A 57671-nucleotide genomic window follows, 5' to 3' on the forward strand; every position below is an offset into this window, starting at 1 on the left:
ATCGAGCAGGCCCGCCGTTCCGACAGGCTCATGACGGCCTGCAGATGCGCGACAGCAGCGCGCTTGGCGGCGGGCCCTACCATTTTTTTGAAAGGAGCTCGCGAAGGGCGGCTGCATCGAGCATCTGCTCGGCAAGAAGCTTCTTCAGCTTCGCGTTCTCCTCCTCCAGGGTTCTCAGCCGCTTGGCCTCGGAGACATCCATGCCGCCGAATTTGGCCTTCCAGTTGTAGATCGTCGCTTCGGAGATCCCGTGCCTGCGAGCCAGATCGGCCGTCTTCGCCCCGGCCTCATGCTCCTTCAACACCGCGATAATCTGCTCTTCCGTAAACCTTGCTCGGTTCATCTGTCCGTCCTTCTTCAGGCCGGACTCTAACTACTTCTGGAGGAAATACTCAGTGGCAGGTCAACTGCGTCTCATGGATGCCGACCCCGACACTGCTCCGGATGAGATTGCCGCCCTGAAGGCGGCGCTGGCAGTCGAGCGCGCGAAGGGTTTGGAGATCGCCGCCGAGCTCGCGGTCGCCCGTGCGAAAGCGTCGGAAGACGAGGCGCTGATCGCACAGCAGAAGCTGCAGATCGCCAAGCTAAAGCATCAGATCTATGAGCAACGGTCGGAGCGTTCTTCGCCTGATCGAGCAGCTGGCGCTGACGTTCGAAGAGCTGGAAGCAAACGCCACCGAGGACGAGCTTGCGGCCGAACGGGCGGTGGCCAGAACGACGACGGTGCGCGGATTTACACGTAAGCGCCCCGAGCGTCAGACCTTCCCCGACCATCTGCCACGGGAACGGGTGGTGATTGAACCGCCGGCAGCTTGTGAATGCTGCGGCAGCAACCGTCTGCGCAAGCTCGGCGAAGACGTCACGCGGACGCTTGAAGTGATACCGCGCCAGTGCAAGGTGATCGAGACAGTGCGGGAGAAGTCCTCCTGCCGTGATTGCGAGAAGATCAGCCAGGCGCCGGCGCCGTTCCATGCTGTCGCCCGCGGATGGGCTGGCCCGAGCCTCCTGGCCATGATCATGTTCGAGAAGTTCGGCCAGCACCAGCCGCTGAACCGCCAGGCCGAGCGCTATGCCCTGGAAGGCGTGCCGATCGCGCTGTCGATCATGGCGGATGCTGTTAGGCGGTCTGTACGGCGCTTCAGCCTTTGCTGCGCCTGGTGGAAGCCCATATCATGGCGGCCGAGCGCGTTCATGCCGACGATACGACCGCGCCGGTGCTGGCCAAGGCCAAAACCGATACGGGACGATGCTGGGTCTACGTCCGGGACGACCGGCCGTTTGGGGCCGGGACGGTCTTACTGGAGAGAGTGCAAGTGATCAGGGCCATGTGGCCTTCCCTTGTGTGGTTCCGTTCTGAAAAACCGATAGCGCCAAGCTGCCTCAATCTGAGGCCGATATTCGGTCTCCAACTCCCGCTGGATCAGGTCGCCTTTATCTTGTTTACCTTGTCGAACAAGAATGTGATCGCATAGACCGTTAGAGTCCCATAATGAAAAACGAAAAAGAACGAGGCGAACAGCACGGCATTGTAAACCAGCGTGAACTGACCAGCTGCCGTTAGAGCTGGTGAGAGATCGATGCCGGCTGCGAACATGTAGATCACTACGTAAACGATACCGAGTGAGCACAAGTAGCCAAACAACAGACTTGCATATTGCCGCAAGGTCACTTCGTGGAAGAAATAGCCGTTGTCGGCGTTACTCCAAAGTCGGATTTGAGCCTCAGAACCAGGTAGCTTCTCATTCAGTCCAACGGACTGATAAGTCGACAGCGCCGCCAAAGCAGCCAGATGAAAAGGCACAACGAACACCATCACCTGGAAAACACTCGCTGAAAACGTCTTCAGAAAAGAAGGAGCAAAGATAGTGGGCAATAGAAGATATATGGCGGCTGCAGCAAACGCCGCGACCCCCGGCACCACAAACTCATAGACCCTCTTCGACTGAAAGAAACCGCGATTGCCCGTTATCGCGATAAATTTCAGACAGGAGAGCAGCTCTGAAAGCCACCAGAACATCAGCTATTCCAGTATTCAGCATTCTGCAAACATTTGGACGCGAACTTTTTAGTCGGAGGATGGAAAGAACTATAGCACTCTGCTGCTTCGTCACCAGCTTCTGGAATCGTGACTGTTTTGCAGTACCGCATATCGGCATTGTCGAGATCTTCGATTCCGATCGTCGCAGTCGAGATGCTGTCCATGTGACGACCGCTGTCGTCGACCAGCTCCACGTTCAACGACTCAAAGGAAATCACTTTCAATGTCTGCCGCACGTGGTTGACAAGCCTCTTGACTTTCGAGAAGTCGTTGGTTGGAGCGATTCTTGCCTGCAACTGCACGTCCAACCGCTGCACTGCGGGCTCATCCGCTTCACCGCGGAATCTTGTCGATCCCCTCGTGAGCTTGAAGCCGCCGATACGCCCCTCCTCCAAGTCCCTCTTTAAACTGCCATTCATCTGCGGATGAAAACGTACGGTTGGGCGGTACTCCACCGTTTCGGATTTTTCGCGCTTACGCTTTCTCTTCTTCTCCGCGACGAAACGGTCCGGCTGGTCCTCCGCCAAACGCTTCAGGAGTAACGTCAAGAAGTCCTTTACAAGCACGCGGCTAATGCCTCGAGTTTGCTCCAACACTGTGCGAAAGCGACCTTGGTCGTTCCCAGCCGCAATCTCCTGCTTAGAGATCACGACGTGGCAGGACGCGCCCGGAACATAAGCGGGATCGTCAGGTCGTGATTGAACGACACTCCGCGACCGAGGATTTACAAACGCCGGTATCGCACGTTTGGGGTCACCTCGCACCAAGAGCAATGACAAAGCTTGAGGGGTTTCTTCGAGATCGGCAATGTAAATTGCATTCGAGGGATCAACCATGGAATCCGCGCTGACCGCGGAGCCAACCACGTAGGCGATTGCGCTTCCATCGTTGAAATAGCGGCTGCAAGCCTCGAAAAGAACAGTTCCAGGTACCGCGACATCGACCGCTGGGTAGCGGCCCATCGCCATTTTCATTAGAACAACCTGCCCCGTCATGCTCCCCCACTGATGTGACAATAGCACGGCACAACCAATCTGGGGGCCCCGGCAAAAGTCTAACGAAAGGGAGAGACTTTTCCCATCAAAATGGGTTCCCATGCGTGGGCTCGCAGGGTCAAGGGAAAAACAAGAGCCCCCAAGTACGCTCGATCGCGCTGTATCGGCCGATGATCGCCATCTATAAACGAGTCTTGATCTCAATTGATGCAATGAGCAGCGCTAGTAAGATTAAATCCTGCACTCTAGCGCCTCTTGCTGGTGATTTACCCTCGGCAACCCCTCCCGGGCAGCAGTATCCCACCTGTGCTCGCGAGCGCCGTCTTCCTGGCAGTTTCCACTCGTCAGTCTAAGTATTACCAGACATTGCCCAACGTTCCGTAAGGCAGAGTAAACGAAGCCGAGCTAGCAGGAGCTTTTGGCAACGGAGGCACCTATGGCGAACTCGTTTAGAAGCGACTTCAGGAAATGGGTAGTGCCGACTGATTTCCCGCGGCAGTCTCCCGCATTGGCCAGGCCGGATGGAAGATCTCCTGGTTTGCAGCGCCTTGTTCTTGCACCGCAGACGCGACGGCCGAACACATTTCCGAGCTACTGACTTCCTTGATGCTTGCTACTGAGCAGTGGATGATCGAATTTCAACAATCTGACACTTATCCCCTTGGTGGCCTTGGCGGTCTGCTCCGCCAATATTTTTATTTTTACCTCCGAAGCAACGACCGCGAACCCTCGCCCAAGCCCCTCAATCGCGGGCAGCTTCGATTGTCGCGTTCAAGGCAAGAAGATCGTGATTTAAGATGCAATTGTGTTGATGAATTCGATTACATCACCAATCTTGCCCGCGGCCTGAGGGAGCGACAGAACGCGCTCATCAGAGCTCTGGACTTTACGCACGCCTCCACTGGAATTGAGCTGACTTCTGGACTTGCCGGCTAATCTCGTTCAGCGTAGCTGACAATTCTTCAGTCGCCGATGCAACAGAACGAACCTTGGTGGAATCCTGTTCAGACGCCGGCGCAGTCTTTGCGAGTGAGCCAGCCGACGCCTCCGGTTCGGTCGACGTGGACGAAACGGTTTCGAACAATTTTCCCACTGGCCGCTTCGAAGGCATCTGCAAGCTTGCGTGTGTCGGAGCTTCGTTGCTCGCAGCGATGCGATCCTGGGCTGCTTTGGCTTCGGTCTCCGCCCTCGGGAACGGGGCAAGTGATAGCGATTGCCGCAGGCGAGTCCCTTTCCCGAGTGCCCCCGGCGAGGAGCTCCGAAGTTCTAGCGGGTCCTAGTCGAGTAGCTCAGCCATAGGGTTTCGCCCTCACAGATTCGGGCGGCGGATTTCCTGCACCCGCGGAGCTCGCCGTCTCTGCGCACCAAATTGCCGAATTCCTTGCGCTTGCTACGTGAGTCAGCGGATGCATATGATCCCGCTTGGTGAGAGCCGCTGGCCAGTCTCTGAATTGATCTCGTTTTTCGGCAAATGCCGTCTCGCGCACTTACCTGTTCCGGATCAACTTCCAGGCGGCGCGCTCCCTGAATAGTTCCAGTTCGCCGGCGCTTTGCTGATGGATTCGGATCGGCGTGTTTTAATCCTGTTTGGTTGAGCCAGCAGGTTCGCCGGCGCCGCTACTTTCGGATGAAGATCGACGCAAATTTTCCTGAGGCCACATCGAGGGAGCACTGCTCAACGCGGTCTGCCCAACTTGCCTGAGAACTTCGACGCACGTCTCGCCTCGAGAAGCGGCTTCTAGAATTTTTGAAGCCACGTGCGCTCGGATGCCGGTCTCGTGCCGCGACAGATCCTTGCACACTTCCTCCAGAATTCGACGGAGACAGGCGGTGGTTTCGGAGTTGAGCATAGAAGGTCTCCTCCAATGGACCCATGCAATGACTGCACTGAACGGCGAGTTTCACGATATAACAATCATCACTTGCCAATTTGAACGGCGTGGGAGCGACCCTTAGATGTTGACTTACGGTTGCATGATCACAGAATGAAGAACGTAGCGCGTCATCAACTCTCGTGTCTTTGCGAAGATCACCGCATACTCGGGCAAAACCGTTCGACAGCTTGAACATCTTGACCGCGCCACGCTGCCCTCAGGATATAGGCCAGGATCCGCGGATCGGTCTCCTCAAGGCGGTCCCATTCCTGCAGCAAGGCCTTGACCTGCTCGGCCTGGAAATATGCCACATAGCTCTTTCGATATGGTGGCACGGGCGCAGGAGCCGGCGAATGGTCCTTGATCGACTGCGCCAGCTGGTGCTCGTACGCAGACCTTATCCTGGTATTTCTGATAGCCGCGCTCGTCGTTGAGCGTTACCCACCCAATGTCGTCAGCGGCTATCCGGTAGAGCTCCTGAATTTGATCTGGCAGGTACAGCAGAATTGAAATGACCACCGAAAAGACGGCAATCCACCGGAGGTTGCGCAAAAATGTAAAGAGCTGCTCGCGCACAGTCATCGCGTCATTCCCCGAAATGCCGATCGGACAAGGTCCTCAGCACAAAAAATAAGCTTTTATTCTAGAAATTCGCACCAGCCCTCGTCGAAGGCATCGGTGATACATGATGGGCAACTCGCAACAAACTGACGGGAGATCTCCTATGGGGCCACCGGCCTAAAGTTGAAAACATAACCTACAGTAGTGGCGCGATTTATCGAATATTCTCTTGAACCGTCAAGAGATTTTCGATGTCGAGAATCAAAGCCGCGACGTCGTTGTTTTGCGCTGTGGATGCACCTACTCGTGCACTTTTTCTTCGTTCATTTGCCTAGAACGCAATAAATCCGCATGGCAAGCTCCTCATGTTCCGCCCCAATCGACTTCGAATCATCATCGATCGATGTCGGCTTCAAACTTGGCGATCGCCGCGCGTCAGGCAATCCGCTCCTTGTGCGATCGCGCGACTTCACGCCGCTTGAGCTCACCGTTCCGCAACTTGCTTAGAGTCGGGCAGTGGGCGAGACAGTTCTCCGCCGACAACATATCTTGAACAAGGGAGTCGGCGGTCCTAAAAGCTACACCATCGTTATCAGTCTAGGCACCGAACGACACTCCACCGACGTGGCGTAGGGGCCAGCCGGGGCCTAAGCATCTTCGAGCTCGTCGCTCCGACCGTACGGATCCTATTTTGACCTTTCAGATCCTCTCACTGTCTGGCGGAGGCTTCATGGGCCTTTATACCGCCTGCATCCTTGCCGAAATCGAGAAGGAGATCGATCGTCCGATCGCATCCTGCTTCGACCTCATCGCCGGTACGTCCGTGGGCGGCATTATCGCGCTCGGCCTTGCTGCCGAAGTCGAAGCAGCAGTGATCAGGAACGCAATCGCGACTGATGGGCCAAAGATATTCTCTCGGAAACCGCCGCCGCAGAGCGCGCTCGCCAAAAAGGTCGCTCTCGCCTCGAATGCCCTACACGCCAAATACCGCGCCAGCACGCTTCGATCGACGATCGTCGACTTGGTGGGTGAGACGACCACGCTCGGGGATCTTCAACACCGCGTGATGGTGCCGGCAGTCAATCTCACCAAAGGCTCGCCGCAGGTTTTTAAGACCGACCACCACCCGAATTTTCAGAGGGATTGGAAGGTGTCGGTGGTCGATGTTGCGCTTGCCACGTCGGCGGCGCCAACATTCTTTCCACTCCACAAGATCGGCGGAGAGCTTTTCGCAGATGGCGGGCTCTACGCCAATTCCCCGGATCATCTGGCCCTTCACGAAGCCGAGCATTTCCTAGATCACGATCCTGAGGATGTTTGGATCCTGAGCATCGGCACGACGACCTCCCGATTCTCATTCTCCAATTCCGGTGAGACCGACCTAGGCTGGATGGGTTGGATGGATAACCAGCGCCTTCCGCGAGTGATGATCTCAGCCCAACAGTTGAACACCGAATATATGATGGGGCACCGCCTCGAAGCTCGATATCTGCGGATTGACCATCAACAATCTCCTGAACAAGAGCGACAGCTTGCGCTGGACGCAGCAAGTGAGGGAGCCATTCGGGATCTTTGGGCACTTTCGGAATCCTCGATCCGCGACAACCTCGGCAAAGGCCCCCTCCGTTCGTTCCTGAAGCACACGGCGCCGCCAGCACAGTTCTACAATCGGAAGGCATCGTGACATGGGGATCGCTGCAAGCCTGTTCTTCAACACTGACGAGCCAGAGATTTGCCTCGACTGGCGAGTGCGCCCTTCCGGCGAGCAGTACAACACGCAACAGGAGCGTTGGAATGACCTTGCGATCTACCTGAGAGATGATCTCGCCAAGCGATCTGGCTGCGCGATCGCATGGTGGCTGCAGGGATCCTACAAATTCGGCACTCAGATTCGTCCAGCGAGTCCCGATGAAGAATTCGATATCGATGTTGGCATATATTTTCGCTGGGCCGGCGAGCCGAACGACGGCGAGCATAGCCCGCTCGATCTAAAGACTTTCGTTCAGGAGAGCTTGGTCAGGTATTGCGATGACGATGGCAACGACGCATCCGAGGTCGAAGATCCTCCTAAGGCTCGATGCAGTCGGGTGCATTTCGACGATAGTTTTCACATCGATGTCCCTTCCTACCATCTCGATAGCGATCGCGATGCGCGCGCTTTGGCTACCGCCGAAAACGAATGGGAGAATAGCGATCCCAAGGCTATCTATGAATGGTGGAAGGACGCCATACCACAAAGTGATCGACCACGGTGCCGCCGGCTCGTGCGCTACTTCAAAATGTGGGCTGCGCTGCGGTTCGGAGAAGGTTCGCGCCCGTCGTCGATCCTATTGACCGTGCTCGTGGGCGAAGCATTCGAGGAGCTCGACAAGGACAAGCTGAGTGGGGACGATGAGTTTCTGGCTGCAACGCTGCGGGTCGTGGTCGATCGCCTGCAACAATCGGCTATCGTGAAGAATCCAGCAAACAAGGAAGAGAACCTCAATCGCCTCTCCCAGGAGGATTCTTCTTCGCTGCTAGACAAGCTTGAGGGATTCCTCTCGATAGCCGAACGAGGCCTCGTGACCACCACAAAGACCGCCGCTGCCGACGTGTGGTCCGAGGCTTTTGATCAATTCTTTCCCATTCCGGAAGAAGACGATGAAGAGGAGGCCGTTCTCAAAGCAGCCCAAAACCGAGCGCTTGCCACTCTGATTTTCAATCCCCTTGTCAATGTGACAGCAACGGTCGGTTCTAGAACGTTCACTGGAGTGGACGGGATCGGGCCCATACCCAAAGGATGCGAGATCACGTTCACGCTGGCGAACGCGCATGCTTTACCTCCAGGGGCCGAAGTGAGATGGATGGTGCGCAACTCCGGGCGCGGGGCCGAAGAAGTCAACGATCTGGGCCACCGCGCCGGTGAAGGGATTTCGACTTCTCGCGACTCGGCCTACCACGGCGATCATTACATGGATGTTTCAGTCAGACTGAACGGCCGCCTAATCGGCAGCAAGCGAGTGAAAGTCCTCGTGTCAGGGTTGGGCCTGCCTAAGAGAAATCCGCCCCGACCAGCTTGGACGACGCTCCGAAAAAGACGCTGACAGCGTCTCGGCGGGCACCATGGCTTTGATCTATGCGGATATGTCCACTATACCCCAGTGCGCAGTTATATTTACTGCGGCTCGACCGGCTGACTACGGGCGAGCATGTTGTGCCCGTGGAGCGGGTTGGATCATGGGTTTTGCCAAGGGCCAGCTGCTCATCGTGCTCCACGCGCGACTTTGAACAGATCGTATCGCGAACCATGTACGGCAACATTCGCCTTCAATTTTGGTTTCGCACTCCGCACAAACAGCGAAGGCCGAAGAGTGTCAAGGTCGATGTACATCAGACCTTCGGCGTCAGATCGCAAGATGTGAGCCTAAAGCAAAGTCCCACATTTCCAGTGCTATTGCCGACCCCGACCCCTCCTTGCTACGTACCCTCCTCCGCGAGCAGCCGAGAATTGGTTTCGGGCAGCATTTTAATTCCCAGGTCCGGCAGGTTCAGCAAGAGGAGCCGCAGCAAGAACGCCAACTCCTCACAAGGGGGAAGCGAAAGCAGTCTCTTCGGGCGACAGTCAATCTCGACGCATTCTGCTGGCAGCTCGCAAAGATCGCTCACGCCGGTTTGCATCGCGCAGTTTGGACTGGAAAATGTTCGATCAATGCTGGCTCCGCTCATACTCGGCACGAGCAAGACGTATACGTATCTTGGTGGCGGAGCCGACTTCCCCCTTGAAGGAACCGTCGTCATACCAAGGTACATGGCTCATCAAGACGGGCATCTACGACTGCCAAGAGAGAAGATTTTTAACGGCCAAGATCCAGCTTTTCGGCATCTGTCGAAAATCAGCTACTGGGTCGTCGTCACCGAGGCCTTCGATGATCTTCTTCCAGATGCTGCGATATGACCCCCGTCGCGACTTGCCCAATCAAAAATAATTGCTGCAACTCAGGTTCGAAGCATTTTGCGAAACCGCCGCGCGAGTTTACATGGTAGCACGCATTCTTGTCGTCGATGATGTACCCGCCAATCTGAAGCTTCTGGAGGCGCGCCTGTCGGCGGAGTATTTCGACGTGATGACCGCGTCGAACGGCACTGAGGCGCTGGCCCTGGCCCGCCGCACAGACTGTGACCTCATATTGCTTGACGTCATGATGCCCGATATCGACGGTTTCGAGGTCTGCCGCCGCCTCAAGGCCGATCCGCTCACCTTCCACATTCCCGTCGTCATGGTCACAGCGCTCGATAGCCCAGACGACCGCAACCGAGCGCTGGAAGCAGGCGCCGACGATTTCCTGACGAAGCCTGTCCCCGACGTCGTGCTCATCGCACGAGTGCGCTCTCTGACGCGCCTGAAGATGATGGTCGACGAGTTGCGCATGCGCGCTGCCGCCTCAATCGAGATCGGCATGCTGGCGCCAGATCCCAGCGTCATGGCCGACGCCGGCAAGGGCGGTCGCATCCTGTTAGTCGACGACAGCAAATCCTCCTACGAGCGGTTGGCGACGATCCTCGCCGCCGAGCATACCATCGAGGTCGAGCCGAACCCGAGCGAAGCGCTATTCCACGCCGCCGAAGGTAATTACGATTTGCTGATCGTCTCGCTCGACCTCAAAAATTTCGACAGCCTGCGGCTTTGCAGCCAAATGCGCTCGCTGGAGCGGACCCGCAATGTGCCGATCCTGGCGATTGCCGATCCCGAGAACTCGACGCGGCTGCTCCGAGGCCTAGAGATCGGCATCAACGATTATCTACTTCGCCCCAGCGACAAGAATGAGTTGATGGTTCGGGTCCGCACCCAGATCAAGAAGCACCGCTATGTCGATTACCTTCGAGAGAATTTGCAGAATTCCATCGAAATGGCGATGACAGACACGCACACAATGCTGCTCAATTGGAGATATGCGGAAGTCCAGTTGAAGGTTGCCGCCACGAATGCAATAGCGAAGAGCGAACGGCTCGCATTCCTTTTTCTCGATGTCGATAACTTGAAAATTATTAATGATACTTATGGGCATAGTGCAGGAACTGATGTGTTGAAAGAAGTCTCGGTCCGCATCCGCAAGTCGATCCGTGGCATAGACATCGGATGTCGGTACGGCGGTGATGAGTTTGTTATCGTCATGCCACAGACTGATCTACATGTTGGAAGCCTAGTGGCCCAACGGTTTGTGAGAAGCATCGCGGGAGAGTTGTTCTCGATTAACGGCGGTGAACGGCAGATCGCGGTGACGATCTCCGCCGGCCTTGCCGCTCTCACGGGTACCAATGATTCAGCGAAAGGGCTGTTTGATCGCGCCGATGCTGCGCTTCTTCGCGCAAAAGCAGACGGTCGTAACCGCGTAGTGGTTGACAATGGCTGACCGGTGCGACAGTGCGTTTTCTGGTCGGATCAACACGTGTTCGTTCTGCGAGGACTCTCCGTCGTGGCAGTAGCTGAGCCGATTATAAAAAATCTAAACGCCTCTCCCCGAAGGATTCGGCCTTGGCGTCACGAATGGCCAGCGGCAGAACCGACGTTGTTGGCGAGCTCTCCACCTCGTTTTGACGCTTGTCATCGTCTGCACGTCGGGCTGCTTGAGCGCGAATGAATTCAAATTGTTGCGTTTACTGAGCAACGACTTCTAAGGTGCGATGATCGGCGGGCGATTTGTGACGCTGAGCGATAGAGCGCAAAACCTGTCGAGATAAGTGGTTCTGGCAGGAAAACTACCGAGCTCCGGTCGTAGCCAAGGCGTGATTCTGGCGGGAACGATCCGCCTTATGAGACCGCCTGCCGGTCCTTTTGGCTCGATCGGGGCGGGGCGAGATCATTTGCCGTCTGCGGCTTCGCTGATCAGTTGTATGACTCTTTCCAGGCCTTTGTGGCCTCTAACTCGTGCCGTGGTGTTGGCCATCCTCTTGCCGCGCAGGCTGATAGCAGTCCCTAGGCAGCCGTCACACGATTAGACTAGGGGCAGAAGGGAACCCCGAACTGGGAGATCGCCGCCCGAGAGTGCCGTCGTACCAGGCCTGCAGCTTGCCAATCGGGGCTCAACCTTCGAAGCGAAACGGACCCGAAAGACGAAACGAAAGAGCAGCGCACTCTGAACAATGGTGTAGGACTTTTGCGCGGGCCCCCTGTTAATGCCATTGTCATTTAGCAGTTGTATGTTCCTACCGTAGATTGCATATTTTTCCCATTGTCGACCGCCTATTGCTTACAAAATTCATGGTTTGGGCAGTAATGAGTGATCGAGGTCGAGTTCACAATTATTCGGCTCTTCTGGGCGAACGGCTCGAGCGAGTGGTTGCACTATTTCGAGAACTGCAGATTCTCCGCCGTCGCTTACGAGCCGCTCAGGCGAGAAGGATAGCCACGACTTGCCGTCTCCCTAAGGCGAGCCGTGGAAGGAGAGTTCTTCGGCGGAGCTAGATATCGCAAGCTCGTTGAGCCGTTCATACGACCGATCGAGCTTGCCACCTCGCCATTGTTGGGAAGCTGCATCGGGGTTGGGGGCTCGTAACGGGATCGCCTTTAGCGACGCCTAAATATTCAAGCCTTTGCCCGCGCAGCACCGCGGCATAAGAGCAATAGTCTCACAGCACTTCGGACCAGCACACGAACGTTAATTTGCGCGATTCAGGCCTGCTCCCGTACAAAGCAGACAGAGTAAAGGGGGACAGCAAGATGATCGTGCGGGCGGAGGAAATTGTTGCCTTGTTGCTGATCCCGCTGGGGTCCGAACCCTGGCCTCGCGTCACCACGGCGCGCGCATCCCTTGCAGCGAGGTCAGCTATTACGTCGCGAAGTATTCCGCACCAGTCGCTGAGATGTACGCCGTAATCATGGCGCTACCGACGCACAGATCGAGCGAACGCGCTTGGCCCATACGAGACTGCTGAAAATGAGCGATCACGCGCTGATTGAGCTGGTGGACTGCTCCCCTGAATTGGTGGCGGTGGGCGGGGCTGGGCTATCTCGACATGTTTTGAATGATTATGCCGCTCCGCAGCTTGGGCCGGGTGGAACCGGAGGAGTTTGGAGCCGCAGCTCGGTACTTTGAAAATCAAGGCCAAGCCGTTGGGAGTAACCTGCACAGATCAGCGTCAGCCCCTCGCATTCGCGCTTAATGGACGTCTCGGTCTAACTCTCGCAACAGTCGATGAAGGAAGTCGCTAGCGTGGTTATATTGTGCGCGACCATCCAGTATTTCATGAGCGAGTGGTGACACTATGTTGCCGACGGTCTCAGAGCCAATCAGCTCGGTCCGAGATGACCATAACTCCAATAGGCCCTCGGGGATGTGCTCGCTCGATCCAAATAGTTTGAGAAGCCGGCCTTCGGCGACACCATTATGATCATGGTGGGCCTTGGCCGCATAAAAGGCGAACAAGCCTCGAAATGCGTCACGGGAAACGGAAGGCTTAGCCATCGCGATGTCCCCCACGAATTCTTCAAATGAATTTGCGAAATTTGAAACTAAAGGGAGGCTATTCGAATTCCTGACAAAGACGATCCTACAGCAGATCGGGAAAAAGCGGCAAGCCCTTAATCCGTGATAGATGTGGCTCGCGCCGGATGCCGCCTCGATGCTCGCCTATGTTTGGCGGAGGACGGGCGGCCCAGAAACGAGTGCCGCAGGCCGGAGTGGGACGGCCGCTTGGGCCCATGGCCAAGGAGATCTGGAACGTTGCCATCTGCCGCGCTCTCATCTCCTGGCCTCACAGGATGAATTCCCCGGCCGCGGCATACAACAGCCGAACCCATCCCGCGGCGCGCCTCCGAAATCTTCATGCTCTCTGCGCGGATAGTTCTTCGCGTAGAAGCCTCCTCGGTCGGGGGCCCTAGAATTTCACCGTCGTGCGCAAGCCGAGGACTGCCGCGTTCTTCAGCGCTCGGCCCGGCATCGGGCCCGTCGGGTCCGTCGCTCCGCCGCCCGGCCGGATGATGTATTGGAAATTGGGCTGGAGCGTCCAGCCGTCCCTTAGCTGGTACTGATACACGGCCGTTAACAGTCCTTCGAAGCTGCGTATGGGCCAAGCTGGACCGACAAGTGCGCGGTAGTCGGCGTCCAGCGCCTGGGCGCGTTTGGAGACGTGCGCATAGCCGGCCGCGACACCGAACTTGTCGTCCGGCCGTTTGTCGCTGAGGCCGATGAATTCGAACCCGGCGTCGGCGTAGAGATCGATCAGGTTGCGGTCCGCGGGAGCGCCCGAAATGCGAGCGAATACGCCGATTCCCCGGTCATCGCTCTTGGGCACGCGATAAAGCTGCTGCTCGAAGACCGCCCAGCCGCCTATGTCGCCCGCCAGCATGAGTGGGGTGCCGCTGCTGCTCGGCGCCGCAACCGAAACGCGGTTGCTGGCGAGTTGAAGATCTGAGAAAGGCCCGAAGTGACGCCATCCGCCGAACTTGACCTGGCCGGTTAGATTGGGATCGCCCTTCTTGTTGTTCCAGGCGTACTGGATCTGTCCGAGCAGCAGAGGCGGATCGTTGATGCGGAAGTTGACGCCATATCGGTTGCGTTCTTGCGGGTCGCCCGGGCCGGGACCTGCCTGATTGCCGTCGAAGATGCCTCCAAGGACGGACAGCTGATCGGTGATGTTGACCAGCAGCCGGGTACCCATTGCCGCGAGCGGCGGTGACGGACCGCCGCTGGGCAGGTCGAGCGATGTGATCGCCGGCCAGCCCATGGAGGCGTTCGTGAAGACGTCAGTGTATTTCGTGTTGAAGAACTCGCTGTCGGCGGCGAGCTGCCCGAACTTCAGAGAGAATTTTTTGTTGCCCCACTGCTTTTCGAAGTAGGCCTCGTAAAGGCGCGTCGACGGCAACGCTTCGATACCGCTGACCACGAAGAAATTGTCGAGATAGTTGCGCGACAGTCCCTCGCCGTGAATCTGGAACATGTTGGCATGGAAGGTCAGCTTGTCGATGCCGGCGAGCTTCTGCAGGTCGACATCAATCGCGAGATTCAGCCGGCCTTCGTAGATCGCTCCCTGCTTCAGTCCGCCGGAGAGGTTTCCGAGCGTCTCGCCGATGTAGGTCGCGGCGAACTTGATCCCGGATTTCTGGAAGGGATTTGGCAGAAGACCGAGCGTCTTCTCCTCAACCGTGCTTTCGCCGGTGTCCGGATCGGCGGGCTTGTCTTCGTCCGTCTTCTTGTCCTCCTGCGCGAAAACATGCGTCCCCGCAAGTAGCCCCGCGACTAGGATTGCCGACGGCAGGCGTCTACCGGACATGTTCAATTGAACCGCATACGGAGAGCTCCACGATAAGGCGCATTGGGGCACGGTCGGACGCCAAACTCAAGAGCGCACCATAGTCCGTTCCGGAACCCGACATCGAAAGTCGCGGGCAAGCATGCGGTGTCAGACTCCGAGCCGACTGGGCGCAAATGACCCTTGTCTAATTCCTCCGTTGCTGAGAAGCGAACCGTAGTAGCGATTAGCTCCGCGCGAATGATGCGCTTATTCGTTGGCCGAAAGTCGATCTCCCAGAGATCGCGCTTGCCGTCGCACACGATCTGATGCGTTTGGCCGACCAGATCGCGAACGCCAATGGTGTCCCCGATGGGCTGGATGTCCCCTTCCGATCTCGATCGAACCGCCCTTCTCGTCCTTCGTCGCCTCATCCCATTTCCCTATGGATTCATGGGAAATACTCTCGAAATCGGCGAGTAGGATAGCTTATAGTCGCGCGATACGCGTACAAGGGGGGCTTATCGGTGCACGACAGTTCGGTGGAAAGAGCCAGATGGCTCCGCGATTTGCTGCGCTTTTTGCCTCTGCGCAGCCAATTCGTGCTCTCGGGCAATACGCGGGACCTTCAGATCCACGAGGTCGGTCAGGGCGAGGTGACCGCAGCGCCCTTATCGAGAGTTCTGCCGGACGTTCTAAAGGCAGCTGGTTATGGGCGGATCGCCTGGTTCGACCTTCTGAATGGATTTCGGGAGGTCGAGCCGGCCGACGGAAGCTACCTCACTCAACTGGGTCTAGTACCGAGTGCCGGCACAGCTGCGGGCGGGATTGATCTGTTGTCGATGACGCTCGAACGGCACGTCATGGCTGAAGGCCAGCCGTCCGCCCTTATCATCGATTTTGCCTCAAGACTGATCGCGCGAAACGACGCCTTAGCCCCAGCCGAGCACCAGCTTTTCTCGCGGGCGCTGATCCTCTCTCATGCGGCGCGGACGCGCCCGGCGGGAGATAAGCGGCTGCCTTTTTTCAATACGGTGGTCTGGATCGTCGACAAGGAGGGTGATCTGCCTGATTGGTTCCTGATCGGAAACCCGAAGATCAGACACGTGCCTATCGGGCGACCGGATCATCTTGCCAGAAGGAGCATGATCCGCTCCCTTGTCCGAAGTCTACCCGGCGCGCAGAACGCGGACCAATCTGAGCTAGAAAAGTGTACTCAAGGATTCGTGGACGAGACTGAAGGCCTTCTGTTGCTCGACGTCAGCGCGGTCGCGCAGCTCGCCCGCAGCGAAGGCGTGCAGTACGACCGGATCGGGGATGCCGTGCGGCGCTTCAAAGTGGGCGTGACTGAGGATCCTTGGCGCAAGATCAGCCGCGACAAGATCAGTTCGGGTGAAGAATTCGTCAGACGCCGCGTCAAGGGACAGTCCCACGCAGTCACGCATATGCTCGATATCGTCAAGCGCGCGGTGACGGGGATCGGACAATCGCCGCGCGGCGGCCGGCCAAGAGGTGTCGTCTTTCTTGCCGGGCCGACCGGTGTTGGCAAGACGGAACTCGCCAAGACCATCACCAGCCTGCTTTTCGGCGATGAATCTGCGTATATCCGCTTCGACATGTCGGAGTTCAGTGCCGAGCACTCGGACCAGCGGCTGATCGGGGCACCGCCCGGCTATATCGGGTATGACGTCGGAGGCGAGCTCACGAACGCCATCCGTGAAAAGCCGTTCAGCGTCGTCCTGTTCGATGAGATCGAGAAGGCGCATCCGAGGATTCTCGACAAATTCCTGCAGGTCCTCGACGATGGCGTCCTCACCTCGGGACGAGGGGATCGTGTCTATTTCTCCGAAGCGTTCATTGTCTTCACCTCGAATTTGGGCATCTACGTCCCCGGGCCATCTGGTGAGAGAATTGCCAACGTCACACCCGAAGAGAGCTTCCAAGCGGTACGGAGCAAGGTCCGAAGCGAGATCGAAAAGCACTTCAAACAGGTCCTCAACCGGCCCGAGATATTGAACCGGATCGGAGAGAACGTCATCGTCTTCGACTTCATACGGGTCGAGGTGGCAAACGAGATATTCGATCAGATGGTCGACAACCTGCTCAGGGACGTTAAATCGCTCGGCTGTGACGTGAAGTTGACCGGAGCTGCCCGGGAGGTCCTTCGCAGCCTGTGCCTTTCTGATCTTTCAAACGGCGGCCGCGGCATCCGCAATCAGGTTGAATCTCACCTTATCAACCCGCTATCGCGCAGTCTCTTCGATCGCGGAGCGGAAGCCGGACACAGATACAGGATTGAACAGATCAGGCCCGGCCCATCGACCACGATCGATCTCGTGAGCGAGGATTCCCCATGAGGGTCAATCTGTCGCGCATCCATTTCCCGGTCACAACGTTGGGGCCCGGCCGAAGGATCGGGATATGGTTTCAAGGCTGTTCGATCCGCTGCCCGGGATGCATATCCATGGACACCTGGGCGCACGGACGAGGAACGACGACCGTAGAGGACGTCATCGAGGCAGTCTTGCCATGGCTTTCGACCGCCGACGGGATCACGATTTCGGGGGGCGAGCCTTTCGATCAGCGCGAGGCTTTGTTCGATCTTCTGGCGCGGCTTAGAACTCGAACGAAGGCGGACATCCTGGTCTTTACCGGCTACCCCTGGACCGCGATCTGCGAAGCACTAGCCACATCGCCATCTCTGATTGACGCGGTCGTTTCCGGGCCGTTTGATATCAATGAAAAGCAAACCCTCGCGCTTCGTGGCAGCGATAATCAAGAGCTGCACCTCATGACGGCGCTGGGCCGCGCTCGGTTCGCGAGTTTCGACAGGCCCATCGACGAAAGGGACCGCACCTTCGACGTCATGTTCGACGATAATGGCGAGGTCTGGCTTGCGGGCATTCCGGCTCGCGGCGACTTCCGGCGCCTTCGAAATATGCTCGAAAGTGGCGGATCGACGCTGAGAATTTCGGAAGATACACGTTTCCCCTCCATTTAGAATTTTTCTGATGATCAGACTTTGCCCGAACTGCAATACCGAACGCCCCGTCAGCGAGATCTTTTGCGAAGGCACGTTGAACAGCCAAACCTGCGGCTGGGACCTCTCGGCGGTCGATATAATGCCGGCGGGATCGGCGAGACCGAGGCCAAATCCACCTGTAATCCCTCTTCCGAGCGCCCCGACCTGCCGAAACGGTCATCAGGGCTCTCCTGGCGACCTGATCTGCAGCCTATGCGGCGAGCCGATCATCGAAGGGGACGAGGCGCCCTCACCGACCGAGCCCATTCCGACGCCACAGCCCGCGCCAGCACCCGGCCAAGAAACCATCGTGGACGGTTGGCATCTGCAGGATCGGATCGCCACCTCCAGCACAGTTCGCGAGCGCTTTGTCGCCACGCGCGCCTCAGATGGACAGCGAGGAATCCTCACGCTTTACGCTATAGGCTCGGAACCGGACCAAGCGATCTATGATTTGCTCTTAAAGCTTCCTCGCGATCACGTCCCCGAATTCTTCGCAACCGGTCGCTGGCAAGACCGCGCCTACGAGGTCGCGGAGGAATTCAAGGGCGGCACGCTGACGGATTTTGCCGTCGATCCAGCTGATCCGGCGTCTGTTGCAACCTTGGTCGGCGAGCTCGCCAAGGCCGTTCACGCTCTCACCGAAGCCGGACTGCGGCACAGGGATCTGCGCCCTTCCGTGGTGTTCGTGCGGTCAAAAGAGCCACTTGACCTTGTCGTCGGGGGCTTCGGCTCGGCACGGCTCTCCGAATTCGACCTCGATATCGTGTCTCCGCTTGAAACCACTCGCTATATGGCGCCCGAGGCGATCGCCGGCGGGGTCGCCCCGGCGTCCGATTGGTGGAGCATGGGGATGATCTTGTTGGAGAAGATCACCCAAGGCGCGTGCTTCGCAGGCATCAATGAGCAGGCCTTTCTGATCCACATTCTCACGAGCGGCGTACACCTGCCCGAAAGTCTGGATGAGCGGACCAACACGTTGCTGCGCGGCCTGTTGGCGCGTGACAGGCGCCAGCGCTGGCAGTGGAAGGAAGTTCAGGCGTGGCTACGCGGAGAAAGCGTATCAGCGCCAGCGGCCGATACAGCGGGCGACACAGAGGGCCGGAGCTCGATTTCGCTGGGTGGCAAACAATATCGATCTGCAAGCATGTTCGCATTGGCAGCGGCGGAAGCTGCGAACTGGGACCAAGCCAAGGCGCTTGTCCTCAGCGGCGCCGTCGCAAGCTGGACTTCGGAGGCCGGCTTCGAAGCGGCTGTTGCGGCAGGTCTTCGGCAAATTCTGCGGACTGAGGACCTTCAGGAGGATTTGAAGCTCTCCATCTCCCTTAAAGCCCTCAATCCGTCGATGCCTCTGATCGTTAGAGGCAATATCGTCACACCGGGTTGGCTGCTCGACCACCCAAGCGACGGTTACAGTCTGATCACAGGTCCTGCACCCGACCTGCTGCGGAAGATTGATCCGGACGATTGGCTCTGGCGCCTAAAGGTCCGCTCCGACACGGTTCGTAAGCGACTGGACCAACTCGAAATCGCTGTCGACGAGGATGCTCTGCGCGTTCACCTGCTGTCGACCTCTATGGCGCGCCTCGCCGCGCTCTGGGAAGAACGGCGAAGGCTTTTTCCCGATACCGACCATGCCGGCGTAGCAGCGCTTACCGAGCGGCGCATTTCGGCGGAAGAAGACCTCGTCATCCTGCTCAGCGCGACCTCGAACCAGTTCCGCTCGGTCGCCGAGATCATCGAAGAGGCAGAAAAGGAAGCGTCGACGGCCGGGCTCGGCAACTTTTCGGCAGAGGAGGCGACAACGCTCCTCGGCCGCCCACGTCGGGAGATCTACCAGGCGATTGACGAGCGCATTCAAAACTTCGCCAGATGCGGCATCAAGGAGGTCGACGAGTGGGCGGACCAGTTTCGCCTGGACAGACGGATGCCCTTGGGGCGCGCGCTCGCCCTTCTTTGTGTGCCCGCCGAGACGTGGAGAGCGCTTCCCAAGCAAAGTTATGTGTCGACGATCTTGGACTTCTTCGCCAAGCGGATTTCAGGCGGCGTGTTGCGCGGACCACTCACGCGCATGCTGATCGGCAAATCGGCCAGGATCGATCTCACCGAGCTCGATACGTCCAGAGTGCCGGCAGCTGACATTCTCGACCAACTGCTTGGTCGTACGAACCGGACCGTCAACGTCGATCCGGCGGCTTTCGCCGATGACGACGGGCTTGAGCGAAGGTTGCGCTCCTTGCACTCCCATGCATTGCTCTACAGGCGCGATACCGGCATCGATGGCCTGTTCATGGGATTTCCGTTCCTGATCATGCGCGATCATCGGCCGAACGCGAGACCGCGGATTGCGCCCGTCCTGCTATGGCCGGTGCGCGTTAATCCGGAGGTCGGTAACCGCGGCCATGTCAATTTAAGTTATGGCCGCGAGAGAAATCCCGATACCGAGATCGAGCATGTTCTCGTCAATCCCGCACTCGAAGGAATGGTCGGCATCCCCGAGGCGAGACGTTGGCAGGAAGCGGCCAACGAGCTCCTGACCCATGCGAGCTTGTCCGTCCAGGCGGTGATGGACGCCTTCAGCCGATTGGCCAAGCCTGTCGGCAACGAATTGACTGCGCTTCCCGGAAAGGACGTCGAAGTCGGTCCGCAAGAACGCCAGCTGGTGCCAGCAGCCGTGCTGTTCCATCTAGCCTTTATGGGCCAGGCGGTAATGAAAGATCTCGAGACCCTCCGGGGCTTGCCGCCGACCGCCACAGCACTCGAGGCCGCCCTGCGGCTGAACGAACAGCAGGCGGCGCCTGCGACGTCTCCTCCAGTGAAAGAGGCCGACCGGTACTTTACTGCAGACAGTGATCCCTCGCAGGAAGCGGCCGTCCTCGAAGCACGTCAGGCCCCGGGACTGGTGATCGAAGGACCTCCCGGAACCGGCAAGAGCCAGACCATCGTCAACATGGTCGCGGACGCCATCGGCACGGGAAAATCGCTGCTCGTGATCTGCCAGAAACAAGCCGCTCTCGAGGTGGTCCGCAAGCGCTTGGATAAGGAACGCCTGACGGATCGCTTCGTCATGATCACCGATGCCCATCGCGACCGTGAGCCGATCGTCGGCTCAATCCGTTCGCAGGTCCAGGCTTTGCACAACTTGTCTCCCGGAAGGTCTCCGGCGTGGAAGCGAGAGCGCGATCGCCTCGCGGCTCGCATTGAGACGCTCGAGACGGAGCTGGATCGTCGCCAGGTTGCACTTCATTCCGTGGATGATCGAACCGGATTGTCCTATCGAGCGCTGCTCGGCGAACTGCTCGAGATCGAAGAAGGCAGCGGAAAACCCATTGACGCTCCTGAACTTCGCCCTTTGCTGGCAGATCTACATCCCGCGGACGTGGCGAGAATTGAGGAGAATTGCGGCCCGCTCGCGAAATTTTGGCTTCCCTCGAAATTTGAAGGCAATTCTCTGTCCGCCCTCAAGCCGTTCAATTCGGATCGAGGAACCGCGGCTGCGCTGGCCTTGCACCTGCAGGCATTTTTGCAAGCCGACGCGCGGCGAGAGCAGACCGACGCTGAGACAGCGAATTGCCTGAAAATATCGGATGCGGCCGCATTTCGGTCCTGGCTCGGCGAAGCGGCTGAGTTCCGCTCGATCAGCGATTCGGTCTGCGCAAATCTCGCGCGATTGCGGCCGCTGTTTCGGAATGTCGAGCATGGGACATCGGAAGCTGTGCGCATTCTGGAGGGCCTATCGGCGATAAAAGAAATTTTCTCATCGCTCGACGGCCCATCCTACAAACCGAATTTTTGCTCCAAGCTTATCGCCTTCAATAAGGAAGAGCTCTGCTCTGCCGGGGAGCTCGCGGGCCAAGTTCGCTTGCCGGCAAGCGCCCTACAATGGCTCAACCCGCTCCATTGGCTGCGAACGCGCCGTGTACGCCAGCTCCTTGCGTCATTGCAGCTCCCGCAAGATAACGACGCCATCAGTTCGCTGTATTACGCGGTCGAGCTCGAATTGGCCATACGCCAGCCAAGGCACGAACTCGATCAGTATTTCACGGTCCTGTTCGGCCGCGCCCCCAATCTGGATTTGTCCCCCGGTAAGCTCGCCGATTTCGCCGAACGCCTCGGCTCGTTCCTCAATGGTCTGGGAGGCCACAATTCGCTCATCGATCGGTGCCCGGACCGGCTTGAGCTCGAGAGAGCGCTCTCGGCCGGAACGACCGAAGAACTCGGCACGTTCTTTCAGCGGGCCGAACTCGCCCTGAGAAGGCATGACACGAGAGAGGAAAGCCGCGCCGCATTGGACCAACTCAAGACCTATTTCGACGAACTGTGGCTCGGATCGAGACGCTCGGCGATTGAGAATGGCCGCTCCAATGCGAGCGCCATTGACCAGATCGTACAAGCTCTGCCGATGCTGAGCAGCTACCAGGAATATCGACTTCGCTCTTCGCGCCTGGACGACAAGGAGCGCACCATTTTCGCAACACTCAGGTCGAGGGAGTCCCAGCTTTCGGAACTGTCTTCCGAAGACCTCGACAGCTGCATTCGCGCCACGATAGGCCGGGAGGCGCGTTTGGCGTGGAAGGCCGATATGGAGGGTGCGAATCCTGACGTGTTGTTCGATGCGGACGAGCTAGATGCGAAGGTAAAATCGCTGGCGGAAGCCGACGCGCAGATCCGGCAGTACAACCGGGATCTTCTCGTCCAAGGTATCGATGCGGCAAAAGTGCGTCCGACCAGCGAGTGGGACGCGATCACCAGGCTGCGTGGCCCAAGAGCGCTAAGATTACGCGAATTCATCGATCGCGCCGCTCCGCTCGGTCTTTTCGCGCTCCGGCCAGTCTGGCTCATGACGCCAGATATCGCGAGCCGCGTGCTGCAACCTCGCGCGGGACTCTTCGATACCGTCATCTTTGATGAGGCTTCGCAGATGCCAGTCGAGTATGCACTGCCCTCCCTATTCCGCAGCAGGCTCGTCGTCGTCAGCGGCGACGAAAAGCAGATGCCGCCGACCTCCTTCTTCGCCAGCAAGGTCGAGAACGACGAAGCGGCAATATTCGACGGTGAAGAACCAGAAGAAGGAGCCAGCGAGGAGGAACGCGAAGCCTTCGCGGAGACGTGGAATCGCAGAGAGATCAAGGATTGTCCTGACCTCCTCCAACTCGCCCGCTCCGTGCTTCGGACCCGCACTCTGCAGGTGCACTATCGTTCGAAATATCGAGAGCTGATATCATTCTCGAATGCATCGTTCTATGCCAACGGCCTTAGCGTCCCCGTTCGCCATCCCGTAGAGACAATCCGCAGGCTCAAGCCGATCGAAGTGGTGCGCTCGGACGGCACTTACAAGGCTCAGACGAACCAAAAGGAAGCCAGCGATGTCGTACAGTACCTATCGGAGCTTTGGGATGATCCATCGCCGCCGTCGGTCGGTGTCGTCACATTCAACCGCAAGCAGGCCGACGCCATAGAAGATGCTTTGGAAGACCGCGCCGAAAACGATTCAGCGTTCCGAGAGGCATTGATGCGAGAGTGCGAACGTATCGAGCATGGCGAGGACATGGGGTTTTTCGTCAAAAACGTGGAGAACGTGCAAGGTGATGAACGTGATATCATCGTCTTCTCCACGACATTCGGCCGCAATGAACACAGCGTTTTCCGCAAGAGCTTCGGCGCGCTAGGCCAGGCCGGCGGCGAGCGCCGCCTGAATGTCGCGGTAACCCGTGCGAGAGAAAAGGTGGTCATCGTCACATCCATGCCGATATCGGAGATATCGGACCTGCTGACCAGACGAAGTGGTCCCAGGGTGCCGCGCGACTATCTGCAAGGCTACCTCGAATATGCCAGGACGGTTTCCGATGGTCTTGCAGACTCCGGAAAGACGCTCCTGGAGCGGATGGTAACCGAACCACGTGTCCCCCACGAAGCTGGACATCATGAGGACGACGGCTTCACCAGGTCCGTCGAAGCCTTTCTGGAAGCGAATGGCTATAAGCCAAGTCGGGCTCGCGATGGCGGCGCATTCAGCCTTGATTTTGCCGTGACCGATCCGCGGACCGGCCTCTACGCCATAGGGGTGGAATGCGATGCGCCGCAACATCATTTGCTTCAAAGAGCTCGTGCTCGCGAGATCTGGCGTCCCAATGTGTTGGGAAGAGCTGTTCCTCATGTCCATAGAGTTTCGTCGTATGCTTGGACGCATGCTGGAGACGCCGAACGCCTCCGGCTCAAGAACGCTATCGAGCACGCGCTTCGTGGGGGAGGATTGCAATGAGCGGACCCAAAGCCTTCAGGATCGTTACCCGAGCCGAGATCATCGCCATCTGCCGCCGCAACCTGGCGCGGCTTGACGCAGGGGTCGAAAGCTGGACCACCGCCGGCAAACGCAACGGGACGATTGAGCAGAAGGACATCGACAAAGTCCTAGTGCGGCGAGATGAGCTTCGTCGCCTGCTCGAGACCGATCGTTTCATCGAACTCCAGAAACAGGTTGCCGCCGAGATCGCCTTCCTTCAGGCGGATTCCGAGCGCCGGGTCGAAAGAGCTGCCGAAATGGCGGCCCGTTCGAACCGCGAATTGAGGCGCTCCAAAGCTGCAGCCGAGGCGCTGCTACAGAGACTGCAAGCTCTGAAAGTCGAAATTCCCGACGACATTCGAAACGAGCTCAGCTTGACCGGATCTTCCGAGCGCTTGGAAACGGCGATGGCAAAGGCACTGCTGCTGCTGCCTTCTCAGGCGGCACAAGAAACCGCGACAGACCGGCAACGCGAGCTTGCCACCCGCCTGGGCGCCGGCGAACGTCGCGGCACGCTGCAGGAATGGATTGCCGGGCAAGCTCAGGAGATGGAGGATCCTGCCTTGAGGCGCGTCGATACTCTTCTCGGCGAGTTGCGTGGGCTTGGCATCGATCCCTCTCCATTTTCGGCCCGTGTCGCGCAGTTGGAAGCAGAGCCTGCGGCTCGAAGATCGCTTGTCGCAGATAGCCTTCTGTTGGACCTCGCCGCGGCCGTGAAAGATGGCCGCGCCAGCGCGCGACTGGTGGACGAGCTTCGGGCGCGAGGCGCCGAGCTTTCCGTGATGAAGTCGGCGGAGGCTACCTCGCTGCTAAGCGAAATCGAGGAAGCCCTCCCCTCCCCATTGTCCAGCAATGGGCAAGAGCTCCTCAAGCGCGCCGACTTTCTCATCGAGAAAGAATTCAAGGCGATGGCCGCCGCGGAGCGCAGGCGCGCGGTACTCGAAGGTCTTGCCAGCCTTGGATACGAGGTATCGGAGGGAATGGCGACCGCCTGGGTCCAGAACGGCCAGATTGTCCTTCGTAAGGCGTCCACTCCTGGCTACGGAGTAGAGCTCTTGGGCGGATCGAGATCGGATCTCCTCCAGGTACGCGCCGTAGCTATCGGCAGCCCAGTTCAAGGTCGCGATGCAACTCGTGACCACGACATGGAAACGATCTGGTGCGGCGAGTTCGATCGCCTGAAAGCGTTGGTCGCTAAAGCAGGCGGGAATGTCACTATGGAATTCGCAAGGCCGGCCGGTCAATTTCCTTTGAAGATCGTCTCAGATCCAGGTGCAAGCCACGAGGCAGAGGTTGTTGAAAGCTCACATCGAGCACGACCAATCAGCCCCCCTCATTAGCAATTTGCAGGTACCTAGCCAATCGCGAAAACCGCTACCGAGGGGATATCCTTCAGCAGGCCCTTCACGGTGCTCGCATCGATCTTCATGATCTTCGTCTTATCCTGGGGCGCCACGCTCGGCTTCGGGGTGACGTCCAGCTTGAAGGTGTCCTCTCCGATGGGCTTGAGATCACATTTCAGGTTCCCGCAGTTATTGTTCAGTCCCCCTTAGTGCATCAGGGAGCGGAAGAGCATCGAAAGTGAGTCTACCGTCAGATCGCGATTCTTTGTCAGGTAGTGGCAGACGTTATAGAGGTACCCGAAGTCGTATTCGCGCGGTTTGGGCTCGTAAGCCCAACAGAGGCGATACGACAAGTCAAATGCCAGCATCTGGTTGTGGAACGCCTCATAGAACATCGGGAAGCGGATCATTTGCTGGCTATCGCCATAGCTGAGACCCAGGACTTCACCGGTTTCCACCTGCTCGATCGTCCCCCAAGGGCTCGCTTCGAACTCGATGTTGGTCACAATATCGCTCTTGTAGAGCGCATGTAACATCGCGCCGGCGCGCTTGTAGTGGTCCGGATTCTCCGAATCCAAGAGCACCGCATACTGCTTAATGTTCTGATTGTATTCGCCGTGCGCGAAAATGACGCGCTCCTTATCAATCGTATGCTTGCAAGGGAAATCCTGGATCGCTGCGGCGGGCGCCTTTTCAAAATGCGCCGTCACATAATCGAAGAAGAATTTCTCGTCTTCTAAACTCTTGAAAACACCGTTCATATCGCAACCCTGCGGCGAATCGACCGCGGGATTTCCCGCGAGCCAAGATTTCTGCCATAAAAAAAGGCCCTGCATAATGCAAGGCCTTCTCCGCACTAAATGGTTAAGATGGGGACTATTTCCTGTCGAAAAACGCGTCCTTGACCACCTTAAAAGCGCTCGGGGCCTCCTGAGGGTCCCTGATCTGATCATTCAGATAGTTACACGGATACATGCGGACGAAGTCGTCGCCCGCAGGGGTCGGCGCCGGGGTCTTTTCCGATGTCTTGGCCATGTTCACGCTCCGAATCCTCATCCTTTACCTTCGCAAAAAAGTCTTAACACTTGATTCGCAAAGGAATATGACGCGAAAGGGCTTCCTTCGCGTCATCCTGCTCTGCGGAACAGGATATAGACATTTGCTGGTCGGTCAACAAAAAAGGTCTTGACAGCTTACGAATCTGCAACCCCTTTGATTTCTCAGTAGAATCACAGAATGCAACCTTGCAATCTATGCTTGCGACCATCGTCGCGAGTCAATGCAGCACGAGCAACAAAGTTTCAAAAAATGCGGGTGTTGCACAGAAGACTCACGCCAATCTGTGCACGGCAGCTTGTCTGCGGTTCAATTTTTCCACCATCAATTACCGGAAAATTCCGCTTCACCCGAGCGGGCTGGTTCGGGCAGCACAGCGTCTATCAAATCGCCAATCGTCCAAACACGCTCAGCAACGCCCTGCGCGACCGCTGGGGTGGTGCGCAGAGCTTCGAGGACGCGGCATAGGTTGTAGTGCGCTACGTACAAGCTGACCGCCGCCGCATGGTTGGCGAGCTTCTTTGAGAAGCCGTTGGTGAGGCGCGAACCGACGCTGCCTCATACGCAGAGTCAGGTTCTGGCGCTGCATGTAGCTAGCCGAAATATGGGCGGGGATGCCGCTTACTACCTCGCGCTCTACTGCGATTACCTCACCCGGCGAGTTGCGTCGCGCGGCTTCTTTTACAGCCAGGTTCACTACACTGTAAGCGTAGCTTTGAGGCCCATTTGATTGGCGCTTGACGTCTATTTTGTGCGCGTGGTGCGCCGGCGCGGCTTCCATATGTCGGACAACGCATTGACAGCGGCCTCAAGCGCCTTCCGGTCGACGACGTTGGGTCGAACTGCTCGGGGCCTCAAAGGCGCATATGTTCGTTATCCGGATGGGTGGGGTCGCTGATGGGGTCGAGGTATTCGGCATAGGCACCGCCGACATTTTCCGCAGGACAACGGCCGGCGGCCTCGAGCAAGAACGGAAGTCCCTCCTTTGTCGTGTTATCGAACCACTTTTCAAGCTTGATCACGTGATCCCAGCTGTCGCCGAAGTCGTAGAGATAATGGTGGTCTTCGCGCCGGTCTCCTGAACGATATAGAGAGCCGCGTCTTGCGGGCATCGATGGGCTGAGGGCCAAAATCTCCATCGGGATCAGGGATACCCCAACGTCCTTTGCCGGCCAGGAACTCGAAGAGATGGCTGTTCGTCCAGCCAAACGCCGCCTGAAGCGTCAAATGCAGCCGATCAAGGCGCAGCGTGAGCGGCACGACAAGGCATCGCATCAGGTTTCACATCCTTGAGGGTCACCTTGATCCGGACCGCGGTCGTGTTCAGGCTCATGCTGCCAGCCTCTGATCGTGGGCATGCATCGTGTAGATCGACGCCCAAGCCGAACTGCTGAGGCCACAGGCCTTTCCCATGCGCCCACTCTGAGAGAAGGCCTGCCCCGTCTCGCCCCGGCGCCAAGCGCGGTGTCTCGCGTTCGCACATAGGATCTATCCATTTAGAAAAATCCGTGTGCTTGAACAATTGGTAACAGCTCATGATAGTTGTGGATAATGTGGTCCGGCTTTGCAGCTCGCAATCGCAACTCGGAAACAAATCCCCCGGTGATGGATATGCTTCTCAGTCCAAGGCTCCGAGCAATATTCGTTTCAACTGGCATATCCCCGATGATGAAGGTTGACTTTGGATCTATATCATTTTGCTCCATATAGCGCCGAAGTCTCTCCCCTTTACTCATCGTCTTATACTGCGTGGCTCGGCTTTCAAAAGCCAGAACGCCGTCGAAGTAATTATCGATTCCGAGCCTTTGCAATTGAGCAACAAGCGGCTCGACTATATGGTTGCTCACTATGATCGACGAAGCCGCTTCTTGGCGCACAAGTTCCAGCATTGTGCGAGCACCTATGCGTAACTCCGCTTTATCGGCTAGCGGCTCGTAGGTGTCATGGAAGATTGCGCCCCCATCGTGATCTACGGCTGCGATTTCCGCTTCTGACATTCCGATATTGCGGAACAGAATCGAGAGTGGGACATCGCTATGGTCGCGAAAGGTATCCAGATCGATCGTCGGGCGTCCGAAGCGCTCCAAGATAACGTTCGTCGTTTGCAGTACCGCATTGGCATCGTCAAGCAACGTGCCATTCCAATCAAACACAAGAACCGGCTCCATGCTTCGGGCCTCAGGCAGCTCTATGGTGGTCAGCCACCAAGTTATGCAGGTTTCGATTTGCGCGCGTTTGCCCCGCAGGCGTTGGCATTTCAAATGTAAAGGGAGACAAATCTATTCCCTCGCTCCCCCGCGGCAGCAACGATGTGAGACGCGCGAAGGGCAAGTAAGTCACGGTTGTCGCGCTGATCGAGGCTGCAATTCTTCCTTCGATGATTCTGAGGACATCCGGCTCCATATCTTTAAATAGTAGGCTTTGATTCCGCTGTTGAGCGGATAGTCCCTTCCATGTCCGCCAGAAGGCAAGTTCATCAATAGTCTCGATATTTACGCCGTAGTAATTTGGAGCCACGATAGGCGGTGATCCGATTGCCCAATGGACAGCTTTGGCCCCGGCGGCAAGAAGCATATTCGTTACGGTCTGACTGGTATCGCCACGAATGAGAGCTTCATCGGCCATGAGGATCGAGCGTTTTTCGACGTCAATCGAAGCCAGACGGTACTTGTGAGCAATACGACGCTTGCGCTCGCTATTTGGGCCGATGAGAGTTCGCTCAGAGATTTGCGTCTCAATGACTTCACGTCGTTCGACGTTAACCCCGCGTGCTACGAGAGATGAAAATAAGCCATCAGCGTAGGGTCCTCCGGTATGAGGCATGGACGAGACGATGATAGGAGCGGCGTCCGGCTCTGCGGGAAGCCGCCGCGCAATAAGCTCACCCAGCGAGAAACCGATACTGTGACGAGTTACGAGGTGAGATCGGCCCTCAATCGAGGTATCCGGACTTCCGAGGTAAAGAGGTTCGTAGACGCAAAGCTTGGCGGCACGCTGGGAATCGCTGACACAACGATCGAAACAATGCCCATTTTTGCCATCCACATATTTGATATAGCCGGGACCGATTTGGTCTGACTTGCCCAGAAGTCCTGCGAAGGCGCAATTTTCCGATGCAAAGAGCAAGAATCCGTCGTCCGTCTGCATGAACTCCAAAGGACGCAGACCATACCTATTGCGGAACGCGATCAGATTTCCTTGGGCGTCCAGCAAAAGTGCACTGATAGCACCGTCAATGCGCTCGTCGATCTCACGAAAGACGTTCTCATAGTTAACCCGCACGCCTTGGCGCCAGTAATCCCTTTCACAAACGTGCTCCACTAGTTTGAGGAAGAGTTCGGCATGCGTCCGTCCCTCGAGGGTGTGACCTTGGGCAGTCAGCTCTGCCCTAACCTCGCGAGCATTTACTAACGCTCCGTCCAACGAAATTGTCAGTTGGCGGGAGGTGGCCCTACGATTTCGAGTTGATTGATCGTCGCTCTCGCCGTCTGTGCAAAGTCTACAGCGAACCTGAGCGATTGCAACGTGGGGGAGGCGCTCCGGATCCTGCTCATCCTGCTCGATCGCATGCAGTTCGTGAGATGGCTGAAACGCAGTTTTATATCGAACGCCTTTGTTGTGCGTAAAGGCAGCGATGGCGACTCCTGCCTGTCCTCGAAGAGTGAGTCTCGGAAGCATGTGATTGAGCCGATCGTAAACCGTGTGGGGGGAGCTGCTCCAAGGCAATAGAACAGCGGCAGCAATACCTGACATGCTGGCAACCTTAATCTGGCGTCCGTGTCCCGAACTCGGCACAAGGCGGATGTACTGCGCCGATCCGAGAAGAGATGGACCTGCCATTAAGCAAGCGTCGTACCAGCGCCGAGCGCGCAGAAATTTGCGTGGAGCATCGAACCCGCAGGCGTCAAGATTTCCGCTCTCGCAATCGCCGTGGCCGGACAAATGAGCTGGCTGGCGTTTTCGCAACAATCTCGTCTGAAGCGTGACAAGCTCGTATGAGAAACAACAAAGCACCACTTGTGCGGCAGCGCATGTGACGACCAAGAAGGCATCACTTATTCGCGTACATGCATGCTTCAGAAGGTCCCACTGCGGCTCACGCCAGAGCTGCGCCACAACATGCTATCTTATCTGGTCTCTAGGCACGCCGATCCGAAAGCGGTCTACCTCATCCTCGAATTGCTCTTCATACGAAGTTCAAGGGCCAAGCGTCGCCACGGCCGAGGTTGAGGTTTGCTGCTTCAAGCAGCGCAGCACACGTCGCAAAGCATGCAATACACTAAAATAAAGCTCTCAATTACTTGACGGCGGTCTGCCATTTCGCTCGACCAAGCGCTCACTGGTCAAGTCCGGTCCTGTAGCGCAGGACAAAACCACTGGATCAACGTGAAGAACAGCGGCAGAGCCTCTCATGCTTGGGGGCTCCGAGCTGCATTTTATCCCGGCCCTTCTCTCTAGAGAATTTTAGCGCGTTGTCCAAAGATCGCCTGAGTCTTCTGGCAGGCGCCGCTCGCCATCAACGTCATTGTGCGAGAGCAGCGCTCGCAAACCGAACAAAACCATGCCTTAACCCAGATGAGGGTGGTGGCGAAGTGCCGGTCCCGACCGAGCCAGCCCGGCCGGAAGAGAGTGCCCGGTGAGGAGAAGGCCGACCACGCCCAAGAGCAAAACAGCGCTGTTAGAAAGCCCCTTCCAGGACCCTGACGCCTTCCCGGCCGAAACGTCGGCTCACGTTATTGCCCGTGCGTAAAAAGCCCGCCGCGCCTCAAAATCTGCCTCTTCCTCGTTATCGATGAGTGCCGTAACGGTTGCCAGTTCTCGAATTGACATAAGTGCCGCCACGATGTGATGAGCCGGATCCGCCCAAATAGCTGCCGCCATGACTGGTAGTGTGGTGGCCGCCGCCGTAGCTGACGCGCCCTCCATGTCCGCCGTGTGCGTTTGCTTGTCCGATTACGCCGAGCAGCAACAGGCCGACAGCTATTGCAATCAACTTCATAGTTCGTCCGCCTCTTTCTAATGTGGAAGCGTATCCAATCGCGACCGAGGCGGGATAACAACCTTTGATGCCCCGCAAATGTGCAGCTTTACGCTAGGAACAGCGGGAGCGAAGCCGTTTTCCGGCGCGAGTAGGCGCGCGCCTCGTCTACGACATTTCTCGACCTTCAAATGGAGCCGGTGACCTCGTTCAACGCCCAATCCAATGGGCAGAAATACCGCAGATGAATGACCCGCTACGCTGATTATCGTCATGGCCGCTATGGTAACGTAGGCCTGCTACTTGCTTGGGGCCCACATTGTCATCGCAGGAACTTTCCATGCAATCGACAGCTGCAGCCGATCGGGATCTAATCTTCGTCGCGATCGAGCGTCATCGCGAGCTGTCGGTCCATTACGACGCCGCCTTATCCGTATCGGCGAAGCTCGATGGGGGGCCCGGATTCGACGCCGCCGACGATATTAGCACTTAAAGGAACCATGCTTTCGCGGCGCATGCGAATGTGCTGATCCGTTCAGCGCCAACCACGATCGCAGGCGTTATCGCTCTGACCCGTTATGTCGGCAGCTTACGAGAGTGGGAGCTTCCCGAGTGATGTATGGTATCGGGTTTTCTTAGACGTTCTGGCAGATGCGATCGATGGAATTACCATGGCGCAGCGGCTTGGGCGAGACCGCGACTAGTATGACGCTCGCCTTCATCTTCCGCGGCATCCTTTTCTGGGGAGCCATTGCTGCGCTTTTCTATTTTCTATGGAAGTTGCCCTTCTGAACCCCAACGATTAGGGGATCGGCCGAGCAGGTGTCGAGACAATGACGAGCGGCGGCTTTTCAACCACCGCCCGGTCCTTGGAAATGGCTGCGATATCAGTTTCGGTCGCCCTGCCCGAAGCTGATCCGTGTTGAAATCGTCGACCACGAACGGCTTGCCAGCGGCGCGGCAGGCAGCGCCTGATCGACTGCTGTGAGTGGGGCATCGCTCGAGCTAGATCAGAGAACGCGGCCAACTGAGGCGGCCTTGAGCAACGCCGGGCGCTGTGCCTAGGACGCCGGGCCCATAGCCTCCGACGGCTGCAGCGTCATTCGGCCGTCAGCCCCTTGAGTGCCCAAGAAAACATGTGTTTGTGGAAATTGAGACAATTCCGGACATTGCAGATGACCCCTGAAGCCGCTTTGGACGAGCCCCTATCGATGGGGCTACGCGCGACAGGCTTCGTCGCCGGCTTCGAGCAGGTGCTGGACGACCTGCACGTCTCAGGCGATCCCAATGACCTGAGGCGGCACAACGCGCTGATCACCGGGGTGGTGGGGATCTTCAACGGAATGAACAACAGCTTCATGCACAGTGAAGTTCGAGTTCGACGACCCCCTCAGGTCCCCTATTTCCCGCAGAGCTTTCTAAGCCGATTTCATGCATTGCTTACGCTCAATAAGGATGCGCTCTTCGAACAACACTTGCACCCGTGGTCGGAGGCGCTCTGAATTTGCTCCATCTTCCCGGCGTCAAGTACATGCCGGAGTTCACCCCGACCGGCGCCCGACAGGACAAATTCGCCGTAGTGGAGCCGAACTCATCCGACTTCACCATGCCGACCTTGGTGCGGCCCTATGTGAAGCTTCATGGCTCGGTGAACTGGGTCGAGTCATCGTCGGATAGCGCGTGCTCATTATGGGTGGGCAGAAAGCGGTGAGCATCGGTCGCTATCCCCTCTTTCTTGATGTGGTATGATGCCGAATTTCGCAAGATGCTCCTTAGCAGGCTGTTGAAGAAGTCTCTGGCGGGATGGAATTGGACGTGATTCTCTCGATGATTGAATCGGGAGGCCGGGATGCGGGGATCGGACGAACGGTCGGGATCGGTGTTCAGCTACGTGGATCTTGAAGCGCGGGTTCGTCCGGACCATCCCTTACGGACGATCCGGGAGATTGTGAACGCTGCGCTAGGCGATCTATCGAAGGCGTTTGCGGGGCTTTACACGGACTTTGGCCGGCCCTCGATTGCACCGGAGAGGCTGCTTCGGGCGATGCTGCTGCAGGCCTTCTACGGCATTCGCTCGGAACGACAATTGATGGAGCGGCTGGAATTTGACCTGCTATTTCGCTGGTTTGTCGGTCCGGGCGTGGACGATCGGGTGTGGGACCACTCGACCTTCTCCAAGAATCGCGACCGGCTGTTAGAGGGTGAGATCGCCGTTAAATTCCTTACGGCGGTGCTGGCTCGGCCGAAGGTGAAGCGGCTGTTGTCGAGCGATCACTTCTCGGTCGATGGCACGCTGATTGAGGCGTGGGCTTCGATCAAGAGCTTCCGCAGAAAGGACGGAGACGACAACGACAGCGAGGGACCGGGACGCAACGCTGAGCGTAGCTTCCACAAGGAGAAGCGTTCAAACGAGACGCACCAAAGTACGACCGACCCGGAGGCCCGGCTGTACAAGAAGGGGGATGGGCGGCCGGCCAAGCTCTGCTACATGGGGCATGCTCTGATGGAGAACCGCCATGGTCTGGCGGTCGGCGGTGCCGTCAGCCAGGCCACCGGCACGGCCGAACGAGAGACGGCGCTGGCGTTGATCGATAGTCGTGTTCGCACAGGCCGACGGATCACGCTCGGCGCGGACAAGGCCTATGACGTCACGCAGTTCGTGCACGACTTGAGAGAACGATCGGTGACGCCGCACATCGCGACGACGGACATCTCAGCAAGACCGGTACCCCGCGCAGGACGGCGGTCGACGCCCGTACCACCCGCCACGCCGGCTACGAGATCAGCCAACGCTGCCGCAAACGGATTGAGGAGGTGTTCGGGTGGATCAAGAGTTCCGCCGGTCTGGCCAAGGTGAAGCTACGGGGGCGCGAGCGCGTGGACGCCGCCTTTACGTTGGCGCTCGCGGCCTACAATCTGATCCGTCTGCCCAAGCTGCTGGTGGTGCAGCCATGAGCGTGCGGGGTAAATGGCGTGTGGTGGAAACGCCCGATCACGACATGGCTGGCGCGGGCTCTTACATCCTGTTCGCAGCCGAGGGCGGCGAGTTCGCCCTGGATTGCCTCACGGGGGCAATATATGGCCGTTGCGAAGGCGATGCCGTCGAGTTCACATGGCACGGCACCGACGAGATGGAGCCCGCAAGAGGTCGCGGTTGGGCAGAAGAACTCGCCGATGGCTCCCTCGAAGGTGAGATATGCCTCGAGGGCGGCGACGACATTCCCTTCATCGCTCGCCGATTGGCTACTTCTTCAACAGCCTGTTAGGTCATCGGCGCGGCAAAGCGACCTCCGGTCTGACGCGGTATTTCAGCCTCGAATACCGAGGCGGTCCCATGCTGAGAACGCGTACGCAAAGGCGATCGCTGGTAATCGAACGAAGAGGCCACTGAGGTTGGTCGCGCTTCTCGCGTCATTGTCTGGAAAAAGCAAGACCGAAACTTCATTCTAGAACGCAATGGCAAGCTCTCGCGCGGAAAATGACCCGGCTCTAACCAGTTGAGGCTGGTCGCATGTAGTAATTAGTAATTGGCACGATAGTGTACTATTGGCGATTGAAAAGGCCCCGAGGAGAAAACGCCCCCGGGTGCGATCGTGGGTCGAGCAGACCTGGCGCTCAATCGCGAGGGAGGTCGGGACAGGCGATTCAACAACGACCGGCAACTGCTCATATGCCCGCCAGCGGATCAATGATGGCCTCGAGTGTTTACACGTAGACCCAGAGAGGTTTGTCGCAGGAGGTTGGGCAGCGATGGCTGCTAGGATCCCGGCAGATGGCTTACTGCAGCGTCTGCTTTGGGCTCGTCCGGGGCCACGTACGAAGCTTATGGCTCGTTCCTGAAGCTCGGCCTCCAGCTTTGTCGCCTTGATACGCTCACGACGAGCTCGCGATTGAAAGGCCGCGCCTTGTGGTACCCCTCCACGAACTCCTTGTCCTTTTCCGACAAGCGAGCTTGGATACAACAATGTCTTCAGGACATGGCGCGACGGCGAGAACCTTCCAGTCGTCAACGTCGAGCGTTTTGGTATCGCGCGTTTATTCCAATCCTCAGGAAGCCGCGCGGTATCCTCGTTCACACCATCGATATAGAAGCCGTGCTCCCGATGGAATGTAGAGCCCTCGCCGTAGAGAGCATTGATCTCTTCTGAAGCCTCAGGATCATCTTCGGGATCCAGCTTCTTCTGCCGGATCTCCCATACTTCGCGTTTTCCGGATATGCGTCGATCTCACCAGAAGTGCGCAGGACGACCGGTGCATCGGGCCATGAAAGCAAGATGCTCTGGCTGCCAACGATAAAGACCTTGTCGGTTTTAAACAGCCGAGCGATCACCCTGACTATCTCGACAAGGTCTTCAATAGTTCGAATAAACGAGGTTTGTGTCACGCCGCCATCCGCGGAAGTGCCGCGGTCTGATGGATCGCAGATCTCTCGGCAATCCGCTTCGCCGCCTTCCAGATACGACGGCGCAGAGTGTCATCCTCGAAGTTGATGCCTTCCGCCACAACGAAAGGTGAGGACAGACGTAGACGCGTCATCTCTTCGTCGCGGCTCGTCAGACGACGGCGTACCGTAGATGGAGGAAAGCCAAGCATGTACGACCACTCGCGAACGAAAGAATAGCCTTCGAAGCGCTGCGAGTTATGGGCCAAAGAATCCTTCGCCCTTTCGACCAGCGACGGGTCGCGACCGATCTGCCGCGCAATAAGTCGATGCATGATCAGCTTCGCGGTGTCGTTCACGTATTCCTGGTTGATCCGGATGCTCATGGTTCTCGACCAGTACCTAACTCAGGGTGGAACATAGGGCGTCTACCTTTAAAAAACCCAGCTACTCACCAATCCGGTTGGATGGAGTATGTTCCCTCTCCGTTCAAGCTAGCAGTTCGCATAAACCCGAGCAACAGGGGGTTGAATACCCGGAACTTAGTCAAAGAGATTTGCTGGGAATATTTGGTAACGAAGACCGCGGTTCTTGAGAGCCGCGCTACCTAGTGAGGCGTCTATACTGCTCGAGGCGCCGTTTTGACGCGGACCAGCGCAGCATCGAAAGACCCGAAGACAGCTTTTCACACTTGTAGAATGACAGAAAGGTGAGCGAAGCCTGAGGCGCGCAGGTGCGAAGCATTGCTGTTTTGAGAATGCGCCGAACGGGCCGCCGGAGCACAAGCTAGTCCACCCATCAAGGCGAGCCCAAAGTTGTTATCGCGACCACTTTCCGTAGCCGATGCAGACGCGGCTGAATGGCGCCAAAATCGGGCGCGTAGTCGTACGCGACGCCAGGCGCCCAAACCTGTCGAACCATCCCTTCAAAATAGCAGGCGGTCCAAACCACCACGTCGGAAACACCAGCACGATGACCTCAGCCCACAGCAGATCCTCGATCTCTTTGGTCACCTCGGATGCGTCGAAGCTTGCGTAGTAGCTCGCCCGCTCCGCTGGCGTGAGCAGCGGGGAGAATTGAGACCGGTACAGATTGACGCGCCGGCATTCGTGCTTGACTTCGATTAGGGTGTTGGCCGCCGTATCTGCAAGCGCCTGGCAGAAGCTCTTATCCAGTGGGTGTGAATGCCTAGCCGCCGCCCTCATCGAACAGATCGCGGGTGATGATGCCGCCCGCCGCCTCATAGGCGTCGATGCCGACAAAGGTGACGCGCGGTCATCGCTGGGGATTTGTCCTTCGGTCAGCTCCCTCAATATCGCCTGACGGCTCTTGTCCCAGCCGAGCGCATCCCACACTTGTTCCTGCCGCTCGTGATCATCGAGGACAATCTTTCGCACAAGGCAGCGCGTTTGACGGCGCTGCCGAAGCTGCTATGTAGGTCACCCCAGTCGAGGAGAAAGGCTCCGGCACGCGCGCGCTATAGCAAGGATGATATCAAGCAGCTGAAGTAGCATTCGAAATGCACGAACGCCGGTCACGAAAATTGCAAAGCAGATGAAACGGACCGCGGGCTCCTTGCGGCAGAAGGCGCAGAAGCTGGGGATAGGTCCCGGCCATCAACGTTGATCGCAGTCATCGCATATAATCCTGCAAACTGGCATCGGTCTGCCAGATCGGCATGTACCAGACGCGATTGACCCAGCCATCGAGAGCGCCACCTGTATGGACGCGCTCATGCTCCGCAACAATTCCTTCCGGTAGCGGGGGTGGCATGCGACACAATGGCGCTCGTCACCTTCCCTGGCTTTGCGACCAGGACGTTTGTGGCGCCAAATCAATGACTTGATAGGGGAAACCTGCGAGGCTGCCTAGCGCATGATTACCACACGTTAAGGATGCGGACAGCTGCCGTTCAGAATCGGCCCTTTAAACTTCGCGCGTGGTCCTCATACGCGTCGAGGGCAGCGGTATGGGGTTCAACACCGCCCTAATAGGATTGGCCATGGCCAAGCTTGGGAATAAGTCGTCCACAGCCGCACGCATCTCGCATGACGCGCCGGCGTCTCTCACCATCAACGCCACCGCGCCCGCCGCGCGGATTTCGCACGATGCCGCGGCGCGCGCATCTGTTGACGCCAGCGCCCGCATCTCGCACGACGCCGCCGCGATTGATGGCGTCGTCGTGCCGTTGTCCCGTGACGCTGCGGCGCCAGATTTCGATCCTGCCAACGCGCGCATCTCCCACGACGCTGCGGCGAACGCAACAGTCGATGCGGCCGCGCGGATTTCGCACGATGCCCCCGCGATCACACCGGATGAGGTTACGTCGCGCATCTCGCACGACACCGCCGTGACCGCTTCGGACTCTGCGTCGGTCACCGCTCCCGACCTCGCGGCAGCTTCCGCTTCCACGCAAGCGGCGCCGACGGTTTCGCCGTTCAGGCAGGTTCTTGCCTGGGCGAAGTCGAGTGCCAGCCGGTTGATCCGCAATCCGTCGGTCCGCCGGTGCCTGGTGCTGGCGAAGACGCTTGGCATCGCGGGTGTCTTGGCCGGTGGCATTCAGCAGGTTGCGGCCACGCACGCGCCGCAGTGGACTGATCCGGCCGCCGAATACCTGTATCTGCGTCAGGATATGGCGGCGTTCACGAACGAGCCGGGCGAACAAGCTCCCGGCCAAGGCAAAATCAACACAACCATCAAGTTCAAGTATGAATTCCGCATCTCAAACCTCGATAGTGCCGGCGTGGTTCGGGGCCGTTTCCGCGGCTATTCGGAAGACGGCAAGCCCGATCCGCGCTGGTGGTACGTCACGGGCCGATCGGATGGAAAGCGCGCGATGCTGACCTATCGCAACGAAAAAGGCGATGTGATGGGCGAGTTGAGCCTCCTGCGCTCGAAGGATGGCTCGGTTTGGGCGGGCCATCTGGTCGGCATCGACCGCAGCATCTCGGATGCGGATCTCGTTCAAAGCCCCATCATCGTGGCTCAATCCGACTATGATCTGAACCGCCTGAAGTCGGATGATTTCCTGAACGAGAGCCCAGTGCTCGTAAAGGGCTACACGCACTGAAGATCACACATTCCTTGATCTGGCATCAACGAAGGGCCGGCGAGCGGTGAAGCTCGCCGGTTTCATTGTGATCCGATCAGACTTCGTCAGGCGGCTTTCGCCTCCCCTTGCTGCGGTTCGGCAAGCCGCAACCCACCGTTCAAGTAATCCGCCACGCGCTGCGCATGCGAGGAAGCGGTGAAGATGGCGCGCTTGTCGTTTTTGAGGACCTTGATCCATGACGCGATGTAGGAGGCATGGTCTTCCCTTACCTTCGGCGTCAGGCCGAGGTCAGCCGAGAGGAATGCAGCACCCAGCTCGGCCACCAATTTTTCCATGGCATAACCTTCATCACCAAAGCGCTGGCGGCCAAACTCGCGATTGAGACGCTTTTTTCATGGCGCATCCAGTGGGTGCATTCGTGCGCAAGCGTGGCGTAGTAGCTGACCGCATCCTGAAAGAAGTCGATGCAGGGCATATGGATGTTGTCGGTCGGGGGTACATAGCAGGCGCGGCTGCCGCCATAGACGATCGCGGCTTCCGTTGCCGCAAAGAACGCGTCGGCTTGCGCGATGCGCGGAACAGACGCTGTCGCTTGCTCCGGCTGCGCGTAGTAGTGGGAAGGAAGTCCCTCGATCTGCTCGACGTTGAAAAAGGTGTAGCCCTTCATAAAGGGAATGGCGAGTTCGGCTTCATCGCCTGTCTCGGCATCGGTTTCCTTGCGGATGAACGTGTCGGCATAGACGACCAGCGTGCCGGTCTCGCCCTTGCGCACATAGGCGCCAAGTTCGTTCGCCTGTCTAAAGGTCATCCAGATAGGACCGCTGTAGACGTTCGCCGGGGCCGGGTCGGTCAGCAGATGCAGCACGCTTTGCTGCGCGACAAGCTGTTCGCTTACGCAGCGCTTGGCCGTTCGCCCGATGATTTCATCGGCGCCGTATACATTCTGACGCCCATTCTTGAGCAATCTCTGCGGCATGTGCTCAAGAGTAACGGACATGACGTCACGAAAACGGACGACGCGGTCAAAACGCAGGAAGACCGCACGATCTCGTCGCTCTTTGACCAGATGCGATCGGAACTGCTGGCCGTATTCGGAGCGGCTATTGTTGCGGATACGAGAACGTGTTCTTGAAGAAGATCGGCCCCAATCTTCGTAACCGGCTTTCGCATGGCTTGCTCAGCGACGGCGATCCTTACGGGGATAATGCGGTCTATGGCTGCTAGCTGATCTTTCACCTATGCATGCTGCCGCTATTTGATCTTCGCACACAATTGACGCTCTCGTTCGACTAGGCGCCGGTCGATTCGGAGTGATCCCGGCGGGCTGCCTTATTGAGCCGGTTGAGCCAGGCATGGTTGTAGCGATCGGCGAAATAGAAAAAGAGTCGCTTGACCTTCACGCTGGCGCAATCTTTTAGCAGCTTTTGCAAACGATCCGGCCGAAGGTTGGCAAGGCCACCGAGCATGGCATCGACCTGCTCGAAGCTTTCATTGTTGGGCAATTCATCGAGCAGTTCGAAGACGGCGCGCTCAGGCGTGGACAAAGTCAAAGGCCAGTCCCATTGCCCCCAATTCAGTTGAGTTACGTCGCCTCCCCGGAAGGCCATGACGTCCGTCATTTTCCCGGTCGAGCATCCTCGTTCAAGCCATCCAGGGCGCCCTTCGCAAGCAGACGCTTTTGGATGAAATCTGTTTCATACGGGACCCGTGGCCGTTCAACTTTCCTCGACTGTAGGCGAGGTATTACACCACAGTCGAAAGCCAACAATATCAAGCATGCGTTGATGAATACGGATCTGGCGCTGAGGTATTCGAGGCGTTCGAACTTACTCGGCGCGCAGCTCCGTGAGATACATCAAGGATCCCGAACAGCTGCCGTTTCTTAGGACAGGCTGCGTACGGCCCCGCTCCCCAGCGCCTATCGGGCATCCCGCGCAAGCACGGGCCCATGACTTGTCATCGCACTCCTTAACCACGCTGCGTCAAAGCGCCGGAGGCCAATTGGTCGGAGAGGCCGCAAACAGCCGACCTCAAATCCACGGTTCTCCGTCGCGCTAAGTAAAGCGGCTTCGCGCGCTGACAAACTTGCGATACTCGCCCAAGTAAGATGGAGCATCTGCAACGCCACTGTCGGTGTCAGGACATCCCGTTCTCTACGCGACACGCCCTGGATGGGAATAAGCAAAGGAAAGCAGCACTGGCTGTTTGGCACGTGCTTTGAAACCACGAGAGCATCTCGCCGTGTGAAGAGCCCTACGAGAATAGGAATGTTGCCACAATGCACCGGTCTGACGAAGCAAGCCAATGCCGTCGGAACTGACAAAGGAGCGGAGCCTGACGCGCATGCTATACATTGCCCTCTCTCCACGAGCAATTCGGCACCCTCACGATCCGTCGAGGTTGCAAGGCAACGCAGAATCGCGACCTCAATCCCGGCGCACTGCTCGGTCGCGAACGCGAAACTCGTCCGAGCAGATCCCATAGGTCCGCCTCGGCGCAAATCATGCACCACGCTTGGTACGGCATCTCCGGATTTCGCTGGTGACGAAATGGGTCATCGACATGCAAACGAGTCGAATAACGATCGCCGTCTCGCGCGAGCCGCGCGCGATAAGTGGGGCCGCGACCATCGCTTACTCGCATGCTCGCCGAGTCCAAACGTGATCTTTAACTCAATCGAATTGCTGGCATTAAAGTGGAGGCATTATGCGCATCTGCGGTATCAAGCTGACGCATGACGCAGCGATCGCGCTGATCGAGGATGGACGGCTCATCTTTTGCATCGAGCAGGAGAAGCGGAACAACAATCCACGCTATCAAACGATTGACAATCTGGACGCAGTCGTCACGGCTTTGGCGGAACACGGTCGAGATGTGCGGGAAATTGATCAGTTCGTCGTCGACGGCTGGTTGGGGCAAGTGGGGTGTCGGTACCAGGTCCTCAGCGGAGCGACGCCTGTTATGCTCAAAGGCGCCCCTTATCTTGAACGCCATGTAGAGGGCCTTCTCACCTCAAGCGACGGCTTTGGCCTCAGGCTCGATGGCAGGGATTTCCCTTATAAGAGCTATCCTCACGTTGCCAGCCACGTGGCGGCCGCATACTGCACTAGCCCGTTTGCCAGAGCTGGACAGCCCGCTTTCTGCCTGGTGTGGGATGGCGGCACCTTTCCACGGCTCTATCATGTAGCACGCGGAGGGGCCCGGTTTATCGAGTGTCTATTCCCCGTGATTGGACACATCTATGCCGCTGCAGGCCTTCACTTTGGCCCCTATAAGCGAGCGAACCGCGCCAATTGGGACCTGGGTGAGCCCGGCAAGCTAGATCCGGGAGGTGCCGGCAAGCTCGACCTGGGTCTCGCCGGCAAGCTGATGGCCTATATCGGCCTCGGCTCTGTCAATGAAAAAATCGTCACGGTCTTTCAAGAGCTCTATGACGAGCTCTTTGCTGCCGGCACGAAGCGCGCGAGTTACCGCACGGACATAAAGAGCATGGAGGGCGAGCTTGCGGCCATTCACGACTTCTTCGATGCTAGCGCGCGGCGGTTGAACGCCGAGGCGCCCGAAGTTGTGCTCGCATCGTTTCATTGCTTCCTCGAGCATCTGCTCGTGCAGGAAATGGCGCGTGCTTTGCAGCGGCATTCGAGTTTTGCTACGCGCAATTTGTGCATAGCGGGCGGGTGCGGTCTCAATATCAAATGGAATAGTGCACTCCGGGCGGCAGGCCTGTTCGATGCTGTCTGGGTGCCTCCGTTTCCAAATGACAGCGGCTCTGCAATCGGTGCAGCTTGTTGCGCAATGGTGGCGGACGGAGGTTTCGCGCCCTTGCAATGGTCGGTATACAGTGGTCCGGCACTGCGACCTAGTGATGTCCCGCCCGAATGGGATGCCGCGCCGTGTGGTATGCATGAACTCGCGACTATTCTCGCCAACGACAAGCCCGTGATTTTTCTTGCGGGCCGCGCCGAGCTTGGACCTCGGTCGTTGGGTAGCAGAAGCATTCTCGCAGCCCCAACATCGCCGCGAATGAAGGACTATCTCAATGACCTCAAGCAGCGCGAACATTTCCGGCCAGTGGCGCCGATCTGCCTAGAAGATCGCGCGCCGGATATTTTCAATCCAGGAACACCGGATCCTTATATGCTTTTCGATCATCAGACTCGAGCTGAATGGCGGGACAAAATCCCGGCCGTTGTACATCTCGACGGATCTGCGCGGCTGCAGACGATCTGCAGGACCTCTCAACACAAAGTCGCCGAGCTTCTCGTCGCATACGAAGCGCTCACGGGGATTCCGCTGCTTTGCAATACGAGCGCAAATCACCATGGACGTGGCTTCTTCCCGCATCTCGCGGCCGCCTGCAAGTGGGGCCGCGTGGAGCACGTATGGTGCGAGGGGATGCTGTGGACGAAAGCTCCGCTAGCCAGCAAAGGCGCCGATCGTGGCTCAACCGGCATTAGCGCAGCTCCACGCCAGCAATCCGCTTAACAAACTGGATCCCCACGGCGAGCCGCCGCCCCACGCGTCATTATCAATATTCACGTTTGGGTGGCAGCGCTCTGGGCGGCTAGCTTGAGCAAGGTGAACAGCGGGACTGCCTGATATCGTCTCCCTTCACCGCATCCGTGCATGTCTATAGAACGGGTTCGCTCCTGGCGCGACACTCATTAGAATTAGTCCTAGTGGACATATTCAACGGTCGCGGGGTTTTGCCGTTCGCGATGAGCCGATGGCAGTCGGGCCAGGAGCAGCAAAACGAACTTTGGCGCTTTTGAGCCTCTGGTCTTGGCGATTTTGCGACGACCGCCTCCTTTCCGGCGCTGCCGTAAACGTAGCTGACCTGCCAAGATGCTTGACGAAATCGAGATCGATATCGGTCGCAATTCTCTGCGGACCATGGGGAGAAATCATCGGGCCGAATTCCAAGCGTGATCGGCTTGTCGATGAGCGATTTGCCCGCCTCCATCGCGACGCGGACGACCGTAGCCGCCTCCAATCTGACGTCCATGCCCGATTCATGCGCTGCTCTGACTTTGCCGCGGAGGAAGTTCATTTGGGCGAGCCAATGAATCCCGCGATCAAACGGCGATGCCGGTTTGTGGTAGAGATCATGCGGGGTACCGACCTGCTCGATCGCCGTCCTTGAGCACAGCAGGAGCGTTATCGGTCTCTCGCCACCGACGCCTAAGCCTCGGCCGGTGATAGCTGTTACCTTGCACAGCGGGAATGGGTGCACTGCCTGTCGGCAACAGGAAAGATAAGGACCGCTAGCTGAACCCTGAAATATGCTTTGCTATTGCGGCCGGCGGAGTTGACGCTCCAGATCGATTGCTTGATCTGCGTTATACGCGCGCTTCAACAGCGCGGATCGTTCGTCGCCCGGAGGCGTCCTCTCAGCCTGCTCGTGCAACTCCAGTGCGAATTGATGCAGGCGAGTTTCCAGCGAATCTGTTTGCTTAAACCGTCTTCGCTTCTTTCCCATCGCATGCTCCATGTCATGTAGAGGATGGGGAAGAGTGTATCTGCGTCATCATGACTTGACGCCCACATACGTTAATTGTCGTATTACGATATGATTTCGCGCTAACCAGATGAAGCGGACCTCCGCTTTGGTCAAGGCAGCGCTCGGTAGTCAGAATGATCTTGGTCGGGCCCCCTCTAGGACGCGGAGATTTCCTCGCTCTGCAATGAGGTGAGCCACGAGCCCAAGTCGCTGCCGCCCTTATAGGTGCTGGCAATTGTAAGCCCGATCGCTTTAACAAATGTTAAGCCACATGGAACTTTAAGTGTTTCATCAGTATCAGCTATTTTCGCACCGGATCGCAGCAGAGTGTTGCAGGCTCGCTACAGCAACGAGCGAGGGAAAGAGTAAGGTTTGCGCGGCGTGGGTGCACGCATCGTGCTTTTCAACTTCTTTCTCCGGGAGACACTTAAGTGAGAAAACTTCTATTGACTGCGGCCGGCGCATTGGCCCTCGGCCTGTCGGCTCCGGCCAGCGCGGCAGATCTGGCTGCGCGTCCCTACACGAAGGCACCTCCAATGGTCGCCGCGATTTATGACTGGAGCGGCTTTTACATCGGCGCCAACGGCGGTTGGGGCTCAAGCCGCAATAGCTGGGATTCGGTCGCTCCATTTCTGGTGGGCCCGGAAGGTTCGCACGATGCAACCGGCGGCGTTGCGGGTGGTCAGATTGGGTATCGCTGGCAGACCGGGACCTGGGTGTTCGGCCTCGAAGCGCAAGGCGACTGGGCCGACCTGCGAGGCAGCAACCTGAGCACCCTGTTCGGACCGGGCTTCCGTAACGATTCTCGGATCAATGCGTTCGGTCTGTTCACCGGTCAGCTCGGTTGGGCCACCAACAACGTCCTTTTCTACGTCAAGGGCGGTGCTGCCGTGACCGACAATCGCAACCGGATCTACTCGACTGCGACCGGCGCAGTGCTTGCCAGCACGGGTGATGACACTCGTTGGGGCGGGACCGTTGGGGTAGGTCTGGAATACGGCTTCGCCCCTGGCTGGTCGGCTGGTGTCGAGTACGATCATCTGTTCATGCAGGATCGCACCCTCACTTTCACGACCCCTGCGGGCCTCGCATTCGGTGCGGATCGCATTCGTCAGGACGTCGATCTCATCACGGTTCGAGTGAACTATAAGTTCGGCGGCCCCTCCATCGGACGATACTAGACCGTTCAGCTCTTCCGTTCCTATGAAATGGCCCGGCCGCGTAGCGGTCGGGCTTTTTTCTCGATTATTGGCTTCTTGTGATTGTCCTGAAACGAGCGAGAATGCCAAATCAAGCGGCCCCCTGAGGGACAGCTCGATAGGCTGGAGTCCTTGGGTCATTTTCGACGGTGTTGGCAGAGATCGAGGGCTGGTTGTTTTCCGCTCCTCTCCGTAAGCACCATACAAGCTCGGGCCAGGAGCATTGCATTGGCCGGGATGCAAGGGCGCCGCGTAGACTATTGGGAGGCGTGCTCAAACGGTCACACGAGCACACGAGCACCTGCCGAATTCCGATAATCGCCAGTATTCGAACGGAGATGCGTCCGGCGGAAGGGGAATCTACCTTGCGACGATGGCGCCGGACAATCCACCGATCCTTATTTGCAAGGAATGTAGGCGGCCTATGGAGTACCTCGCGATACTCCCGGAGATTGCAAACCTGCCCGCCGTATACGCTTACAGATGCTTAGCCTGCCGAAGGGTCGACACGATCCCCATCCCGGCGTGACAGGGCAGAAATCGGAGGACGTGCTCAAAAAGGCCACGCGACCTGCGTTTTGTCAACGGAACAACAATTTAATGCGCGACGAAATAATCCTGAAACAATCCGTCGCTCTTATAAGCGCGTCCGGGCAACACATTTCATCCTTAAAAGTATTTCACCCGGGGCTGGATTTACGACACCTATCATTTTGACGAGTGGAAAGGGTCGTCCAACATCAGGCGGCCCTTTCTGCTTCGCTAGCGCTTCCCCCGGACCAGCAACGCCCAGACCGGCGATGCGCCGTCCCAACGTCGTAGCCGCCCATAAAACCGCACCCTCAGTCCAGCCGATGTGATGCGCTCCATTACGAGGTGCAGCGCGATCACGTCCCCCTCTGACAGTTCGATACATCCGCGCTTGCGCGACCACACAGCCCCCGGAAAATGAAAGAGGTTGGCTTTGAGCCATCGGCCCCCGCGCTCTGACAGCGGTCGCAAGTCCACTTGTGCGCCGTCCCGAGGCGTCACTCCGACATCAGGCCGGCGAAGCCAATTCGCAATCCATCCCATTGCTCTGCCCCCCCAACGATGATGGCTTGCGCGACGCGGAATGGATTTGTCAAGTTCGACGAAGGGTCAAATAGAGTTGCAGCCCCAGGAGCCTATGGAGTTTCTTGCAGTGCTGCCACACGTTGCAAATCTGCCCGTCAAAGATCTCTACAGATGCTTGCCGTGACGGAGGGGCGACAGGTCGACAGCATTACCATCCCGCCCGAATAGATCGCGCGCGCCTGATTGGGCACGGAACCAGTTCGGCATAGTCCCGTTCACGTCGATGACATTCACGGTCGAAATCTACGGGACTGCCTTAGACGGTTCAGACTGGCTAATTCACCGAACGACCGTTTCGGCAATCAACCAACTTGCAGCGCGCAAGACAGCGGACATCCTGCTAGCCGCGCGCAAGAAGGCCACGCGCGCCAGCGTGCTGAACGAGCAGGGTGAGACCATTTACATCATCAATAAGTAAGAGGCGCGACGGCCCAAGCGCCGTACGGGAGGAGAGGAGAACGGGACGCCGGGGCCGCGAGCGCGCCAACTCGAAGCGCACCACCCGCCCAACAGGACGACCGCTGCGTCGTTCCTAGGAGAATAACGCTTCGGAAACGACTGTGCACTTTTGGACGCAGGAACTCCGAGACCCGTAATTTTTTACCGTGAAAGTTGAACGCCGTCGATTGCGGCGGCCTTTTCGTTTCTGCTCGGCACAATCTCGCAATGACTTGGAGAGCACACTTGTCGCGTACGCCTCTGGCGGCCCGACAGAGCCAAAATGTCTATGGCCCGGATTCCAGCCCCAAAGCCCGACGAGCAGTCGGCCCCGCCATGTGTAACAGCATTAGTGGCGTCGCTGCGCCGTTGCTTGAGCTGGCGCCCGACGGAGGTCCGCTTCTCGCCGATAGCAGGCAGTCAGTGCCTGACTTCCGGATTGCGCCATGATCGGCTGTGAGCAGTAGCAGCAAAGGAGTCCTTATTCGATCACCTCGTCAGCGAGCAAGCAATGAGGCAGGTATTTCGAGACCAAGCACCTTTGCAGTCTCAAGGTTTATGAACAGAACAAACTTGGTGGGCTGTTCGACGCACAGATCGGCTGGCTTGGCGCCCTTAAGAATATTGTCCACGTAAGCTAACGCAGCGCCGGTTGAAATCATTGATGTCGCTTCATAAGACGTCAGTTCCCCGAGTTGCACAAACTCTTTACCCATAGTCATTATGGGGAGCCGATGCTCTGTTGCGAGATCAACAATGCGTCTTCGTTCGGTGTAGAGCATCGGACTTGGAAACACGAGAACAGCGTCAGGGTGCTCGCCGGCAAATGAGGAAATGCTGGATGAAACTCGTCGGGACCGTGCACAGCAACACGTCGCAGCTGCACTCCGAGGGTCCGTGCCGCCTCCTCTGTTTCCTTCATCATGCCGGTCATAGTGCGCTCGCCATATGCCCAGGGTGGAACAAGACGGCGGCCTGCGAAATCGCGGGGGGAGCGCTTCCTTGAGCAAGGCCACGCGCTTTGGGACAAGCTGCGGGCCCAGGAACGTCAAACGTCAAGCGGGTGATGTTCCCTCCGGGTCGCGCGAGACTGGCGACAGGCCCGTCTCCGGCAGGATCGCCCATCACAGCCACAACAACGCATCGGCGACTCAGTGGTCGTCCAACTGATCAATGGACGTCACTTGAAGACCGGCCGAATCTAGTGCCGCGGCGATTTCTTTCCCGAGCAGCTTGGCTTCCTCGATCCCGATCGGGCCGGCAGCACGATCCTTGAAGAACTGACAGATCGCAGCGGTGAGGATAGTGTTCAGTTGGTGAGGGTCATCCATTCCCAGTCCCTCTCCCGAGGCACTTACACCAAAGAGGTCGGCTCGTTCAGTCTTGCTTCTGCGGGGGCCGTCTTCTCTAGCGCGACTTCCTTTGCAATCGCCGCCAGCGAGGGGCCGATCTTGTGGACAATCCGCGCAAGATCGTCGTCGGTTATCTTAAGGCGCTTTTTCACGGACTTGACCTGCCTCGCATCCGCTAGATCCAGCGTCGTTCTAATCGGGCGCCGTGGCTTCGTGAGCATGACCTGAGACCCTCGTTATACAAACAAGCCTGGCTATTGCCATTTGTTCCTACTTGCCGGAGAAACCTGATCGCGATGCATTCCCATCGATGCCGGGGTCTGTTCCAGAGCTCAACGCCTTTCAGAAACTTCCTCGGCTCTGGCCTGAGCGCCTTTGTTTGTTGGAGCCGTCGATGAGTCCACGTCTGCGGCAAGCTTGGTGCACGGGTTCACCAAAAAAGCCCCGCACTGCGGGGCTTTTGTCTTGTCGGTTCTGACGAGCCTATCGCCCCCCACCGGTGCCGTACAGCTCGCGCTCGCGGCCGATGTCCTCCGGAGACAACGGTGGGCTTGCGGCATCGAAGTCACTCCAGCCGGACTTCTGCCAAGCGGAGCTGCGCTCCTGAAGATTGACGGATCTCTCATGGAGAAGTGCATCGAAGCGTGCGCGATCGTTGTCAGGCACCTTAGCGGAGACGAGCGTGCCGCCCCGGCGAACACCTTCCGCGTAGCGCGATGCATCTTCCCTAGAGACGCCAGCCTCAGTGAGAGCGCCGACGATCCCGCCTGTGGCCGCACCCGCCGCCGCGCCGGCCGCCGTGGAAGCAAGCCATCCTGCAGCCACAACCGGTCCCAGACCCGGAATGGCCAACAGGCCAAGGCCGGCAAGAAGGCCGGCCGCGCCTCCGATGCCGGCCCCAATGCCAGCACCCGCGCCAGCTCCTTCAGCGCGATCGTCAACGCCGTCGCGGTCACGGTCAACTTTACCGCGCTGCGAACTGTACCAATTGTCGGAATTGTTGGCGACGATGCTGATGTCGGAGTGCGGCACGCCGGCGCTCTCAAGCCGGGTGACCGCCCGCTCGGCATCTGAATAGTTGTCGTAAAGGCGGGAGATGGTGGTCGTCATGCTATCTGCTCCTTATTTCGTGGGATTGACGTTGCCCTGGAAGTCGACGCTGACGTCGGTCTTCGTGCCGGCCTTGTCGGCCTTGCCGCGCCAGACCCCTTCGTTGTCCTTTTGCAGGCCGGAGACGTTGGAATATCCCGCGCCTTCGATCCGCGATTTCGCCTGGCCCTCGGTGAAGCTGTTGCGGCCCGAGACCGGCGCGTTCGAATTGTTGTTATCGGAGCTGTTGATGGCGTTGTTGCCAGGGCCGCTTTGCGCCGGCTGAGATTGAGCGCCCGCGGGCGCGGCCGCGAGCAGCAGCAAGGCTGCGGCCAGCAAACTAAGACGTGACATGTTTTTGTCTCCTGCGACTGATTGTGCGAGCGACAACAAGTGAGAGTCGAATTGGTTGCTAGTGCGGAAGATGCCGGAGTGCCGCAGCACGGTCGTGCCTGACCGAGCTCGCTAGATCGCGCAGTTAGAAACGCACGACCCGTTTACTTGCCCTGTCACCCCAGCCAGGGCGACGGCGGCATGCGCGGGAAGGAGGCTGCCTCAGAGACGTGAAGAGACCAATAGAGCGACGCGCGCGACCAGGTTGCGGTGCTTAGAGTCACTACGGCAAGGGCCTGTTCGCTGCGTGCCTTGAGTTCTCTGTGATCCATTGTGCCCAACGCCGCGCCCCTCCTCTGGTTTACAGCTTGTCCGACTTCATCCTGAGACGGTCATCAGGACACTCGCGGAACAACTGACCAGCCAGGAAATGAATACGGAGATTATCCGTGCCGCCGGCTGTTCTGCTCCGGCTCGCGGCAGGCGGGGGGAGAGCGTGACCGAGAGCGGAGCTTGTGCGATAGCCGACATTACGACCACCTCAGCCTACGAGAGGCTCAGAAGTGTGACACTCTGACTTGTTCTGCGAGGAACGACAGCGCCGCGCTTACGTTGTGCTGGGCTTCCTGACAGCAAAGGACAAGATCATGGACCGTGAACATGTGAAGGGCGCTGCCGACAAGGCAAAAGGCGCCATCAAACAAGGTGCCGGCAAGCTCGCTGGCGATAAGGACTTGGAAACCGAAGGCAAGATGGATAAGGCCAAGGGGTCCGCCCACAACGCAGCGGGGGATGTGAAGGACGCTGCGCGGGACGCTACGGACACCCTCAAGAAATAAGCAGAAGAAGCTAAGTAAAAACTAGCCGCCCACGGGCGGCCTTTTTGCGACGGTCTAGTTGCTTTGTGGCGGGCGTTCTCCAGAGGCCCTGCAGACGCGCGGCGGTTAATCCGAACAGGGCAGATGAAGTGCCCAACCATGCCGCCAATCTGATTTAGATCGAGCAGATATTCTCATAGCCTTGAAAGAGGCGAAACATCGACCGATGATGGAGCGCCGCTTTTCCCGAAGCTGCGGACCGAGGGTTGTAATGGCAAATCCCTGATATCGATGTCGCACATCCTACCGTTGCCCTCCCGCAGCTAGAGCACATGGTCGCCAACTTGATCTCGAGACTGAGAATGGGCGATCCGCATTCCAGCCACGAACGTAAACGCCGCGAGCTAATGCCGCGCTGAAGAACCGGGAAAAGAGGTTTTTTGATCGTTGGCGAGGCCGTGATCGTTGGGGTGGACGGCTCGTACGCGATACGCATGAAAGCGCAGATACGCACTCACACGCCAATTTACGAGTCCGTTTCGCGAACAGGTGCGAGAACTTTCGGCAATTCGCAGGGCGACTGAAGGCCGGTTGTGATTTTGCCGGCGGATCTCGCCAGCGCCGGTCGAAACGGTCCGGAAACAAGATTAGGGCTGAGACGACATGAAGTTGAAGCCGGAAGGGCGAATGATTGCCTCCATCTCAAGGGACGGAGAGACACCTATGACCAGCTATCGGAACGCCCGCGCTGTTGCTTTCTCCGCCGCGGTGATCATGGCTGCCCTCGCGCTTATCCCGCGCCCGGTCAGCTCCGATCTCGGCGCCGGTTGGAAATGCAGTCAGAACGTTCTCATGACGAGCTGCCGACCGGCTCAGCAATGACCGATCAGCACCGGCCATAGCCGCACGGCGGGAGAGACTGCTCGAGCGGATTTCATTGTCTTGAGCTTATGTTATGCAGCAGTGCGGCTGGTATTGGCCTGGACGAAAACCTCTAGCACCGGCGAGAGATCGAGCCTTTCATGAGCAGCGCGCTGGGCGAGCGCATCGGCGATGTCCTCTCTCTTGTCGCGGGGCCAGCCCTCGATGGCGTTGGAGACGACGATCCGCACGGGATAGGCACACAGATTAGGCCGCGTAGCACCGTGTCGCAGTCGGTGTCCTGCTCGTCAGTCTCGCGCCAGGCGCAGCCGGCGCGCGCGCCGAAATCCTCAAGCACCAGGTAGATGTCACGGTCGAGGCGATCGGCCGGCACGATCGAGGGCAAGGAACGCATACGCAAACTCCACACTCCGACCAGAGGCGTAGGTTGGGGAGCCGGGAACGCGAGTCGGGCGCGCAAGTTCCGGACGGGTAATCGAGACAAATTGGCCCCAGCTCGCAGGGTTAGGTGGGGGCAATGAGCTGGGGCCTCGGGGTCGCCCTTCGGGGAAAGGGCCCCGGGAAAACTCGGCAATCCAGCTGTCGTTCCTGATGGGTAAACCAAGCGCCGCGGCCTGAAGCCGCGGGTATAAATCCGTACCGGACTGCCAGTCCGGGAACCCAAAATCTGCCGCGCCTGAAGGTCGAGCTGTTCGGCGGTCTTGGTTGCGACGAATTTCATGGTCGCGCGTTGGACAGCCTCGGCGATGGCTTCCGCATCTCGGAAGTCATTCTTCTGCCCCTTCGAGAAGGGGCGCACGTATTTCGCCGGCATCAGGCGGGCGTCGTGGCCAGGCATTTAGAGCTTCCGGCTGTGATGATGCGCGCCGACGCAGGCCTCCATACCGACCAAGCACGGCGGCAAGTTGGCGAGCCGTGTTTCCAGCTGGCTGCGTGACCACTTCTGCCGCAGCACGATGGCGCCGGGGTGATCATGACTCACGAGGTGGAACGAGTCCTTGCCGATATCGATGCCGATCACGGCGATCGCTGTGTTGAGGTTCTGAGACATGGCGCGGTCCTTGACTTGAGCGCCCCTTGCCAGCTTCTCGCACTGGCGGGGCCGGAGCACGGCCGGACCATCCCATTAGCGGATCTCGTCACGTGTCCCTAAAATCGTTCGCATGCACAACTAGCAATCGTCCCGTTCCACGCGATGGCAGCGCGAACCGCGGTACCTATGCCCAGGTTCAGTTCGAACTTTGCTTCGCCAACATCTCACGCTTGAGCGATGAACGAAAACTGAGGGAAACCGAGACGTTTTACGGCTGAGCAAAGATCCGTCTAAAGGCACGGTGGAGCAGCAGGCCGCGCTCAAGCTCGAACGCAAGCAGCTTGCATTGCAAATAGAACGGCAGACAAACGTCTTACGAAAGCGGCACCTTTAATTTTAGCGCCATTCGTTCTCAGGCTCTGTCCCCGCTGGCCGACTGAGCTGCTCCAGTCCGTCCTCGATCACTCGGAGGTCCTCAAGTACAGCATTTCGGGACGGAGCCGGATCGATGCCCGAGGTGGACTGTAGTGGACCCAGTAATTGGCGCCGAAGGTCTCGCATATTCTCCAAGGCTCGCCGGTTTCCTAAACGTACATAAGCAGAAACGATCGATTCAATCGATGTTGGCAATGGGTGGCTCCTAATAGACAGTTCTAAAATAAGTTGCAGAATAACCGGTTTGAGCTAACCCGCAAGCTCTGCTAACGGGAAGCTGACAGACTGCCTTCAGACACTGGTTCCACGGGACGGGGCCGATCACGCATTGGCGGCCTGTTCTGGGGGAAGGCCCGCCCGCAAGAGTCCTCCCTCAAACATGTGATCTAATTCATATTGCACTTCGGCAAAGGAGCGGCAGTTTTGTTTCGTCGAAAGTGACATTGGAGGACGGGTATAATGCCAACGGACAATTGCTTAATTGTTCTCGCCGCGGGAAGACGGTTGGATCTCCTACGCGAGGAAGCTTCTCGTATAGCCAAAGAAAACAAAGTGGGCTGGCATACCGACCGCGCCGACATGGGCACGCGCTTTTGCTTCGAGGACGCTAAGGCAAAAGAGGCCTTCGCGCGCACCTGCGACAACTTCGGCATTTCATGCCGAGACGGCTAGCCGGAAAAGAACCCGCCGACCCTTGCGACCAGCGGAAGTTTGACGCAGGGCGGGCACCGATCGCTGAATGCTGCCCTGGCATGTCGGCCATCTGCGACGTTACGCGGTGTTTGACGGAAGTCCGCTCACCACGGTAGAGCCGACCAGATTTGCTCAACCTGAGTTCTTCGCATTTTGACCCACAAAGTCGAGCCACAACTCCCGACAAATACCGCGCATAGGTTGAGATGCCGACGTGTGCGGGCGGCAGCGACGACGTGACGTCTAAATTCTACGGCTGTCGTAGGCCCAATGTAACAACGCCTGGCGCTGGCGCGGCCGGCAAGTCGGGTCACCCGGTTCGCAATGCTTCCTGATTTGTGAGACGTGTCGACTCATGCCCTTCCAGCGCCCTATCTGTCGCGCATCTTCCTCAGGCAAGCGCCGGCCCAGGTAGTAGCGGCAATACCACTGGAACCAGCCCCGCGGATCGTCCGGCTGTATCCAGCCCTTTCTTCGCCACTCCGACAAGCGTTGGCTGGCGTCCACGCCGAAATAGTTCAATGAGCAGTCGCGGCCAGAAGGCGAAAGCTTCGCCCGCGCGAACCAATTCGCGGGAAACTCGCGACGACAATCCGTTAGGTATTTGCCGCAGAACACGCCGAGTTCGAGCATCTGCTTGGGCGTCAAATCGGGCCGGAATTGCGGATCGAAATCGCGGCCGGCCGGCGCAGACAATACATAACGGTAGCCTCTTTGCATCTTGTCACTCACGATGACAATGCGGCGGCGCATCCGGCCTCCTGTTAGTTCAATAGCCAGATTGCGCCATTCAGAACCGAAGCGAATGCAACCCACACCGCGTAAGGCGCGAACAGCCGAGATGCGATCTTATCGCATCGCCAGGTTGTGATGATGAAGCCAACGATCGTCATCAGAAGCAGCACGATTACGCTAAGGGCGATATCGATGCGATGGCCCGCGAAGAATATGGGTGACCAAACGAAATTCAGAGCCAGCTGTCCCCACCATAGCTTCATCGGTAAGTTGTTGCGGCCCTCTCTCCAAACACGCCACCCAGCGATGGCGATGATAATATAAAGCGCGCTCCAGATCGGGGCAAAGATCCAGTTAGGCGGACTGAAAGGCGGCTTGCTTAGCGCCGCATACCATGCACCGGGGGCGGTCGCGAAGCCGATGATAAGGCCGCCCCCCAGAACGAGCGCAACAAACAAAAGTAAACTACCGAATTCGGCCGCTCGCATTTTCATTCGAATGGATCTTCGTCGCTGTTGTTCGGCAAAAGAATGTCAGTGGTTCTCTTGTCCCGCATGAGCAGTAGCGATCGCATCTCGTGGGGGCCTTGTCGAGAAGGCGCCAGTCCGCTTTGGGGCAAGGCGGACCGGCGGTCGATCGGTTGAGGGATACGGCCTATCAGCTCTGGGGCGGCAGGATGACCTTGTCGATGACGTGAATAATTCCGTTCGAGGCCGGGATATCAGCCTTTACGACGCTAGCATCGTTGATCGTCACCTTGCCTCCTTTGGTCGTGACCTTCACCATTGCTCCGTTGACGGTCTTGGCCTGGTCGAGCTTCGTTACCTGCTCAGCTTTCACTGCGCCCGGCACCACGTGGTAGGTGAGGATGGACGTCAGCTTCGCTTTGTTCTCGGGCTTCAGCAGGTTCTCCACCGTGCCGGCCGGCAACTTGGCAAATGCCTCGTCCGTCGGTGCGAACACCGTGAACGGTCCGGGACCTTTCAGGGTAGCGACCAGATCGGCCGCCTTGAGCGCCGCCGCTAACGTCTTGAACTGGCCAGCACCGACCGCCGTGTCGACAATGTCCTGATTGCTGGCGCGCGCGAAAGTGCTGCCGACCGCCAAACCTACCACCGCCAGAACGACCGCGGCCTTCGCAATACCTACTCTGCTCATCTTGTAGCTCCTGTGAGTTGATGGCTTTGACTGTGGAGCCGGCTTGGCCGGCGTTCCGGTTTCGAGGACAGAGAGAAACGTGTTTGCCTCGGTTCATTGAATGATAGTAAAAATGATTTTCATCAATGGCACATTTGTGTGTTATGAAAAATGGTTATCTTGTAGAGAAAAAATTCTTCCCTTATTTGCACTCGTATGAAATGAGATCGGAACCATGCTGTCGGAGACGCTGATCACAAGCCTTGAGGGCTACGCCATCGGCCCGAAGATCCGCCGGCTGCGGCTGCGCAAAAAACTGGGGCTGGTCCAGCTAAGCGATCACACCGGTCTCTCGCCGGCGATGCTGTCGAAAATTGAACGCGGGCATCTGTTTCCGACGCTGCCGACCTTGTTGCGAATCGCTTTGGTGTTCGGCGTCGGACTCGATCACTTTTTCAGGGAAGACAGCGACCGGCCGGTTCATGCCGTAGTGCGCAAGGCGGACCGCATTCGTCTTCCAGAGAAGGCGGGGCGGACTTCGCCTGCTTACCGCTTCGAGTCGCTCGACTATCCGGTCAGCGACCGCAAGCTCAACGGCTACTACGTCGAGTTTGGGGAGGAAGGCGAGCAGTCAGAGCCGCACGAGCATCCTGGCGCGGAGATGATCTACGTTTTGGATGGCGAGCTCGTGGTGAACCTGGAGGGCGAGGACTTCACACTAGGCCAAGGCGACTCGATGTATTTCGATTGCGCTCATCCGCACACTTACCGCCGTAAAGGGGCGTTGCTATGCGCGGCTATTATCGTGGTGACGGCGGAATCAGCTTCAACGTGACCGGGATCGCAAGACGATCCGTAAAGGAACAGGAACCATCCCGCTCAAGCTCGGAAATGGAGCTTGGGCGACGTTCATGAATGTCTGAAGCACAGTGATCTCGAGAGACGTCCGATTTCCGCCGCTGTTAGGAGTGGAGCGGACATCAGGCGGCCAGCTGCTTAATGAGTACACATCCTTGCTAGTTCGGGCGCAGCAGTCCGTCTCCGGCGGCCAGCAGCTTCACAAAGGTGCCGCTCTCATGCAGATCGAGCCAGCCTCTCTCTACCGCGTAGCAAATGCCGACGTCGAATTCCGCGCCGCTGGCCTTGCAGCCGGTCTTCGACAGAAACGGCGCGTTGATCTTCTCGATGTGGATGCGGCCGTCCTGGACCGCCTCAATGTCCTTGGCCAACTCGATCAGCTTTCGCGCCGCGGCCTCTGGGGCGGAGTAAGGACGTTCGTTCATCAGCTTCATTGGATCAGCCCCCAGCCGCAAATGCCGCTGAGCTGTAGGTGATTCTCAATTCACCGCGAGGACGTGTCCCTGGGCAAGATGGCTTGCTCGGTACCGTTGCTGCCGGCGACAAAGTTGAGCATGCGCACCTCGGGCAGACAAACCGTAGCTCGAGCAAAGGAGAGAGAGACTCCAGCAGAGAAGTGTAGTCATCAACACCGTAGAAGTGCTGTGTCAATCGGTCGCGGCCTTTCCTCAAGGCCAGCGCTGAATTATGCCGCGCATAATTCGCGCGAACATCTTCGCCCCATTGATTGCTTGCTCGCGGACCATCTGCTCCGGCCGCAGTCTGCGCGACGGAAGGTCATCGAAATAGAAGTAGACGCTCCTGCGGCCGTCAGTGAAGCGCACCTCGAAGCTACCGGTACCGGGCACGGCTTCGTGCTTGATCAGGCGGACAGTCACGCCGCCATCGAAGCGCGGTGCAGGCGAGAGTCAATTATCGATTCCCGGTAGACGCATGGCGCCGAGCTGCTGCCTGTCATGGGCGTGGAAAACGAGACGCGCCGAACGCCTCAAGCGGGCAGCGTGATCGTCTCCGCCCGCTGACATGGGCGGCACTGGAAGGCGTGCACTGCGGGCAGGTCGAGGATGGCCGGGAGCGTCGCCAAGAACGTCATCGGGCGTCGGCAGCGCGAGCAGATCAGGATTGGCGGGTCGGCTTTAACCGGCGCGGACATAATGCCCGCCACGGTAAAGGCACCGAGGGCTCAGATCATGCCGGGGCAACTACGGGGAAAGGCATCGGTGAGCCCGTACCGTCCAAGCTTGATTTTCCGCGCGTCCAGTA

The 57671-nt window shown here is 58.1% G+C and carries 43 protein-coding genes and 7 pseudogenes; 21 read left to right on the plus strand and 29 right to left on the minus strand.

Annotation, left to right across the window (positions count from 1 at the left end; genetic code table 11):
* Window positions 1–343, minus strand: a pseudogene (locus BM374_RS34610) (transposase); the annotation flags it as partial.
* Between the two features lie 73 nt (window positions 344–416).
* On the opposite strand from BM374_RS34610, the pseudogene tnpC reads away from it, so the two are divergent.
* Window positions 417–1283: pseudogene (gene tnpC, locus BM374_RS34615) on the plus strand (IS66 family transposase); the annotation flags it as partial.
* A gap of 137 nt (window positions 1284–1420) precedes the next feature.
* Here the strand turns inward: tnpC and BM374_RS34620 are convergent.
* Window positions 1421–2017, minus strand: a complete 597-nt coding sequence (locus tag BM374_RS34620; protein ID WP_092303068.1) for a hypothetical protein — start codon at window positions 2015–2017, stop codon at window positions 1421–1423.
* Entirely contained in the window at window positions 2017–3033 is a 1017-nt protein-coding gene (locus BM374_RS34625; RefSeq protein ID WP_092303070.1) for a hypothetical protein, read from the minus strand. The genes BM374_RS34620 and BM374_RS34625 overlap by 1 nt, the downstream gene beginning before the upstream one ends.
* A 627-nt stretch (window positions 3034–3660) precedes the next feature.
* Here BM374_RS34625 and BM374_RS34630 point away from each other — a divergent pair.
* Window positions 3661–3969, plus strand: coding sequence for a hypothetical protein (locus BM374_RS34630; RefSeq protein ID WP_143270321.1), 309 nt, complete (start codon window positions 3661–3663; stop codon window positions 3967–3969).
* A gap of 1190 nt (window positions 3970–5159) precedes the next feature.
* Here the strand turns inward: BM374_RS34630 and BM374_RS39005 are convergent.
* Window positions 5160–5489 carry a hypothetical protein gene (locus tag BM374_RS39005; RefSeq protein WP_177248748.1) on the minus strand — a complete coding sequence of 110 codons (330 nt, stop codon included), beginning with the start codon at window positions 5487–5489 and terminating at the stop codon, window positions 5160–5162.
* Window positions 5490–6159: 670 nt separating this feature from the next.
* Here BM374_RS39005 and BM374_RS34645 point away from each other — a divergent pair.
* The 3 genes from BM374_RS34645 to BM374_RS34665 all read left to right on the plus strand — a co-directional run bounded on the left by BM374_RS34645 (window position 6160) and on the right by BM374_RS34665 (window position 10858).
* Complete coding sequence (locus tag BM374_RS34645; protein WP_092303075.1) at window positions 6160–7152, plus strand: CBASS cGAMP-activated phospholipase; 993 nt, start codon at window positions 6160–6162, stop codon at window positions 7150–7152.
* 1 nt (window position 7153) lies between these two features.
* Window positions 7154–8551, plus strand: a complete 1398-nt coding sequence (locus BM374_RS34650) for a CBASS cGAMP synthase (RefSeq protein ID WP_092303077.1) — start codon at window positions 7154–7156, stop codon at window positions 8549–8551.
* 933 nt (window positions 8552–9484) lie between these two features.
* Complete coding sequence (locus BM374_RS34665; protein WP_092303083.1) at window positions 9485–10858, plus strand: PleD family two-component system response regulator; 1374 nt, start codon at window positions 9485–9487, stop codon at window positions 10856–10858.
* 2464 nt (window positions 10859–13322) lie between these two features.
* On the opposite strand, the gene BM374_RS34680 is transcribed toward BM374_RS34665, so the two are convergent.
* On the minus strand, window positions 13323–14717 hold the full coding sequence (locus BM374_RS34680) for a carbohydrate porin (RefSeq protein ID WP_092303085.1): 1395 nt from the start codon (window positions 14715–14717) through the stop codon (window positions 13323–13325).
* Window positions 14718–15202: 485 nt separating this feature from the next.
* On the opposite strand from BM374_RS34680, the gene BM374_RS34690 reads away from it, so the two are divergent.
* The 4 genes from BM374_RS34690 to BM374_RS34705 all read left to right on the plus strand — a co-directional run bounded on the left by BM374_RS34690 (window position 15203) and on the right by BM374_RS34705 (window position 25320).
* On the plus strand, window positions 15203–17032 hold the full coding sequence (locus BM374_RS34690; protein ID WP_092303088.1) for an AAA family ATPase: 1830 nt from the start codon (window positions 15203–15205) through the stop codon (window positions 17030–17032).
* A complete protein-coding gene (locus BM374_RS34695) occupies window positions 17029–17676 on the plus strand; it encodes a 4Fe-4S single cluster domain-containing protein (RefSeq protein ID WP_092303090.1) in 648 nt (215 codons plus the stop codon). The genes BM374_RS34690 and BM374_RS34695 overlap by 4 nt, the downstream gene beginning before the upstream one ends.
* A 331-nt stretch (window positions 17677–18007) precedes the next feature.
* Entirely contained in the window at window positions 18008–23959 is a 5952-nt protein-coding gene (locus BM374_RS34700) for an AAA domain-containing protein (RefSeq protein WP_244552802.1), read from the plus strand.
* Entirely contained in the window at window positions 23956–25320 is a 1365-nt protein-coding gene (locus BM374_RS34705) for a coiled-coil domain-containing protein (RefSeq protein ID WP_092303094.1), read from the plus strand. Before BM374_RS34700 ends, BM374_RS34705 begins: the two co-directional genes overlap by 4 nt.
* 209 nt (window positions 25321–25529) lie before the next feature.
* Here the strand turns inward: BM374_RS34705 and BM374_RS34715 are convergent, their stop codons facing one another.
* From BM374_RS34715 to BM374_RS34735, 6 genes and pseudogenes are all read right to left on the minus strand, one after another.
* Complete coding sequence (locus BM374_RS34715; RefSeq protein ID WP_092303096.1) at window positions 25530–26159, minus strand: hypothetical protein; 630 nt, start codon at window positions 26157–26159, stop codon at window positions 25530–25532.
* Window positions 26160–26199: 40 nt separating this feature from the next.
* Window positions 26200–26358, minus strand: coding sequence for a hypothetical protein (locus BM374_RS39010; protein WP_177248750.1), 159 nt, complete (start codon window positions 26356–26358; stop codon window positions 26200–26202).
* A gap of 875 nt (window positions 26359–27233) precedes the next feature.
* Window positions 27234–27512 carry a plasmid pRiA4b ORF-3 family protein gene (locus BM374_RS34725; RefSeq protein WP_349510016.1) on the minus strand — a complete coding sequence of 93 codons (279 nt, stop codon included), beginning with the start codon at window positions 27510–27512 and terminating at the stop codon, window positions 27234–27236.
* A gap of 1 nt (window position 27513) precedes the next feature.
* Window positions 27514–27654 (minus strand): annotated as a pseudogene (locus BM374_RS40030) (IS1096 element passenger TnpR family protein); the annotation flags it as partial.
* 221 nt (window positions 27655–27875) lie between these two features.
* Complete coding sequence (locus BM374_RS34730; protein WP_092303100.1) at window positions 27876–28547, minus strand: HAD family hydrolase; 672 nt, start codon at window positions 28545–28547, stop codon at window positions 27876–27878.
* 10 nt (window positions 28548–28557) lie between these two features.
* Complete coding sequence (locus tag BM374_RS34735) at window positions 28558–30423, minus strand: amidophosphoribosyltransferase (RefSeq protein ID WP_244552803.1); 1866 nt, start codon at window positions 30421–30423, stop codon at window positions 28558–28560.
* Between the two features lie 1274 nt (window positions 30424–31697).
* On the opposite strand from BM374_RS34735, the gene BM374_RS39620 reads away from it, so the two are divergent.
* The 4 genes and pseudogenes from BM374_RS39620 (at window position 31698) to BM374_RS34765 (ending at window position 34623) form a co-directional block, all read left to right on the plus strand.
* Entirely contained in the window at window positions 31698–31850 is a 153-nt protein-coding gene (locus BM374_RS39620) for a hypothetical protein (RefSeq protein ID WP_244552804.1), read from the plus strand.
* Between the two features lie 682 nt (window positions 31851–32532).
* Window positions 32533–32859 (plus strand): hypothetical protein, encoded by a 327-nt coding sequence (locus BM374_RS34750; RefSeq protein ID WP_092303104.1) that lies wholly within the window; start codon window positions 32533–32535, stop codon window positions 32857–32859.
* Between the two features lie 347 nt (window positions 32860–33206).
* Window positions 33207–34312: pseudogene (locus tag BM374_RS34760) on the plus strand (IS5 family transposase).
* A complete protein-coding gene (locus BM374_RS34765; protein WP_092303108.1) occupies window positions 34309–34623 on the plus strand; it encodes a hypothetical protein in 315 nt (104 codons plus the stop codon). Before BM374_RS34760 ends, BM374_RS34765 begins: the two are co-directional and overlap by 4 nt.
* Window positions 34624–35737: 1114 nt before the next feature.
* Here the strand turns inward: BM374_RS34765 and BM374_RS34775 are convergent.
* Together BM374_RS34775 and BM374_RS39230 are read right to left on the minus strand one after the other, a co-directional pair.
* Window positions 35738–36124: a hypothetical protein gene (locus BM374_RS34775; protein ID WP_092303112.1), complete on the minus strand. Its 387-nt coding sequence runs from the start codon at window positions 36122–36124 to the stop codon at window positions 35738–35740.
* Between the two features lie 432 nt (window positions 36125–36556).
* Window positions 36557–37135 (minus strand): NAD(P)H-dependent oxidoreductase, encoded by a 579-nt coding sequence (locus BM374_RS39230; protein WP_210188620.1) that lies wholly within the window; start codon window positions 37133–37135, stop codon window positions 36557–36559.
* Window positions 37136–37740: 605 nt separating this feature from the next.
* Here BM374_RS39230 and BM374_RS34790 point away from each other — a divergent pair.
* Window positions 37741–38808 carry a hypothetical protein gene (locus BM374_RS34790; RefSeq protein ID WP_092303114.1) on the plus strand — a complete coding sequence of 356 codons (1068 nt, stop codon included), beginning with the start codon at window positions 37741–37743 and terminating at the stop codon, window positions 38806–38808.
* Window positions 38809–38894: 86 nt separating this feature from the next.
* On the opposite strand, the gene BM374_RS40170 is transcribed toward BM374_RS34790, so the two are convergent.
* Together BM374_RS40170 and BM374_RS40175 are read right to left on the minus strand one after the other, a co-directional pair.
* Window positions 38895–39113, minus strand: a complete 219-nt coding sequence (locus BM374_RS40170; RefSeq protein ID WP_502689485.1) for a zincin-like metallopeptidase domain-containing protein — start codon at window positions 39111–39113, stop codon at window positions 38895–38897.
* A complete protein-coding gene (locus BM374_RS40175; RefSeq protein ID WP_349510012.1) occupies window positions 39068–39787 on the minus strand; it encodes an ArdC-like ssDNA-binding domain-containing protein in 720 nt (239 codons plus the stop codon). The genes BM374_RS40170 and BM374_RS40175 overlap by 46 nt, the downstream gene beginning before the upstream one ends.
* On the opposite strand from BM374_RS40175, the pseudogene BM374_RS39630 reads away from it, so the two are divergent.
* Window positions 39710–40011, plus strand: a pseudogene (locus BM374_RS39630) (DUF4209 domain-containing protein); the annotation flags it as partial. The gene BM374_RS40175 and the pseudogene BM374_RS39630 overlap by 78 nt on opposite strands.
* A gap of 68 nt (window positions 40012–40079) precedes the next feature.
* On the opposite strand, the gene BM374_RS34800 reads toward BM374_RS39630, so the two are convergent.
* On the minus strand, window positions 40080–40409 hold the full coding sequence (locus BM374_RS34800) for a type IV toxin-antitoxin system AbiEi family antitoxin domain-containing protein (protein ID WP_092303116.1): 330 nt from the start codon (window positions 40407–40409) through the stop codon (window positions 40080–40082).
* A 1087-nt stretch (window positions 40410–41496) separates the two neighbouring features.
* Here BM374_RS34800 and nodU point away from each other — a divergent pair.
* Window positions 41497–43275, plus strand: a complete 1779-nt coding sequence (gene nodU / locus BM374_RS34805; RefSeq protein WP_092303118.1) for a nodulation protein NodU — start codon at window positions 41497–41499, stop codon at window positions 43273–43275.
* 145 nt (window positions 43276–43420) lie between these two features.
* Here nodU and BM374_RS40365 read toward each other — a convergent pair whose 3' ends face one another.
* The gene (locus BM374_RS40365) at window positions 43421–43840 is read right to left on the minus strand and encodes a hypothetical protein (RefSeq protein ID WP_177248751.1); all 420 of its coding nucleotides are present in this window, start codon (window positions 43838–43840) and stop codon (window positions 43421–43423) included.
* 881 nt (window positions 43841–44721) lie between these two features.
* Here BM374_RS40365 and BM374_RS34815 point away from each other — a divergent pair.
* Window positions 44722–45471 (plus strand): outer membrane protein, encoded by a 750-nt coding sequence (locus tag BM374_RS34815; protein ID WP_092303120.1) that lies wholly within the window; start codon window positions 44722–44724, stop codon window positions 45469–45471.
* Window positions 45472–46828: 1357 nt separating this feature from the next.
* Window positions 46829–47023 (plus strand): hypothetical protein, encoded by a 195-nt coding sequence (locus BM374_RS34825; RefSeq protein WP_092303124.1) that lies wholly within the window; start codon window positions 46829–46831, stop codon window positions 47021–47023.
* Window positions 47024–47540: 517 nt separating this feature from the next.
* On the opposite strand, the gene BM374_RS40180 is transcribed toward BM374_RS34825, so the two are convergent.
* From BM374_RS40180 to BM374_RS34850, 5 genes are all read right to left on the minus strand, one after another.
* Window positions 47541–48059 carry an ABC transporter substrate binding protein gene (locus tag BM374_RS40180; protein WP_349510013.1) on the minus strand — a complete coding sequence of 173 codons (519 nt, stop codon included), beginning with the start codon at window positions 48057–48059 and terminating at the stop codon, window positions 47541–47543.
* A gap of 135 nt (window positions 48060–48194) precedes the next feature.
* Entirely contained in the window at window positions 48195–48374 is a 180-nt protein-coding gene (locus tag BM374_RS34835; RefSeq protein ID WP_092303128.1) for a hypothetical protein, read from the minus strand.
* Between the two features lie 23 nt (window positions 48375–48397).
* Window positions 48398–48547 carry a hypothetical protein gene (locus BM374_RS34840; protein WP_244552806.1) on the minus strand — a complete coding sequence of 50 codons (150 nt, stop codon included), beginning with the start codon at window positions 48545–48547 and terminating at the stop codon, window positions 48398–48400.
* A gap of 331 nt (window positions 48548–48878) precedes the next feature.
* The gene (locus BM374_RS34845) at window positions 48879–49505 is read right to left on the minus strand and encodes a hypothetical protein (protein WP_092303132.1); all 627 of its coding nucleotides are present in this window, start codon (window positions 49503–49505) and stop codon (window positions 48879–48881) included.
* A 12-nt stretch (window positions 49506–49517) separates the two neighbouring features.
* Complete coding sequence (locus BM374_RS34850; protein WP_092303134.1) at window positions 49518–49838, minus strand: hypothetical protein; 321 nt, start codon at window positions 49836–49838, stop codon at window positions 49518–49520.
* A gap of 626 nt (window positions 49839–50464) precedes the next feature.
* Here BM374_RS34850 and BM374_RS34855 point away from each other — a divergent pair.
* Complete coding sequence (locus BM374_RS34855) at window positions 50465–50656, plus strand: CsbD family protein (protein WP_092303177.1); 192 nt, start codon at window positions 50465–50467, stop codon at window positions 50654–50656.
* Between the two features lie 932 nt (window positions 50657–51588).
* Here BM374_RS34855 and BM374_RS34860 read toward each other — a convergent pair.
* Both BM374_RS34860 and BM374_RS34865 read right to left on the minus strand, forming a co-directional pair.
* Window positions 51589–51911: pseudogene (locus BM374_RS34860) on the minus strand (hypothetical protein).
* A 252-nt stretch (window positions 51912–52163) separates the two neighbouring features.
* Window positions 52164–52568 (minus strand): annotated as a pseudogene (locus tag BM374_RS34865) (IS110 family transposase); the annotation flags it as partial.
* An 876-nt stretch (window positions 52569–53444) separates the two neighbouring features.
* Between BM374_RS34865 and BM374_RS34875 the strand changes: the two are divergent.
* The gene (locus tag BM374_RS34875; protein WP_092303138.1) at window positions 53445–53657 is read left to right on the plus strand and encodes a hypothetical protein; all 213 of its coding nucleotides are present in this window, start codon (window positions 53445–53447) and stop codon (window positions 53655–53657) included.
* Window positions 53658–53921: 264 nt separating this feature from the next.
* Here the strand turns inward: BM374_RS34875 and BM374_RS34880 are convergent, their stop codons facing one another.
* From BM374_RS34880 to BM374_RS34890, 3 genes are all read right to left on the minus strand, one after another.
* Window positions 53922–54431, minus strand: a complete 510-nt coding sequence (locus tag BM374_RS34880; protein ID WP_177248752.1) for a hypothetical protein — start codon at window positions 54429–54431, stop codon at window positions 53922–53924.
* Between the two features lie 11 nt (window positions 54432–54442).
* On the minus strand, window positions 54443–54907 hold the full coding sequence (locus BM374_RS34885; RefSeq protein ID WP_092303142.1) for a TspO/MBR family protein: 465 nt from the start codon (window positions 54905–54907) through the stop codon (window positions 54443–54445).
* A 163-nt stretch (window positions 54908–55070) separates the two neighbouring features.
* A complete protein-coding gene (locus tag BM374_RS34890) occupies window positions 55071–55571 on the minus strand; it encodes a fasciclin domain-containing protein (RefSeq protein WP_092303144.1) in 501 nt (166 codons plus the stop codon).
* Window positions 55572–55785: 214 nt separating this feature from the next.
* Here BM374_RS34890 and BM374_RS34895 point away from each other — a divergent pair, with 214 nt between their 5' ends.
* Window positions 55786–56385, plus strand: coding sequence for a helix-turn-helix domain-containing protein (locus tag BM374_RS34895; RefSeq protein ID WP_092303146.1), 600 nt, complete (start codon window positions 55786–55788; stop codon window positions 56383–56385).
* Between the two features lie 181 nt (window positions 56386–56566).
* Here the strand turns inward: BM374_RS34895 and BM374_RS34900 are convergent, their stop codons facing one another.
* Both BM374_RS34900 and BM374_RS34905 read right to left on the minus strand, forming a co-directional pair.
* Complete coding sequence (locus BM374_RS34900) at window positions 56567–56842, minus strand: hypothetical protein (protein ID WP_092303148.1); 276 nt, start codon at window positions 56840–56842, stop codon at window positions 56567–56569.
* Between the two features lie 234 nt (window positions 56843–57076).
* Window positions 57077–57286 (minus strand): hypothetical protein, encoded by a 210-nt coding sequence (locus BM374_RS34905; RefSeq protein ID WP_092303150.1) that lies wholly within the window; start codon window positions 57284–57286, stop codon window positions 57077–57079.
* Window positions 57287–57671: the final 385 nt, after the last annotated feature.

The organism is Bradyrhizobium sp. Ghvi (genome assembly GCF_900115265.1).
In the GTDB taxonomy this organism is placed as follows: Bacteria; Pseudomonadota; Alphaproteobacteria; order Rhizobiales; family Xanthobacteraceae; genus Bradyrhizobium.

What these genes read in the sequence shown, in the direction of transcription:
- BM374_RS34620 (WP_092303068.1), bottom strand. Translation starts at nt 2,017, where the DNA reads ATGTTCTGGTGGCTTTCAGAGCTGCTCTCCTGTCTGAAATTTATCGCG.
- BM374_RS34625 (WP_092303070.1), bottom strand. Translation starts at nt 3,033, where the DNA reads ATGACGGGGCAGGTTGTTCTAATGAAAATGGCGATGGGCCGCTACCCA.
- BM374_RS34630 (WP_143270321.1), top strand. Translation starts at nt 3,661, where the DNA reads ATGATCGAATTTCAACAATCTGACACTTATCCCCTTGGTGGCCTTGGC.
- BM374_RS39005 (WP_177248748.1), bottom strand. Translation starts at nt 5,489, where the DNA reads ATGACTGTGCGCGAGCAGCTCTTTACATTTTTGCGCAACCTCCGGTGG.
- BM374_RS34650 (WP_092303077.1), top strand. Translation starts at nt 7,154, where the DNA reads ATGGGGATCGCTGCAAGCCTGTTCTTCAACACTGACGAGCCAGAGATT.
- BM374_RS34665 (WP_092303083.1), top strand. Translation starts at nt 9,485, where the DNA reads ATGGTAGCACGCATTCTTGTCGTCGATGATGTACCCGCCAATCTGAAG.
- BM374_RS34680 (WP_092303085.1), bottom strand. Translation starts at nt 14,717, where the DNA reads ATGTCCGGTAGACGCCTGCCGTCGGCAATCCTAGTCGCGGGGCTACTT.
- BM374_RS34695 (WP_092303090.1), top strand. Translation starts at nt 17,029, where the DNA reads ATGAGGGTCAATCTGTCGCGCATCCATTTCCCGGTCACAACGTTGGGG.
- BM374_RS34705 (WP_092303094.1), top strand. Translation starts at nt 23,956, where the DNA reads ATGAGCGGACCCAAAGCCTTCAGGATCGTTACCCGAGCCGAGATCATC.
- BM374_RS34715 (WP_092303096.1), bottom strand. Translation starts at nt 26,159, where the DNA reads ATGCAGGGCCTTTTTTTATGGCAGAAATCTTGGCTCGCGGGAAATCCC.
- BM374_RS39010 (WP_177248750.1), bottom strand. Translation starts at nt 26,358, where the DNA reads ATGGCCAAGACATCGGAAAAGACCCCGGCGCCGACCCCTGCGGGCGAC.
- BM374_RS34730 (WP_092303100.1), bottom strand. Translation starts at nt 28,547, where the DNA reads ATGGAGCCGGTTCTTGTGTTTGATTGGAATGGCACGTTGCTTGACGAT.
- BM374_RS39620 (WP_244552804.1), top strand. Translation starts at nt 31,698, where the DNA reads ATGCAATCGACAGCTGCAGCCGATCGGGATCTAATCTTCGTCGCGATC.
- BM374_RS34750 (WP_092303104.1), top strand. Translation starts at nt 32,533, where the DNA reads ATGACCCCTGAAGCCGCTTTGGACGAGCCCCTATCGATGGGGCTACGC.
- BM374_RS34765 (WP_092303108.1), top strand. Translation starts at nt 34,309, where the DNA reads ATGAGCGTGCGGGGTAAATGGCGTGTGGTGGAAACGCCCGATCACGAC.
- BM374_RS34775 (WP_092303112.1), bottom strand. Translation starts at nt 36,124, where the DNA reads ATGAGCATCCGGATCAACCAGGAATACGTGAACGACACCGCGAAGCTG.
- BM374_RS34790 (WP_092303114.1), top strand. Translation starts at nt 37,741, where the DNA reads ATGGCCAAGCTTGGGAATAAGTCGTCCACAGCCGCACGCATCTCGCAT.
- BM374_RS40175 (WP_349510012.1), bottom strand. Translation starts at nt 39,787, where the DNA reads ATGTCCGTTACTCTTGAGCACATGCCGCAGAGATTGCTCAAGAATGGG.
- BM374_RS34800 (WP_092303116.1), bottom strand. Translation starts at nt 40,409, where the DNA reads ATGACGGACGTCATGGCCTTCCGGGGAGGCGACGTAACTCAACTGAAT.
- nodU (WP_092303118.1), top strand. Translation starts at nt 41,497, where the DNA reads ATGCGCATCTGCGGTATCAAGCTGACGCATGACGCAGCGATCGCGCTG.
- BM374_RS40365 (WP_177248751.1), bottom strand. Translation starts at nt 43,840, where the DNA reads ATGAACTTCCTCCGCGGCAAAGTCAGAGCAGCGCATGAATCGGGCATG.
- BM374_RS34825 (WP_092303124.1), top strand. Translation starts at nt 46,829, where the DNA reads ATGACATTCACGGTCGAAATCTACGGGACTGCCTTAGACGGTTCAGAC.
- BM374_RS34835 (WP_092303128.1), bottom strand. Translation starts at nt 48,374, where the DNA reads ATGGATGACCCTCACCAACTGAACACTATCCTCACCGCTGCGATCTGT.
- BM374_RS34845 (WP_092303132.1), bottom strand. Translation starts at nt 49,505, where the DNA reads ATGACGACCACCATCTCCCGCCTTTACGACAACTATTCAGATGCCGAG.
- BM374_RS34850 (WP_092303134.1), bottom strand. Translation starts at nt 49,838, where the DNA reads ATGTCACGTCTTAGTTTGCTGGCCGCAGCCTTGCTGCTGCTCGCGGCC.
- BM374_RS34855 (WP_092303177.1), top strand. Translation starts at nt 50,465, where the DNA reads ATGGACCGTGAACATGTGAAGGGCGCTGCCGACAAGGCAAAAGGCGCC.
- BM374_RS34875 (WP_092303138.1), top strand. Translation starts at nt 53,445, where the DNA reads ATGCCAACGGACAATTGCTTAATTGTTCTCGCCGCGGGAAGACGGTTG.
- BM374_RS34880 (WP_177248752.1), bottom strand. Translation starts at nt 54,431, where the DNA reads ATGCGCCGCCGCATTGTCATCGTGAGTGACAAGATGCAAAGAGGCTAC.
- BM374_RS34885 (WP_092303142.1), bottom strand. Translation starts at nt 54,907, where the DNA reads ATGAAAATGCGAGCGGCCGAATTCGGTAGTTTACTTTTGTTTGTTGCG.
- BM374_RS34890 (WP_092303144.1), bottom strand. Translation starts at nt 55,571, where the DNA reads ATGAGCAGAGTAGGTATTGCGAAGGCCGCGGTCGTTCTGGCGGTGGTA.
- BM374_RS34895 (WP_092303146.1), top strand. Translation starts at nt 55,786, where the DNA reads ATGCTGTCGGAGACGCTGATCACAAGCCTTGAGGGCTACGCCATCGGC.
- BM374_RS34900 (WP_092303148.1), bottom strand. Translation starts at nt 56,842, where the DNA reads ATGAAGCTGATGAACGAACGTCCTTACTCCGCCCCAGAGGCCGCGGCG.